Genomic DNA, 54,080 nt, shown 5'->3' on the forward strand with positions numbered 1-54,080 from the left:
CGCCAACGCGAGGTTCCACGCCCTGATCTACACGCGGGCCGACCGTGTGCGCATGATCGAGCTCACCACCCAGCTCAGGCGGCTGACCGATCGCTATCTGTACCTGCACGTCGACCTGTTCGGCGATACCGGCCGCCTGGACATCGAGCACCACGAGATCCTGGAGGCCGTCGGAATCGGTGACGCCGCCGGGGTCGCCGAACTGACACGCAGGCACATCGCGAAGTCGCACGATTACCTCCTGCGACACCTGCTCCACCGGGAGTCGGCCCCGCAAGCCTGAGGCGCGTCTCGCCCGGCTTGATTCCTCTCACAAAGGTCGACCGCCGCGCGTTCTGACAGGTTTACTCAGCCATTGACAGCTCTTAGCGAACCAGTGGTACTCTCGCGCGGAGAGCGCTCTCTTAGATGAGTTCGACCGATCGACGACCGGCGACGCGCGCAGGCGAATCGACGCCGGTGCGCACCTCCGTCTCCGCTCCGGGGCCGGAGCGCCGTCACCAGCCCGGCTCGGCCCACCGCCGCCGGATCGCCGATCGGTCCTCGACGAAGGGAGAGCCCATGTCGGACATGCGCGGGCGCGTAGACGTGGGAGCAAGCCCCGGCCGGAGGCTGGGACTTCGTCTCAAGGCGGGTGCCTCCGCCGTCCTCCTGGGGGTGGGCACGGTGGGCGTCGCGTTCCTCACCGCCGTGGCCGTCCCCGGAGCCGCGAACGCCGCCGTTCCGGCGCCGCCCCCAGGGTTCAGCCTCACCTGGAGCGACGACTTCGGCTCCGCCGCGGGAACGGGCGTCAACACGGGAACCTGGAAGTACGACACCGGTCCAGGCAGCAGTTTCGGCACCGGTGAGATCGAGACGATGACGAACAGCACGGCGAACGTCTTCCACGACGGCGCCGGGCACCTCGTCCTCAGGGCCCTGCATTCGGGGAGCAACCCCACCTCGGGCTGGACGTCCGGCCGCATCGAGACGCAGGCGGCGACATTCGGCGCGCCACCTGGCGGCGTCGTGCGGATGGAGTCGTCGATTCAGCAGCCCAATGTGACCACCGCCAACGGCGCCGGCTACTGGCCCGCCTTCTGGATGCTGGGCGCGCCGCTGCGCACCGGCACCCCCTGGCCGACCAGCGGCGAGATCGACATCCTTGAGGACATCAACGGCCGCAGTTCGGTGTTCGGGACCCTGCACTGCGGGACCAACCCGGGCGGCGTCTGCAACGAGTCGACCGGCATCGGCAGCGGCGAACGCCCCTGTCCGGGATGCCAGACCGGCTACCACACCTACGCGGTGGAGATCGACCGCTCAGTGTCGCCCGAGCAGATCAGGTGGTACCTCGACGGCAACAACTACTTCTCCCTCTCGGCGAATCGTGTCGACGCCACGACCTGGGCGAACGCCGTCGATCACCCGTTCTTCATCATCTATGACCTCGCGATGGGCGGTGGCTTCCCCGCGGCCTTCGGTGGCGGTCCCAACGCCGCGACCGTGTCCGGCGGGCAGATGAACATCGACTACGTCGCCGTCTACAACAAGCCTCCGGGCGGGGGCGGCGGCGGATCCAATCTCGCTCAGGGCAGGCCGACCACGGCCTCCTCGATCGAGAACGGGAGCGTCACCGCGCCGAACGCCACGGACGGCAACACGGGCACGCGCTGGTCGAGCGGGTTCAGTGATCCGCAGTGGATCCAGGTGGACCTCGGCTCGACCCGGACGATCAACCGGGTCGTGCTGAACTGGGAGGCCGCCTACGGCAGGGCGTTCCAGGTCCAGACGTCGAACAACGGCACCTCCTGGACGACCGTCTACTCGACCACCACCGGGACGGGCGGTGTGCAGAACCTCGCAGTCTCGGGCTCGGGCCGATATGTGCGGGTGAACGGCACCCAGCGGGCGACGCCGTACGGCTACTCGCTCTGGGAGTTCCAGGTCTTCGGGACCTAGCGATCGGGCGGGGTGCCGAGGCGAAGCCGATCCGCCTCGGCACCCCGTTTCCGTCGTTCACCTGACATCCCGCAAGCAGGCGAGAACATCTGAGAGCGCTCTCTATCTCTCTTGCCGGGATCGTTGACGGCAATCGCCGACACCTGTGATGGAATACAGGGCGGATGAGGGGACCGGCCGCAGACGATGCCGGTCCCGCCTTCCTGAATCGCCTCGGACCCGCCGGCCGGCCAGGAGTCCTGTCGCGCCGCGACGGCACAATGGCGTCATGACCATCCCCTCGGCCATCGCCTCCTTCGCCGTCGTCGCGGGTCTGCTGACCATCGTCCCGGGTCTCGACACGGCATTGGTGCTGCGCAGCGCCGCGACCCGTGGCCGAACGCATGCCTTCGCCACCGCACTGGGCATCAGCACCGGGGCTCTGGCCTGGGGTGCCGCCGCGGCCTGCGGAGCCACCGCCCTGCTGACGGTCTCTCACGGTGCCTACACGGCCCTGCGCATCGCGGGTGCGATCTATCTGCTGTGGATGGGCGTCGGGATGTTGCGCGCGCTGCGCGGAGAGCAGGTCCTCGCCGTGCGCCGGGATCCGCAGGCGGTGCGGCTGTCCGGCTCCTATCTGCGCGGCCTCACCACCAACCTGCTCAACCCCAAGATCGGTGTCTTCTATACGGCGATGTTGCCGCAGTTCATTCCGGAGGGCGCCCCGCACCTGGCGACGGGACTCCTGCTGGCTCTGGTCCATGACATCGAGGGGATGGCCTGGTTCGCCCTCCTGATCCTGGGTGCGCACCAGATCGGAGCGCTGTTGCGGCGCCTGCGGCTCAGCCGGCGGGCGGTGCGGCGCTCGATGGACGCGGTCACCGGAACGGTCCTCATCGGCTTCGGTCTGGAATTGGCTCTGTCCGAACGCTGAAGGGCCACATCGGGAAACGCTCTCTTGCCTCGAGGCGGCGGGCGAAGAAGGAAGCGCGACCGGGGCGGCATCGCGAATTCGCCACGTCAACGGCATTGTGCCATTTCTCATGAGTGAGCCGATGCGATGACTGACAGGAATCCCCGACGGATCGCAAAACCGGAATTGACGAGCAGGTTCTGAGGAAGTTTCACGTCGACGGCTCCTGGTGGCGGATCCTCCATGAGGTCAGGGCCTCAGGACGGAGCCGGAGCGACCCCGCCGTTCCCGCATGACCTGCGGAATGACACCCGCCGCATTCTCCCGAGAAGACTCCCGGCGCATGTCGTCCGCCCGGAGAAGCGGAGAGAACGAGAAAAGTGGCCATGGCGCGGACGCGATTAACCGGATAGAAATATCTCATCACTTCTTATCAGGCCTGACGTGAGTTCACGCTGACCAGGGAGCGCTCTCTCGCTGGGAACCGGCGTCGGGCCGCCGTTCTCGATAGGCAGGTCGATGAGAACAGTCCGTGATCAGGGTGCGTGGAGAATGGCGCGCGCACGTAGAGGCACCTCCTTCATCCGGCGTCTCGGCGTCACGGCCTCGGCGGTCGCGCTCACCGCCGCCGGGTTGGCGCCCATGACGGGCACCGCGGCCGCGCACACGAGCAGGCAGCCGGACTTCGGGCCCAATGTCTTCGTGTACGACCCGTCGACGCCCGTCGCGGAGATCCAGGCGAAGTTCGACCAGATCTTCGCCCAGCAAGAGCACAACGAGATGGGCACCAATCGTTACGCCGTGTTGTTCAAGCCGGGGCAGTACGACGTCAACGCGCGACTCGGTTACTACACCACGGTGGCCGGGCTCGGCCGGTCTCCCGACGACGTGGACGTCCACGGCGCGGTGCGGGTCGTCGGACAACCCGACCCGGGCTCCGCGGCAGGCATCTCCGCGCTCACCAACTTCTGGCGCTCCGCCGAGAACCTGTCGGTGACGCCGACCGACTGGTCGAACCAGTGGGCGGTGTCGCAGGCCTCACCGATGCGGCGGGTCCACATCAAGGGCATCCTCTGGCTGGAGCCGGGGAACGGCGGGTTCTCGAGCGGCGGCTACATCGCCGACTCCAAGGTCGACGGGATCACGATCAACGGCTCGCAGCAGCAGTGGCTGACCCGCGACAGCGTGCTCGGCGACATCTGGACCAACGGCGTGTGGAACCAGGTGTTCTCCGGGGTCACCGGCGCGCCCGCGCAGGGCTTCCCGAGCCCGCCGTACACGACGCTCGCGACCAGCCCCGTGACGCGGGAGAAGCCCTACCTCTACGTGGACGACGCGGGCCGCTACCGGGTGTTCCTGCCGGCCCTGCGGCATGACACCTCCGGCACGACCTGGGACGCCGGCCAGCAGCAACAGGGCTCGTCGGCGTCGATCGACGACTTCTACATCGCCAAACCGGGCGACAGCGCGGCGAAGATCAACCTGGCGCTGCTGCTCGGCAAGAACCTCCTGCTCACTCCGGGCGTCTACCACCTCGACCAGCCCATCCACGTGCTGCGCAAGAACACGGTCATCCTGGGTCTGGGGATGCCGAGCCTGGCGCCGGACACCGGCAAGGCGGCGTTGCAGATCGCCGACGTCGACGGAGTCCGGGTCGCGGGCGTCCTCGTCGACGCCGGCAAGCGGGAGTCCGACACGCTCGTGCAGGTCGGCAGCCCGCTGAGCCATCGGGACCACTCCGCCAACCCGACCTCGCTCCAGGACGTGTTCTTCCGGATCGGCGGCCCATGGGTCGGCAAAGCCGAGACGAGCCTCGTGGTGAACAGCGACGACACGATCATCGACAACATCTGGGCGTGGCGCGGCGACCACGGCAACGGAATCGGCTGGACCCAGAACACCGCGGACACGGGCGTCGTGATCAACGGCGACGACGTGACGGCTTACGGTCTGTTCGTCGAGCACTACCAGAAGTACCAGACGATCTGGAACGGCGAACGCGGACGGACGATCTTCTATCAGAGCGAGTTGCCCTACGACCCGCCGAGCCAGGCCGCATGGACCAGCCCGACCGGCAAGGGCTACGCGTCGTACAAGGTCGGCCCCAGGGTGAAGTCCCACGACGCGTGGGGCCTCGGCGTCTACTCCTACTTCAACCAGGGAGTGGACATCCGCGCGGACCGCGGGATCGAGGCGCCGAAGACGTCGAAGGTCCGCTTCAACGACATGATCACGGTCTTCCTGGACGGCAGCGGCGGCATCGAGCGGACGATCAACGACGCGGGCACGCCCGTCGTCGGTTCGTACGGCACGAGCACCATCGTCAGCTACCCGTGACCTGACGCGATCCCCTCATGTCGCGGCAGGCCGGTCCGGGTCATTTCCCGGGCCGGCCTGCCGTACGAGGAAAACAGGTGGTGACGGCGATCGGATGCTTTGGTACAACCGGTGTTGATATTGGTCGTACCGGGAGGGCGCCATGACCGAGTCGGACGGCGCGGCGGCAGGCAGTGCGGCACGACGACGGCCAGCGGTGGCGTGGCGTGTGTCCCTGGTGCTGGCGGTGTGGGGGCTGTTCAGCGCCCTGTTCACGTACATGTATCTGGACGAGCTGATCAACCGTGACAGCTATGACCACGGCAACTCCAGCTACCGGGTCCCCTTCCTGAACTTCCCCGCCGCGCTCGTCGCCACCGTCACGATGCTGGTGCTCGCCTACCTGGTCTTCAGGGGTGGCACGAAGGACCAGACGCGGACGCTGAGTCAGATCACGGTGGCTGTGGTCGTGAGTGCGGTCCTGGGAGTGGCGGCGATGTTCGTGCGGCCGGAGGGAATCACGTTCTTCATGGCCGCGTTCGCGATCGTCGGCCTCATGGTCGCGCGCTCGCCGGACGTCCGCGAATGGTGCCGGTGGTGACCGCGCGCATGAAGCGGTGGTGACCGTTCAGGCAGCGCCGGTGTAGGCGGCCGTCGTCCGGTCGGCGGCGGCCCGCGCCGTGGCCTCGTCCGTGCCCGTCGCGATGTCCGCGTCACCCCACCGCTCGCTGCTGAGAGTGATGAAGCGCTTCCCCTCCTCGGTCGCGAACCAGGCCGCTGCCTCCGCCGGATCCACGGCCTTCTTCGACGACAGGTGGAGCGTCAGGCCGATGAGGCCCATGTCCCAGCCGATGCCGACGGCGCCGGGGCCGAACTCGGTCCAGTGCTCGTCGACGTGTGCGGTGTGCTCGAGTTCGAACCGTGTGCCGCCATCGGGCTCGGCTGTGAGTCGCACTTCGATCCAGCTCACCATGTCGCCGTACTCCCAGGTGGCGGCGTAACTCTTCGGCGGATCGCAGCGCTCGATCAGGCCGCCCGCGTTGCCCTCGAGTTGGTAGCGGCCGCCGACGCGCAGGTCGCCCGACACCGGCAGGAACCATCGGGCGATGCGCTCGGGATCGGTGCAGGCGTTCCAGAGGTCGTCGACGGACGTGTCGTAGGCCTGGCTGATGGTCAGGACGCGCGCCTCACCCGCCTCCAGCACACGGGTGCCCAGTTGCCGCCGCACGGCGTTGATCTGATGGGTGACATCGATCATGGAGTCTCGCCCTTCCGGTGCGGGCCCACGGCCCTGCTTCGCACGCCGAGCGCGTGCACGACGGAAACTACTCTCGGCGCTTATATACGTCAACCCTTATAAGAGCCGGTCGGAGCGCTGAGAAGTTCAGACGATCCCTCATGTATCCCGGACGATTGCGATAGGTCCCCGCCTGCGGATGTCCCTAGCGTGGATGGCTGGGTGCGCCGTCTCGAAGGCCGCCCCACCGACGACTCCCGATCAGAGACATTCGGCGGGATGCGTATCGCGTGGGTTCTCGTCTTTTTTCGGAAGGTTGTCATGAACGCTCGATCATTCCGTTTCGGGGTCAGTCTCCTTAACGTCGGTTCTTCCCGATCGGCCTGGCGCGCGCGGGTCCAGGAGGTCGCAGATCTGGGCTACGACGTCATGCAGGTGCCCGACCACTTCGGCGCGGTGGCGCCGTTCCCGGCGCTGGTGGCCGCGGCCGACGTGCCCGGCATTCGGCTGGGGACGTACGTGCTCAACGCCGGCGTGTTGAGCCCGGCCTATCTCGCCCGGGACGTGGCCGACACATATCGGCTCACGGACGGCCGGCTCGAGCTCGGTCTGGGCGCCGGCTACGTGCCGGAGGAGTTCGCTGCGGCGGGCCTGCCGTTCGGCACGCCGGGGTCGCGTCTGCGCAAGCTCGAAGAGGTCGTCACGGGGGTGCGTGAGTTGCTGGCGGCCGAGGCCGACTCGCCGCAGCCGCCGATCATGGTGGCCGGTGCGGGCGACCGCATTCTCGCGCTGGCGGCCCGCAGTGCCGACATCATCAGTTTCCCGATCACGGCCGGCTTCGGTGAGGGCACCCCGGAGCAGGCTCTGAGCGCCCGTGTCGAACGCGTCCGCGAGGCGGCCGGCGAGCGGATCGGCGACATCGAGCTGAACCTGTTCGTGGCCGGCGCCGGCAACCGGCTCGCCGACATCGATCTTTCGGTGATCACGGCGGCCACGGGAATGCCGCCTGAGCAACTGGCTGAGCTGCCGGGCGTCCTGGTGGGCTCGCCGCGCCAGATCGCCGACACCCTGCTGCGTTACCGCGAGGAGTTCGGCATCAGTTATGTCAGTGTCCTGGAGCCTCACATGAGGGTGTTCGCCGAGGTCATTCCGCTGCTGCGGTGACGCGTCGCCTGCCGCCTGGCCTGGTCTGGCCTGGCTTGAGCAGACCCGGCCTGGCCGTCGCTCCTCCGGGTGACGGCCAGGCCGTTCGGCTATGCGGCCTCGCCGGTGGCGGCCTTGAGCTCCTCGATCAGGCCGACCGCTTCCTCCACGTCGCCGGGCGCCGCGACGTTGGCGATGATCAGATGGTCCACGCCGGCGCCGTCGAGGCGGGTGATGTCCTCGGCGATCTGCCGCGGAGAGCCGCCGAGGAACGGCCGTCCCTCACCGAGCGGTTCCCTGACCAACGGCACGTTGGCGCGGGCGACCACGGTCAGCGCCGAGGGGTCGCGTCCCGCGTCGCGCGCGGCGTCGTGGAAGGCGGCAACGAGACCCTTCACGACCTCAGGCGACACGGCGATCGGATTCAGCCCGTCCGCGATCCGCCCGGCCCGCCGAACGCCGGCGGGCGTCATCGCTCCCAGCAGGACGGGGAGGCGCTCCTGGACCGGCTTGGGGTTCACCTCCGACGCCGCGATCCGGTAGAAACGCCCTTCGAACTCCACTGGGTCGGGACCCCAGCACGCGCGCATCGCCGCGACGACCTCGTCCATGCCCGCGCCCTTGCGCCGCATCGGCACGTTGGCCGTCTCGAACTCCTGCGGCATCCATCCCTGTCCCAGACCGGCGATCACACGTCCGCCGCTGAACTGGTCCAGGGTCGCGAACCGGCGGGCCAGCACCACCGGCGGGTGCAGCAGGGCGTCGACCACGCTGGTCCCCAGTTTGATCCGATTGGTCAGGGCGGCCACGTAGCTGAGCGTCTCCAGAGGCTCGAACGTCAGCCGGTAGGTCTCAGGGATCCGTGCCATCGAGCCGTCGGGCTGCGGCAGTTCCGCGTACGGGCGCAGGAGTCGTTCGTAGGTCCACAGTGAGTCGTAACCGATCCGCTCCGCCTCCTGCGCGACGCGGGCGATGTTGGCGGGCGTGGCGAGCCGCCCGGATGTCGGAAGCGCGATGCCGAGTTCCATGTGATTCCTCAGAGGTGGAAACGTAAAGGATCTCCAGGGTGCAGCTTGCTTGATCAGGTTAACCCGGACCGGCTGGGAAGATCGGCCCAGAGTTCACGCGTGGGGTGTCCTGATTGAACCTGACGATTACGTGTTAGAAAGCGCTGATTTCGCAGCTATTTTCACCGTTCGCGACATAGCGTCCGGCTAATGACCTGCGCGGGCTCGGGAACGCGTACGGCGAGCGGTGTCAGGAGGAGACGATGGCCACAGTGATCGGGCTGACCTGTTACCCGATCAAGGGCTGCCGCGGAACGTCCTCCCCGGACGCGGACATGACGCAGGCGGGTCTCGCGCACGACCGCGCGTTCATGGTGATCGACGAGGGCGGCGTGTTCCGCAGCCAGCGGCGGGACCCGCGGCTCGCGCTCGTCCGCCCGGAGATCGAGGCCGCCGGGGAGTGGCTCACCCTCCGCGCGGACGGCATGGACACCGTGCGTGTGGAGGTGGATCTGACCTCCACCCGGCGTGACGTGGAGCTCTTCGGCGTGCGATACACGGGAGTCGACCAGGGGGACGCGGCGGCGGAATGGCTGTCCGAGATGCTCGGCCGGCCGAGCCGGCTCGTCCGGGTGCCGCCCGAGCATGATCGCGTCACCGACGGGCTCACACCGGGCACCTGTGGATACGCCGACAGCGGCGCCGTGCTGGTCGCGACGGTGAGCTCGCTGGCCGCGTTGAACACCCGGATCGAGGCGCGGGGCGCCGAGCCGGTGCCGATGAGCCGCTTCCGGCCGAACATCGTGGTCGACGGCTGGGACGAGGCGCACACCGAGGACCGGATGCGCCGGTTCGAGGCCGGTGACGCCGAACTCGCCTACGCCAAGCTCGCCATCCGCTGCGCCGTCACCCTCGTCGATCAGGAGTCGGGCGGCAGGGCGGGCCCGGAGCCCCTCCGCACGCTAGCCGACTACCGTCGTGCGTCATCGGGCGTCGCCTTCGGGGCCAAGTTCTCGGTGCTGCGGCCGGGCAAGCTGTCCGTGGGCGACGAGGTGACCGTCACCGCATGGGGCGACTCCGCGTTGTGAGCGGCCGCCGCGGACATCGCTCCGATCCTGGAACTTCATTTCACGTTGGTTGTCCTGGGACTCCAGGCTCTTCACGATGGCGGTCATGAGTGACCCCGAGGCGCAGCAAGAGCACCACCACGGCCCTCTCCACGGCCTGTCCGAGTTGATCGGCGAGCATCACGACCGCGCCGTGCGCCGCCACGAGGAGGAGGCGCTCGCCGAGGCGGCGGAGCAGGCGGGCTTCGACCTCGAAACCGACATCGGGCATCCGACCGCACACCAGACGCCGGTCGGTTACGACGTGGAGACCGACATCGGCCTCGACAACGAGCCGCCGGAACTGCGTCGGTAAAGCTCCCTCACGACCGGCTCACGGGTGGCGCTCTCGCATGACCGGCCGTGCATGTCGTGGCGCGCGCGTCCAGCCGGGCAGGGGTTCGACCTCCCGTGACCACGAGGCCGGTAGGCGGTCGAGACCGACTCGAGCACCGAGGACTCCGCCGACGATCGCGCACGTGGTGTCGACGTCGCCGCCCGCCGAGGCCGTGGCCCAGAAGGCCTCCTCGTAGTCGTCGAGGTGCCAGGCCGCCGCCCACAGGGTGAAGGGGACGGTGTCGTGGGCGGACACGTTGCGCCCGTTGCCCAGCGTGTGGGCGGCGAGAAGGGGGTCGCGGATGGTCAGCAGCGCCCGTGCCTCGGCGATGCCGTCGCGGACCATGCTCGGCGGCGTGTGGTCGAGAATCCGGTCCAGGAAGCGGCCGGGGGACAGGTCGGCCCGGGTGGCCGCGACCGCGGCGGCGACGGCCACCGCCACGGCCGCGGCGACCGCTTCCGGGTGGGCATGGGTGACGGTGGCGGACAGTTCCGCCTGCCGTACGGCGTCGGCGAGGTCGCCGGCGAACCAGGCGCCGAGCGGTGCGACGCGCATGGCGGCGCCGTTGCCCCAGGAACCCCTGCCGTCGAACAGCCCGGTGGACAGCGCGCGCCAGTCGCCGCCTTCACGGACGAGACGCAGCATCCGACCGGTGGCCGGGCCGTACCCGCGGTCGAAGTCGTGATGTGCGGCGAAGCCGGCCGCGAGCGCGTCCTGGTCGACCGTGCCGTGGTCGGCCAGGACGCGGTAGACCGAGCAGGCCATCTCGGTGTCGTCGGTCCACTGCCACGGTCCTGGCGGCGGAGTGTGATCGGTGAGGTGGGGGCGGTTGGCGGGAACGAAGAACTGGGATCCGAGCGCGTCACCCAGAGCCAGGCCGTACAGCGAGGCGGTCGCGCGCGTCAGGGAATCTGCTGACATTTCCGCTCATTGTGGCACTCGATCGCGGCGATCTCATGTCACATACCGGCTCACCCGATGGCTGTCTCCGGCACGGCGACGTCCCAGGCTTCCTGGCGAATTTCAATGTCGGGGGAGGCGCGCAACTCGCCGAGGAGCTCCCGCCATTCGGCCGCCCAATCGGTATGGGCGCCACCGACCCTGGTGAGCGCGACGGCGAGCAGATTCGCGGCCAGGTGGCCCTGGTCGACCAGTCGCCGGACGCTGGAAAGGAGCGTTCTGGGCTCGACCGGTTTCTCGTACCTGCGTTGGGAGGACAGTTCTTTCGCCGTGGCCGCCGCGAGGACCGGCCGGTCGCGAAGCATCTCCGCCAGATCGCACAGGCCGTCGGCGAGGGCCGAGGGGTCGACGGCCGCGTGGGTGCCGACGGGTGCGGGAAGTGCCGTTTTGACGATCAGGACCGCCTCGGGCAGCAGAAGCGGCTCCGCGGCGAGAACGTCCACGGCGTCGTGGCTGAGCCCGCGCTGCCACGGCTCGATGGCGGATTCCCCGGAGTGCATGCCCGCCAGATGCTGAGCGATCTTTGTCACGCGGTCCCTGGCCGGCGTGGCCATGGAGGTGGTCCGGCCTTCGAGGGGGACGGCGGCCGCCAAGCGCGACAGGACGTCTAGCGTTTCGGATCGGATCGTCCCGGTGCGGAGCAGGGCGAGGAACACCAACGTCGCCGTCTCACCGTCGGCGGCCTCCGGATCGCCCGTAGCCGTGACGATCTCCTGGTACCCGCCCTGATACCACGTGGCCCACGCGGCGAACGCCTTGGCGCCGCGGAAGCGCACCCCGGGAGAGTCGGCCGCCGCGAGGAGCCGGCGGATCAGATCGGCGTACGCCACCCGGGCTGCCGGGGCGAACTCCACGGGACGAGCCTGGAAGAGCGTGCGGAGCATCAGTTCGCCGGCGTACCGGTCGGCCGCCGCCCCGAGCGCGTCCAGAGCTCGTGGATCCTCGGGCATCCGGCGCAGCGCCCCCGCAACGGCCACGCGCACATCGCGGTGCAGGCCGGGATCCTCCCACGTGCGCAACAGCAGATCCAAGGCTCCCGGCGGCCGGTTGCGTTCCAGTTGCCGGACGACCTGTTTGCGCAGGGAAACTTTCCCGCCGGAATCGGTGAGCGCCCGTTCGAGGGCGGGGCCGAGCAGCGACGGCGGAACCATGCGGCAACAACGTGCCAGGGAGGCCACGATTACCGGGGACGAGCGTTCACGGGCGTGGCCCAGCAGCACGGACAGTGCGCGCGAGGGGTCGTCGGCGCCGGCCATGGACTCCAGGGCGGCTTCGGCCGGCACGGTGTCCTCGTGGTCCGCCAATGCCACGAGCCGGTCCAGGCTGCCGCCGATCCGGCCCATCGCCTGGATGGCGGTCACGCGGGCTGCGGCAGGGGTCCGGTCGTCGTCGGCGATGGAGGTGAGCCACGTCCGCAGGAGACCACGCTGGGCGGGCGTCCACCGGCCGGCCATGCCTGTGCGGACGGGCGGCACCCACGGGGACGTCGCGAAGCGGCTCTCCAGCACCATGTCCAGCGAGTGAATCAGGTCGGTGCGACGCTCGGCGACCATGCGCCACACGGTCGGCAGCACCACAGCGGAAGGCTCCTCGCGGAGAAGATCGAGGACACGTTCTTCCCTGCCGGCAGGGAAGGCCAGCCACAACTCCGCGGCCTCACGGGCAATCGGTTCAGGAGCGCCGCGCACCGCCGCACGCAGATCGTCCTGGAGCTCGCCCAGCGCCCACGAGCGCCTACCGAGCACGCGGGCGAGCGCGACGGCGACGCCGAACTCCCCGCGGTCACGGGCGGAGCGAAGACACGGGCGCAACACCGCGAACAGGTCGTGCTCCTGGCCGCGCCGCAATACCAGGTCCAGCCGGTGTCGCTCCTTCTGCGGGCGCACCTGCCGTCTACGGCCGCGGCCCGGTCTGGTGGGCGGGGTTCTCGGCTCTGGATCAGGTGAGCCCAGTCCGGCCGCACCATGCCGGACCACCAGCTTCTCGTATACGCCCAGAGCCCACGCGGCCAACGCGGGGGACGTCCCAGGATCGTGGTGACGCAGGACCCGGCCTGCCAGCCGCCGGAGCGCGGCCTGGGTGGCGGCTGAGGAATCCCGCGCCGCGGCCGCGTGGGTCGCCAGCGTCTCCAGCGGCTCCGCGCAGGTGTCGTCCAGTAGACGTGGCGCGATGCCGTACAGGGCAATCAGCAGGGCGTGGCGGAGGGGATCCTGCTCGTTGGCGGTCCGCCGGGCCAGGTCGGCGAGGAGAGCGGCGAACAACGCGCGGTCCCCGGTGCGTGCGGCGCACTCCAGGAGCAGCGTCCTGGCGAGCCCCCGCCGCCGTGGATCACCGGTGAACGCCGCCCTTCTCAGAGCCTCCGACGCCTCCTCGTAGGGAAGGTACGACGTCAGCTTCAGCGGAAGCTCGGGATCGTCCAGGCGTGACCGGGCCGAGTGCCACACGGAGGCATGCCACTGGAGCATCCGGCGGGCCTCGAGGGCGGCGCGTTCGGGAGGGAGCACACCTAGCAGGTGCATGGCCCACAGGCCGGTGGAGCCGCCTCTCCGCCGCACGATCGCGTCGAAGACGGGCCCGCGCCGGCCAGGAGGCAGCGACCGCAGGAAGGCGTCAAGCCTGTACGAGTCGGGTGCGAGCGTGAGGATCTCCGACTCGGGGCGCGCGCGCATGCGGCGGACCAGCCACAGCGCGGCACCGGTCCACCCCCACGAGGTGTCGTGAGAGATCATTCTTGCGATACGTGCCGAGTCCGTTCTGAACAGTGCGTTGAGAACAGGCGGCGACAGGCGGGCAGCCTGGTGCCGCAACTCGTGCTCTTCGAGGAGGGCCAACATCCGCGACGGCTCGGCGAGCGCAGCGAGTTCGACTCCGGCACCGCATCGGCGCCACCATTCCCACGCGGGGGTTCCAGTGGACAGTTCCTGGTGGGCGACCTCCAGTACGGCGCCGGGGTGCCGCTTGCCGAGGGCGGTCCAGGAGGTCACCGCGTGTGCCAGACCGGGCAGCCATCGTGTGACGGTGCGAGCGCCGCAGGCCGGAAGCAGCACGGCGGCCTCATGGTCTCCCCATCGGGCGTGGACGTCGGGTAGCAGGGCCTCCGCCAGTGCCTCACGTCGCCCATGCAGGAGCGTCCGGTAAAGCGCCAGGCGCAGATCGAGCGGGGCGTCATCAAGAGCCGCGGCGGCTGCTTCGTCCGGGACGGGAAGAGTCCGCACGCCCCGCAGGGCCGCGCGGCGCAGATCCATGTCGGGCCCGGCCAGCACGTCTTCGATGAAGCCGATCTCTCTTCCCGCCATGGCCATGTGCAGTGCGGTTCGCGTCCCATATTCGCCCTCGGCGCACAGGTCATCGAGGAGAACGCGCAGGTAGGAGGTACCTGCCAGGCGCCGGGCATGCAGAGCCAGCTCGCGCATGCGGAGCGGATAGGGCAATGGATCGACGCGGGCCAGCAACTCGGCCGCGGAGATGATGACATCGTTCACCGGCTCGTGGGCCGGCTCGGTGGGCCTCAACGGCCTGGGCGGAGAACGCCCTTTCCATCAGTCATGGCGACGATGGTGGCTGATCGCCCGCCTCTCCGCAAGCCGGGCGTCGGTGTTCGGGGTCCGCGACTTTGCCCTCGACGGCTCGATCGTCTCTTCTGACAGCGGTTTCTCCCGCGTGATCAGAGTCAGGGCCGGCGACACGACCATGATCCATCTCGCCGGAGTGCGCTCACTGGTGGCCGAGACGGGAGACGATCCCGCAGCGGCCGCCGTACCGATCGAATGGTTGCGCACGGCGGCCAGGCTGGTTTCCAGGGCGCAGTGAACGGCCACGCCGGGCCGTACGGACGTCGTGCTAGCGTCGCCGCTCGTGGCGGAGAACGTGGTGGCGGATGACGCGGCGTTGACGAACGTGTACGTGGGCCGCGCGGACGTGGACGCGGCGGGTGATCGCGGCTGGCTGCTGGGGCACTTCAAGCCGCTTGGCGATGTGCGGCACAGCGAGGACGTCGAGATCAAGTGGGGCGTGCACCCGCGTGGGGACGAGCGCGCTCAGTGGGTGACCGGCGAGCACCGTACGGCGCTGCTGATACTGATCAGCGGCCGGTTCCGGGTGGAGTTGCCGGGACGCAGCGTGGTGCTCGCCGAGCAGGGCGACTACATCGTCTGGGGTCATGGCGTCGATCACTCGTGGCACGCGGAAGAGGAGTCGGTGGTGCTCACCGTTCGCTGGCCGTCCGTCGCGGGTTACGCGGCGCCGGCGCCCGACGCCGGGGGAGGTCAGCCGGCCCCGGGAGGGCACGCCGCAGGGTGACCGGCCGGGAACGGAGCCGGCCCGCCTTCTCGGGAAGACGGGCCGGACGCATGTCAGCCGCAGTGGACCTGGTAGCCGTGACCGGCGAAGCGCTCGCCGCCGTAGTCGAAGTAACCGCCCACGTCGACGCACTCACCCCGGGCCGGGATGTAGATCGGGCCCGCCCATTGGTGGTAGTTCGCGTCGAGGCCGTCGTCGACGAACCCGGGGTAGGAGTACGTCGACAGCTGTACGTCGAGATGGTTGACCAGCCCCGACCAGGAGGCGATCGGCTTGGCGATGGCGCAGTTCTTGCCCGTCGAGCTGTTGTAGTACAGCGAGACGTAGCCTCCGGTGCGGCTGGTGTTCAGTCCCTTGATCGGATAGGAGTCCAGGAACGCGTACCCGGATCCGCAGCTCGCCGAAGCGGCGGAGGCGGGCGCGCTGATCAGCGCGGGAGTCATGGCCAGGGCGAGCACCGCGGCGGCCCCGGTGACGGCGCGACGAGCAGACATCCTCATGGCAGGCATCCTCACGGCAGGCTTTTTCAGGGCGGGGATCGTGCGGCTCAGCAACGGACGCTCGTCCGGCCGAGGGGCTCACCGGTCTCGGGGAGCGGCCCGTAGCCGATCCAGCCGACGGCCACGGTGCAGTCCGACAGGGTGGCGGCACCCGACGACCACAGCTCGGTGAACTTGCCGCTGTTGCAGCGCACATCCTGGACGTGGTTGCCGGCGCCGGCCGCCGTCGTCGTCGCGATCGTGGTGCAGGCGTGCCACGAGCTGTGGCTGCTGCGGTAGCCCTCCCAGACGTACAGGTAGGCCCAGTTCTTGTTGCAGCCCTTGAACTGCTTGACCGAGGCGAACGTCTGGCCGCCCGTGGTGACATAGGCGGTCGTGCCGATCTGGGTCACGCTCGAGCACGAGGGGTTGGTCTCGGCGTGCGCCGGCCCGCTCAGCCCCAACACCAGGGGCAGGGCGATGATCCCGGCCCCGGCGGCCTTCGCGAGTCTTCTCTCCACGTTGCGATCCCTTTCGATTGACAGCGCCACCTCACTGCGGCGGCGGCTGCCCGTCAGCGTGCCGAGGACCTCTGCACTCTCCCTGTACGGCCGGGCCTTACAAGCGAAGTCACAGGTCAGGGACCACTTGTACGTCGAAGAAGATGCCTCTGAGCTGCGGCAGGTAAGGGATGCCGCGATCGTCGACCATCTTCCAGAAGACCTTGCAGTGGACGCGCACGTCGGGAGCCACCACCGGGACCCGGACGAGCACGGACTGGCCGGGCTGGGTGTCCGGGATCCGCACGCGACGTGGCGAGTGGCACACGTCGGGCCCGTCCCACGGCAGTTGCCTGTCCAGATAGCGGTCGTGCCAGAACACGCTGCCGCTGTTGGTGAGCTGCCACACCTTCTCGAACCGCGCGCCCTCCCGCACCTTCGTCCCGTCCGGATAGGTGACGTCCGCGTCCAGCCGGGAGTCGTCGCCCGGGATCGGCCGCAGATCATCGGGCATGACCACGACGGGGGGCTCGGACAGCCGGGTCACCACCGCGCCGCACACTCCCGCGGTGACGGCGAGCCCGGCGGCCGCCAGGACCAGCATTCTGCGCGAACGGCCGTGGACCTTCGCTGGGCCGGCCTCGTCGGGGGACTCGGCCGGCTCGTGCAGTGGAGTGGGTGGGGTGTCGGCCGGTTCCGCGGCGTCCTGCGGGGCGTCCGCCGGCGCGGGCACTTCGGCGAGGATCTCCCGGTGGAGGCGGCGCAGGTCGGAGTGGGGGTCGGTGCCGAGTTCGTCGGCGAGGATGGTTCGCAGGTCGTCGTAGACGGTCAGGGCCTCGGCCGGCCTGCCCGACAGGTGCAGTGCGCGCATCAGGCGATGCTGGAGCGGTTCGCGCAGGGGGTTGCGTGCGGCCTGCTCGGCCAGATCGGCCACCAGCGATGCGGGCGGCGCCCCCGCGGCGAGGCAGAGGTCCGCGTAGGCCTCGACGGCGCTCAGGCGTAACTCCTCAGAACGCGCCACCTGTAAACGCACGCAGGGGGTGGACGGCACGTCGGAGAAGGGCGACCCACGCCACAGGGCCAGCGCTTGCGCCAGTGTCGTGCTCGCGAGCGCGGGCTGGTCCTCCGCCCGGCATACCGCCTCCTCGAAGCAGGCCAGGTCGGTGGTCGACCGGTCGAGGTCCAGCGCGTACCCGCCTGATTGCGTCCGCAGGACACCGCCCCCGTCCCCCTGGCCGGTCAGCGACCGCAGCGTTGCCCGCAGCCGCGATGCCCGCACCTGTACGGCGTTCGCCGGGTCGGCGGGCAGGCGGTCCGGCCAGAGCGCGTCGGCGAGGTGGTCGGTGGAGACGAGCCGTCCGGGGTGGGCGAGCAGTTCGCCGAGGAACGCGCGATCCTTGGCGGCGGAAGGGGCGACGGTCCGCCCGTTGTGCGTGATTTCGAGAGGACCAAGCACACGAAATTCCACGCGCCGTAGTCTGACAGACGAGATCAACTGATGATCAACAGGATGCGGAGGGGCGCGATGGCCGCCCTTCGCGGCGCTCTCGCGGAGCGAGGCCTGAGCCTCCGCGATCGACGACGCCCGGTTGTTTCCGGCGGCGGTGACGGGGTAATCGCGCGTGAGAAAGCGGTGACGGGGTATTCGCGCGTGAGAAAGCGGTGACGGGGTATTCGCGCGCGAGAAATCCGGCTCGCCGTTTCCGCGCCCGAACATCGATCCGCCGGATGTATCCCATCAGTAGAGCCGGGGCAATTACGCGCTCTGCGCCGCCGTCGGGCGGGGAAACGCATCCTCACGTGCTGGAATGGAATGCCGGTTTCTTCTCCTCGGTATGAGTCAACCCATCTAGACGCGCTCTGTCATCGCTGCCAACGATGGAGGGACATCGCAATCGCCTCGCGCGAATGCGAATCGGAGAGGAGACGCTTATGCTCGGCAAGCGACTATCACTCCCGCTCGGCGCCGTACTCCTGGCAGGCCTGGCCTTCGGGCCCGGGCCGGCGGCCGTAGCGTCAACCGCGCAGCACACTCCGAAGACGGTGGTCAGCACCGCTCAGGATGTGGCGACGTCGACGAACACCCCGAACCTGGTGAAGACTCCTCCGGACCCTGACCGCCGCCGTCACCACCGCTACGACAGAGACCACCGCCACCACCGCTACCACCACCGTCACCACAGGTACGAGCGCGACCACCGGCACCAGCGGCACCACAGGTACGAGCACAACTTCCGGTGATCCGCTGATGTAGCGGACGGGCGCCGGCGTCGCCGATGCCCGACGGTTCGAAGGGCCCCGCATGGCGGAGTGATCCGCGATGCGGGGCCCTTTGACATCTCCCGTAGATCTTTTGTCCGCTTTGTGTTAAATCGGCGGCTGGACGCTTACAGTTCCTGAATGCGCTTTGTCCCCTTTGTGGTGATTCTTGCCGCCCTGATGACTGTCATCGCCTCGCCCGCGTGGGCCATCACCAACGGCTCGGCCGATGGAGCCGGCCACCCGGAGGTGGGCGCCCTGCTCGCGGGCAAGGCCCACGGCGACGGCACCTGGGCCGACTGCACCGGCACGCTCATCTCTCCGACCGTCTTCCTCACCGCCGCACACTGCGGGGAAAAGGGCCAGAAGACGGCACGGGTCACCTTCTCCAGCCACTACCGGCAGGGAGACCCGGTCTACACCGGCCGTTTCGTGGCCGACCCGCGGTTCGACGTCAAGGCCGACCCCTTCGACATGGCGGTCGTGATCTTCGACGCGCCCATCGCCGGAATCAAGCCCGCCACTTTGCCGGAGGCCGGCCTGCTCGATCGGCTCAAGTCCGGAGACGGGTTCGCGACCACGCGGTTCACCCCGGTCGGGTACGGCTCGCTGGCCCCGACCAAGGGCAAGCACGGAAGCCGGTTCACCTACACCGACACCCGCAACCTGGCGTCGATCTCCTTCAAGAAGCTCACCGGCAGGTGGCTCCAGTTGTCGCTGAAGTCGTCGGTCGACGGCAGCACGTGCTTCGGCGACTCGGGCGGCCCGAACTTCCTGGGCGGGGCGGCCTCCCATCTGCTCGTGGCCACGACGATCAGCGGAGACGACGACGCGTGCAAGTCGACCAACTTCGACTATCGCCTGGACACCGCGTCGGCCCGGGATTTCCTCGGAAAGTACGTCACGCTTCCCTGAATCAGGGCCTATTCCACCGACTGGGCGAAGAAATAGTCATCCGGCCAGTTGATCTACACTGAATTCCATGTCGACTCGCAATGGCATGACCGAAGCGGGGAACGTGAGGGCGATAGGAAATACCGCCCTCACGGCCTCATTGGCACTTCTTCCGCTGAATGCCCTCGCTTCCGAGACATGGTCGGTTCTGGCCTGCGTCATCTTCGCGATCATCGGCGTGGGCCTGCGGATCGAGGCGGCCGTCCGGTCCCTCGCGGTCGGTCGCGACACCGGGGTCCTGGAGACCGCGTCGCGGGAGTAGCCTCGCCGTTCATCGCCTAAAGTCGGGCGGGTGGCCCCGACACCTTCCCGGCTGGCCTGGCTGGACGCCCTACGTGGACCCGCCGCGCTGGCCGTCGCGTTGCACCATTCGGCCTGGACCTTCGCACCCGGCATCTGGGCTCACGTGGACGGCCGGATCGACGTGGGCACCTGGGGCGTCTTCGTCTTCTTCCTGGTCAGCGGCTACATCATCCCCGCATCCCTGGAGCGGCGCGGTGACCTGCGGGCCTTCTGGATCGGCAGGGTCTTCCGCCTCCTCCCGCTGTTGCTCACCGCGGTGTGCCTGGCGTTCCTCCTCGCGTACCTGGGTTTGTTCACCCTTCGCTCCGGCCTGAGCACGCGGCCGTTGCCGCTGGTCGCGCTGGGCAACCTGACGATGCTGCAGGAACTGCTCGGCGTGACCCCCGTCATCGACGTGATGTGGACGCTCTCCTACGAGATGGCGTTCTACCTGCTGACGGTCGGGCTGTTCACCGTGCGGCAGTCCCATCGTTCGGCCCCGATCGCGATCGGCCTGGCGCTGCTGGCCGTACCACTCGGATTCCTGCTTCCCGGCCCGACCATCAGCGGCCGTGCCGACCTGGTCGCCGCGGTCTTCGGCGTCGCGGCCGTCGCGGCCGTCATCGTGTCGGTGCTGTCGGGCGGCAGGACGCGTACGGTCGCCGCGGTGGCGGGCGGCCTCCTCGGCCTGGCACTGGTGATCTTCGGTAGCCGGATCGGGGCGGGGCAGGGCCTGATCATCCTGGGCATGATGTTCGCCGGCACGGCCGTGTACCGGGCCGAGCAGGGCACGATCCGCCCCCGTACGGCCGTCGCCGCGGTGCTGACGGTCCTGGCCTGCGGAGTCTTCGCCAAGGACGACCCCGGCTGGGCGCCCGCGATCCTGCTGGCCGCCGGTTTCTTCGCGGCCGTGTTCGCGTTGCGGCACAGGCGCTTCCCGCGATGGCTCGCCCACGTCGGGGTGATGAGCTTCTCCCTGTATCTGCTGCACCCGCTTCTGCTGCGGGTGAGCCCGAACCTGCCGGTGTTCTTCCTCATCGTGGTGCCGCTCGGTTATCTGACCCACCGCTTCATCGAGGCCCCCGCCCAGCGCCTCGGCAGACGGCTGTCCCGGCCGCCCGCGCAGGAAGCGCCCCTCGATCGGGAAAGGCCGCACGCGGCGCTCACGCCGAAGGAGTGAGGTCCCCGTCCGGACTGCCCGGTGAGCCTCTGAGAGGGTGTGACCATGGTGAACGGTTCACCTCGAGGCGCGGGCCGGCACGGGGCTCGAGGACTTCTACGGCCGACTGGGCTGGAAGGAGATCGGCCGTTGGCCGGGGGCCCGGCGACGACCGCGACGAGATCCTGATGGCGCTCACCCTCTGAGCCGCCCGGGGTGATGAAGCGTGGCTCCCGTCGCTACATGAGCACCGCACACCCACGATGCCGGAGGGAGTCGATCCAGTCGGGCAGCCGGCACGGCTTCGTCCACCGCAGATCGAGTTTCTCCAGGGCGGGCAGGGATCCCAGGGCATCCGGCAGTTCGGTCAGACGCGCGGCACGCAGGTCGAGATGGGTCAGCCGCCTCAGCCGTCCGATCGACTCGGGGAGCCTTTCCAGCGGGTTGTCGCGAAGATCGAGATGGCGCAGCTCGCCCAGGTCGCCGATGGAGTCGGGCAGTGTGGTGAGCCGGTTGCCCTTCAGGTGCAGCTCCCGTAGTCGCGAGAGCCTGCCGAACGTGTCAGGCAGCGCGGTGAGCCGGTTGTTGTACAGGCGGAGCTCGCGCAGCGCCGCCATGGCGCCGATGGACGGCGGCAGCGAGCCGAGGCGGTTGTCGGTGAGGTTGAGGTAGTCGAGCCGGTTCAGCCGTCCCAGCGACGCGGGAACCTCGGTCAGGCCGTTGTCGCTGAGATAGAGGTAACCGGTGAGCCGCGGCAGGTCGCCGATCGCGTCCGGCACGCGTCCGAGCCGGTTGTGCCCGAGGTCCAGCATCGACAGCTCGGTGAGGCCGGCCACGGCGTCCGGGATCTCGGTGATCTCGTTTTCCGCGAGGTTGAGTGAGCGCAGGCCCGTGAGGTTCCAGATCGTGCCGGGTAGCGCGGTCAGTCTGTTGCGGCCGAGACTCAGGTTGCGGAGCGACGCCATGCGCCCGAGTTCCGGGGGGACCTCCGCCAGCCGGTTGCCGTAGAGCAGCAGGGTGCTCAGGCCCGGCAACTCCGCGATGGAGGCCGGTAGACGGGTCAGCGCGTTCCCGTCCAGGTCGATGTGGCGGAGCGTCGTCAGGGTGGCGATCGACTCGGGCAACTCGTGAACACCTGCGTCAGGTGCGATCAGGGCGACCACCGCACCGTCGGCGTGACGTAAGGCCGTGTCCGGCAGACCAGGGAGTTCGCCCACGGGAACGCAGCCTAGCCAACGCGGTTCCATGAAAGCCGGGAGGTTCTGTCACACCCGGATGCGAGCATCGGCGTCATGAGCGGAACGTTGAACGGAAAGATCGCGTTGGTCGCCGGGGCGACGCGCGGCGCCGGCCGTGCCGTCGCGGTGGCGCTGGGCGCCGAGGGGGCCACCGTCTATGTGACCGGGCGCAGCACCCGGGAGCAGCGTTCGGAGATCGATCGGGCGGAGACGATCGAGGAGACGGCGGAGATGGTCACCGCGGCCGGCGGCGAGGGAATCGCCGTGCGGGTCGACCATCTGGAGGCCGACCAGGTGAGGGCGCTGGTCGAGCGCGTCGACTCCGAGCAGGGCCGCCTCGACGTGCTGGTCAACGACATCTGGGGTGGCGAGTCGCTGTTCAGCTGGGATCAGAGGCTGTGGGAGCACTCGCTGGACAAGGGCCTGCGAATCCTCCGGCTGGCGATCGACACCCACATCATCACCAGCCACTACGCCCTGCCCTTGCTGATCAGGAACCCGGGCGGCCTGGTCGTCGAGATGACCGACGGCACCGCGCAGTACAACGCCGAGAACTACCGGATCTCGTTCTTCTACGACCTGGCCAAGACCTCGGTGAACCGCATGGCGTTCGCCCAGGCCAAGGAACTGGCCCCGCACGGCGGGACGGCCGTGTCGCTCACCCCGGGATGGATGCGCTCGGAGATGATGCTCGACATCTACGGCGTCACCGAGGCGAACTGGCGTGACGCGCTGGAGGTGCAACCGCACTTCGCCATCTCGGAGACCCCCACGTACGTCGGCCGCGCGGTGGCGGCGCTCGCCGCCGATCCCGAGGTCGCCCGCTGGAACGGGCAGTCCCTATCGAGCGGCGGGCTCGCCCAGGTCTACGGCTTCACCGATGTCGACGGCAGCCGGCCCGACGCCTGGCGGTACATGGTGGAAGTGCAGGACGCGGGCAGACCCGCCGACGTCGCCGGCTATCGCTGAGCCTGGCGAGGTCGTGCATCCAGGTGAGCCAGGGCCATGGGCGGAACTGTCGGTGCCCGCTGCCAGACTCGCTCAGCATGAGCGACGACGTGCGGTTGAGGGATGTAGAAGAAGCCGACCTGAGCCTGTTCTTCGAGCACGAGCACGACCCGGAAACGGTCCGGCGGTCGAAGTTCACTCCCCGGGAGCGGCAGGCCTTCATGAGCCACTGGGCCGCGAGGGTCCTGGGGGATCCCACGGTCTTCGTGCAGACGGTGACCGTGGACGGCGTGCCGGCCGGCAACGTCGTGGCCTGGTGGGAGCAGGACAGGCGATTCATCGGATACGTGTTCGGCCGCGAGTTCTGGGGCCGGGGCGTCGGCACCAAGGCGCTGACGCTCTTCCTGCGGCAGGAGAAGGCCCGCCCCCTGTACGCCGACCCCTTCGGAGGGAACGCCGGCTCGGTCCGGCTGCTGGAGAGATGCGGCTTCCGACGCGCCGGCACGGTGATGCACGGAGAGCACGAGCACATCATGCTGGTGCTGGACGAATCAGCGCCGGACGAATCGGTGCCGGACGAGGACCACGCCGACGGCTGACACCGGGCGCCCGCCGTCGCGGGTGACGCCGCTCGAGCGGTTCTTCAGGCAGTGAACTCCGGACCACTCGCCCGAGCGCGAAGCCTAGCCGTGCCTCTCGTCAGGCCTTCACAATCACGACCGTCTGTACGAGCTTGTCGTGAAGACACTGCCGGCGGCCGTCGAATCCGAACCACGTCGCGTCGATGAGGGCGATCACCCAGCCTGCGAAAGGGACGAGGGGCGCCCCGAGGAAGAAGAGCGCACGGATCAGGGCGTGGTGAAGCGCCGGCGCCCGGCCGGTGGAGAGCGATACGACCCTGATCTTCAATGCTCGCTTTCCGAGCGTCTGCCCCCAGCGTGCATGTGCAAGACCGAGGTACAGGACACCGAGAAGAGTCTGAGCGGCGACGAGAGCCCAAATGCTCGGATTGCTCCCCCAGGGATTCATCGTCGAGGAGTCGTCGGCGGCCAGCACGGAGTCCCCGACGAGGGCGGTAGGGATGGCGGCAATCAAGCCGACGATGATCGTGTCGATGACACCGGCCGTGAGACGGCGAAGGACGCCTGCCCCCTGCTCGACGAGTTGGGAGGAAATCTCGGTCACGCGGCAAGTGTGCCGTAAAGATCGCAGTTCGACCGATCCTTAGCGCGGGGCCGAACGCCCGTCACCTACGGGGCCGGTGAAGCGCCCGGGTGCCCTGGTCCCGCTCCGGCTCAGAGATCTATGCCTCTGCCTTCCTTGTACGGCACGAGCCAGGCGAACGCGACGCCGGCGAAGTTCACCAGCATGGTGTGCTGAGCGCGGGTTCCGGTCTCGGAGACGCGGAGCCGGATCACCGAACCCTCTTTCATCCATGCCGCGATGTCGTCTTCGGTCGGCTCGTCACCGTGCAGTCGCAGGGTCACGTCATGGGGCTGACCGGCCATCCGGAGGTGAAGCTCGCACGTGGGCTCGCTGTCGGCCATGGTCCCCGTCCATGTCGTGATTCCACCGGATTGTCTGATGCCACGGTGAACGTACCCCGGCTGGGTGCACGTCACCGATCACCCGGCAGGTGGATACTCCGCCTTTACCGAATGCGACTCCGCAGGCCGCTGACTCCGCGGTTCCCCGGCAGGCCGCTGAAATTTTGCGCCGGTCGGCCGCCCGCCGCGTTACTCATAACGACGATGACGATTCATCCGGAAAAGCCATTATTTATTAGGGCGTGCTATGTCCCAAAGGCAACTCTGGTCGCCTTTGGAAGGTCGCCTGAAGAGGGCTGCCACCTGCGACGGAGGCGCTCAGGTGCCTGAAGGGGGTAGATTAGGCGGCACCGCGGAAATTTCGTGCGTTGGCATCCGGGTCGGCGTCGCCCGAGGCGAAAAAACAACTTCGGTTTCTCTCAATGGGGCCGAGACAGGTCAGTCGACTATGGCGCCGACGCACATCTGCCGCATCGCATCACCCGTCCCCGGGGTCGCCGACTCCCGGGGGCCTCTGAGCAAAGCTCATGTCGCCACCATCGTCGAGTTGGACGGGGAGATCGACATCTCCACCAGTCCGGCTCTGCGCGAGCGCCTCCTCCGCACCATGCGACGCAGCACGAGCCTGCTCATCTGCGACCTGTCCCGGGTGTCGTTCTGTGATTCCTCCGGTATGGCCGTCCTGGTCGGCATCCAACGACGCGCCAGGGCGATGGGCATCACCATGGGCCTGGCCGCACCCCGCCCCCCTGAGGCCGAACTGCTGCGCCTCACCGGCCTCGACCGCGGCTTCACGCTGTACGAGAACGTCTCAGATGGGCAGTCCGGGCAGCGCGCCGGGACGGCGACCTGGGTGCGCTGCGCCTCCTGAGCGCTGACCGAGGTGGGAATCAGTGGTCGGCGTCTCTGGAGTCTCTGGCCTCGTGCCGGTGCCGCGTCGGCTCGGGCTCGTCGCCACGCGCGAGAGACTGCCGCACCCGCTGCCGGGCCTGATGCTCTTGAACGGTGGCGTCCTTGCCGACACCACCATGGGAGTCCTCGACGTCGTGCGTGTGCCGGTGGTCGTCCTGCTCTTGCAACCTGGACGGCCGGGTGTTTTTCGTGCGGCTCATCGCGCACCTCCTGGGTGCTTGCCCCAACTTGACCCTACGCCCGTGTGGGTCGGGCCGAGACCGCCAGGTCCGTTCGGCCCGTCGAAGAGTAGGCTGAATTCACCGAGGACATTTCGAATGCCGGCAATCGCGTCGGCACCGTCCGCGGCGTTTCACGACCGCAGCCCCGACCAAGGCTGAGACAGGTCGGCCGATCATGTCGCTGACGCAGATTCCCTCGTCTTCTACGAATCTCCTCGCTCGCGCTCCTTCAGGAAAGCCGCCTCACGCGCCTGCCGTACGGCTGAGCCTGGAACCCATTCGTGGCCGCATGCGGGCCGTGGACGGGGCATGGTGGCCACGGTCGACAGACGCGGCGGCCGAACTCCCGGGCCTCATCGCGGCCGTCGACCGCAGGACCGGGGAGATGACTCTCCGGGTGGGACTGCACGTGGACGCCTGGGACGACATTCCGCATCGCATTCCCGTCCCTGGCCGGGCCGTACGGGTCGGATGGTTCCGTTCCATGGACCGCCGGCTGGTCAGCCTGACCATGAGAGGCCGGGACACGATCACCCTGCGGGTCATCGCGCCGGAGACCACGCAGGAATCGGCAAGGGCGATATTCGCAGAGGCCACCGGTGATGCGAAAGCCGTACCTCCCGATGGGGCCCAAACGGAGGAACAGAATGCCTGGGATAACGAGGGCGGCCGGTTCGGCGCCGGGTGAGGCATCTCTGAGAACGGCCAGTGATCACCGCGATCATCTGAGGTGATCGGCTCTTCTTATAGCGCCGGTTTCCCCGATGACCCGCGCGGGGCTTTGATGGTCCGGAGGGGCCGCGGTCCACCGGGACCGGACCTTCCCGGAGCGGCTCCGCAGGGCGCCCAGGCCGGAGAGACGTGATCGTCGGCGTATTGGCTGACCCGTCGCCTCCGCCGGGCGCTCTGGACTGGTGGCTATGGCGCTCGTCGCAGGCGGAGCCAGAAGCAGGCACCGCCGTCCTTGCTCGTTTCGTACCAGGTTTCGCCGCCGTTGCCCTGAGCCAGACGGCGGACGATCCACAGCCCGAGCCCTGTTCCCTCTGTCTCCTGGCCGACACCCGGCTCACGGGTGAAACGTTCGAACAGCCGGGGCACGAAAGCCTGAGGCACGCCCGGCCCGTGGTCGGACACCCGAATCCGCACCCAGCCGTTCTGGGCGCGTGCGGACACTTCGATCGGCGGCCGCCCGTAGGCGAAGGCGTTGTCCAGGAGATTTTCGAGCATCGCGGAGAACTCTTTGCGATCGACCAGGGCCACCAGCGTCGCGCTGCAGGACAGGTGGACATCCTGGGCTCGTTTGTCGAGCTCGCCCAGCCGTTCAAGGATCACCTCGAGTACGGTGACACGTTCCAGGCGGGCGGACGGGCCTGTCGCGTCGATGGTCGCCGCGGTGAGGAGCTTCCTTACGAGCCCTTGAAGGCGAGCCGTACGGTCGGCGATGCGGTCGATGATCTCGGCCTTCTGCTCCTCGGCGAGCGCGACCAGCCGATTACGCAGGACGTCCACGAGGATGCTGATCGTGGCCAGAGGGTTGTGGAGTTCATGGGCCGCGATGGAGACCGCCACGTTCTGGCGCTCCAGGGCCGCGGCCAGTTCCCGCTCGACGTGGTCGCGGCGAGTGACGTCCCGGAGCGCCGCGACGTACAGGGGCTCGTCTTCCAAGGTCGTGGCGGTGACTCGCATCTCGACCACACGCCTGCCTCCGCTGGGCAGCATCAAGTCGATCTCGGTCGCCGCACCGGCGACGATGGGGAAGCCGAACGGGGTGCCGACGAGTTTCCGCGCCGGGCGATCGAAGAGCTGCGCGGCGGCCGGGTTGCACAGGCGCACGATGCCTTGTTCGTCTACCGCGACGATCCCGTCCGCCGAGGCCGAGACGATCACCTGGTCGATGGTGCCCGCCATCCCGTCCTCACCGGCCCGGCCCGGTCCGGAGCCTGCCGCAGCCTTCCTGCCAGGCGAGGCCTCTCCGTCGGACGTCACCCTACGGCCCTTCTGTTTCCTCGGTGTCCGGCCACAGACGTGCAGTCCCGACAGTTCCCCTGAGGACATGCGAGATGCCGCGCAGAGGATCGCCGATCCGCATGCCGGCCTCGTCGATCGTGACCTCGCGAACGCTCTGGTCATGGGCGGAGGCCCGCGACTGGAGCACGGTGATGGCGCGGCGGATCTCGCCGACGCGCTCCATGTACTCGAGCAGGATCCATACGTCGGCCAGGCCGGCGATCTCCCCGGTGACCGTGGACGTGCCCGCCGGCATGAGACGCCCGGTGGGTGAAGCCGTGAGAACCGTGGTGATCTCTTTCTGGCGGAGCACCGCCATCAGCGCGATGACGAAGTCGAACAGGGATCGGGGCGAGACGACGCGTTCGAGAGCGGACAACGTGTCGATGACCAGCCGACTGGGCGCGAACTCCTCTATGGCCCGCCTGAGCCGTAGGAAGTGGTCCTCAGGGGAGGCCTCCTCGGGGTAGCCGGACACGACCCGGAGCAACCCCGAGTCCCGCATGGCCTTGAGATCCAGGCCCCACCCGGCGGCGTTGCGGAAGAGTTGCTCCTGGGTCTCGTCGAAGGTGCAGATCAGGCAGCGTTCGCCGGCTGCCAGCCCGGCCGACACGAAGCGCAGACTGGTGAGCGTCTTGCCTGTGCCGCTGGGGCCGGAGATCAAAATGATCGCGTCCCGGTAGAAGCCGCCGCCGCACATCTCGTCCAGCTTGCCGTTCCCGGAAGTGACCCGCTCCAGCGACGCGTGGCCGGACGGCGTCAGGAACGCGACGGGGACGACCACGATCCCGTCCTGCGGGTCGATGGTGAAGAGCCATTCCCCTGTGCGGTGCGGGGCACCGCGGAACTTGACGATCTCGACGGTCCGGCTTCGCCGCCCTCGCTGCAGCACATTGCGGAGGATGATCACGTTGTCGAGCACGAACTGCTCAACCCCGTACCGAGTCACGCCGTCGTACTCCTCGGGCCGCTCCGCGGTGAGCACCGAGGTGACCCCGAGATCTTCGAGAGTGGAGGCGATCTGGAAAAGCTCGTGACGAACGGTGCTGAAGTCGGCGAACCGGGTGAAGATCGCGCCCAGTGAGTCGAGTGAGACCCGCTGGGCCCCGGTCTGGCGGACCGCGTGCTGGATGCGGGCCAGCAGCGCGCCGAAGTCGAAGGCTCCCACGGCCGGTGCCTCATCGCCGATGCCCGCTGACGCGTCGACGAAGGCCCACCTGTGCTCGCCTTCCCACTGCTCGATGGGGAAGCCGAGCGAGGCCACATTGCGCCGGATGTCGGTGGCCGTCTCCTCGAAGGTGACGAAGACTCCAGGCTCGCCGAAGTGCGTTATCCCGCGGGAGAGGAACTCGACGGCGAACAAGGTCTTCCCGCTGCCGGTCGTGCCGCTCACCAGCGTGGACCTGTGGGCGGGCAGCCCTCCCAGAGCGACATGGTCGAAGCCGTTGATCCCCGTGGGAATTCGCTCGATCGGGTTGCTCCCAGCCATCGTCACTGCCTTTCCGGGGGCAATTTCTCGTGGTTCGGGAGGCCGAGGGCGACAGCGGCGCGGCCGTGATCGGACAGGTCCCCGATCACCCGACGCTGCGGTGGCGGGGCAAGCCTGACCACCGTCGGGGTGGCCAGGACCGACCTCTCCTCCGCCAGGTCGGGCCGCTCGCCGGCGTCGATGACCTCGACCTCGTACGTGCCGGGAACAAGGGCGTCGCACAGGAACCGCAGGTTGGCTTCCGCGGCCTTGGAGCGATCGGTGTTCCCCGCCACGTACAGCAGAAATGAATACCTGGTCACCCGTGGACCCGGGGCCTCGCCAAGCGTGATCTCGCTCGCCCCTTCACGTACGTATGAGCCATCGCGTCACACTCCGTCTCGCGAATCCGCGACCAGAACCCGCTGACCTGGACGAACCGGACTTGCTCCTCACGATTCGCACACGTAACGTCACGAATGGGCGTCCAAAAAACGGGTCGGGACGCCGTCCGTTCCTCCGCGACGGACAGCCATCACTCCAGGCTTGCGAACACTCTGCGTATACATCAATTTACGTCTCGCACAGTTGATCGGGTGAACCAGGCCCCGCCGGCCAGCGGATCGCACCGCGTGAAGCGAGCAGCAGCTATGAGTCGAGAAATGCCACGGCCGACAGCCAGCAGGGATATCCGATGATCCGAGTTCTCGTGGTCGAGGACCAGCAGGCACTCGCCGGCGCGCTGGAGATCGCCATCGACGCCCAGCCTGACCTCGATTGTGTGGGTGCCACGGGAACGATCGAGACGGCCATCCCGCTCGCGGCCGCACACAGCCCCGACGTCGTCCTCATGGACATCCATTTGCCCGGGACCGACGGAATCGAGGGCACGAGACGGATCAAGGCCTGTCATCCGAAGGTTCGCGTCGTCATCCTGACGGCGGACGCCACCCCCGACCTCCTCATGGCCGCCGCTGACGCGGGGGCTGCCGGGTTTCTCGCGAAGGACAGTAGCTTTCCGGACATTTTGCGAGTGATTCGCGCCATGGTCGACCAGAAGATCATCGTGCTTGAGGGCGACGCGCTCAAAGTGCTCCTCGACGAGGCGCGGTCCAGCACATCCTCGCGAATCGGCCGGGACAACTGGGCGAAGCTGACCGAACGTGAATTGGAAGTGCTGGAGCTGATGGGGGAAGGGCTTGACGCCCGGGCGATCGCCGAACGACTCGTCGTGAGCCTGCACACCGCCCGCGGCCACATCAAGCACGTGATGATGAAGCTGGGAGTGCACAGTCAGCTCGAGGCGGTGGTGGTCGCCATCCGGACGCAGCTTCTCGATTCACGGGGCATCCGGCCGAGGTCCCCGTTTCGGCCCATCTGAGGGTCATCAACGGACCACCTGAGGGTGGTGGACCGCAGGCCTGCTTCCTAGCCTTAAAGAAAAGGTCGCACTTCGTTCAGGTGATCGGCTGGGAACCTCCTGTTGGTGCGAATGGGGGTTCTGTCGCGAATGGAGCGGCGGCGGTGTGCTTCCCGATGCTGAATTCCATGACCATCCGGCCATTTCGACATCATGTGCCGACCGAGACACCGACAACGGTCGGATGTGAGAAGGAAAGGCTGACATGGAGATGAAACACCTGACCGGATTGTGCGACTACATCGACAGGCTCGAGATTCCCTCGGATACCCGAATGGTGTGCTGCGAGATTCCCGGGTTCTCCAGTGAGGACGCGATCGCCCGGACCGTACGGACCGTCACCGGCAGGCTCGGACGCCTCACTCAGGCACTGCGGCGACAACAACGGTTCGCCTCCGACGTCTCCCACGAGCTGCGTAACCCCCTCGCGGGGCTGCGCACGGAGCTGGAGGAGGCTCAAATGCATCCTGACTGTGACGACTTTCACGACGTACTCGATCGGGCGTTGCGGGATATCAGCCGGCTCGAATCGGTCGTCAACGATCTGCTGCTGCTGTCCCGGGCCGGCAGCGGTGTGTCGGCCGAATGGGAGCCGGTGGATCTGTCGCGGCTGGTCCAGGATGAGGTCTCCCGGCGGACGGACCGGCTCGGGGTGGAGTTGCGGCTCGTCCCCGAGGCGAACGTGAGCAGCGTCCGCGTTCAGATCATCCGGGTGCTGACCAACCTGCTGGACAACGCACAGCGCCATGGGGAACGGACGGTGCGGGTCGAGGTCACGTGTGATGCGGAGACGGCGGAACTGTCCGTCTCCGATGACGGAGAAGGGATCGCCGAGGTCGACAGGGAACGAATCTTCGATCGATTCAGCCGGCTCGACGCCGCGCGCAGACGCGACTGCAGTGGCACCGGCCTCGGCCTGGCCATCGCCCGTGAAATCGCCCAGGCCCACCATGGGACCCTGGCAGCCGGAAACTCCTCCAGCGGAGGCGCACGCTTCGCTTTGCGCCTGCCACTCGTGGGCCGCACGTCACGACCCCCGCCCCCTGGCCTGGGTCTGGGACCACCGGGCCCGTGCGGTGGGACGATGCGGATCTGCGCCAGAAGCGCAGCCGCCCCATGCGAACTGTGTCGGTACGTGGATCACGTCACCGAATCGATCGTTTCGGGTGATCTAGACATCGTCGACGTCCCGATATGAGGCGATGTGTGATGTCAGTCGCGACGTCCATGAATGAGACGGCGTAACTGGGTGATCCGAGCGGTGCCGAACACCAGAGTGAGGAGAATCCCGCCGACCAGGGCGATCAGCAGCGCGATCGCCAGGGGCAGCGTGCCGTGCAAGCCCAGGAACGAGACCTCCACGCCACGCGTGTTCTGCACCATGAAAACAATCAACGCGACGAACACGGCCGCGGTACTCCAAATGCCGGCCCATATCGCGCCCATCCTGGTGCGGGGCACCGTTCGGATCTTCGCCGGAGAGGCGGGGGCGGGCTGGGTGGGCAGGTCCGGGGGAGTCACGTCCTGGGGCGAGGAGACGTTGTGAGTGCGGTGAAGAACGGACATGACATCCCTTTCAGGGGGCCGGTGTAGCTGGCAGCCTCCGAGTGGGATGTCGACATTTCCCGGTTATTTCTATTGTACGTCTATATTTTAGATAATTCGTATTCTCAGGAATGCGCTTCAATCCGAATCGGAAAAGGATCTCCCGTTCGGGAGCGCTCGGATGGCGGACTCGAACCCGTCCGTCGTGGAGCTGTGCCGCTTGCCCGGAACCTTCAGGTCTGTCCGTCGGCCGAAGGTTCATATGGAGGGTGCCGATGGTCATCACCCGCAGTGATGACCCTTCCTGATATCGCTCGTTTCCGCAGGTGGTAGGCGCGGATTAACTAGGACCATCTGAGGCCATGAGCATCGCCAGCCGCGCCTGCCGCTTGGAGGTTCGAATGGATCCGTCATCCTGCACCCATCCCCTATGGATGGTCTGCCGCGTCACTGGCGAGGTCGACATCGCCACCGCGCACGCACTTCGCGAACATCTGCTGACTGCCTTGGACCAGCCGGGACACCGGATTCTCCTCGACCTGTCCGCAGTCACCTTCATGGATGCCAGTGGGCTGGATGTGCTCGTCTTCGTCAAACGCATGGCCGTACGGCGGGGCGGGGCATTGCGCCTCCTCGCCCCGCCTGCGGCGATCTGCCGGTTGCTGACGGCCAGCGGTCTGCTCGGTCACTTCGCAATGAGCCACGAACTGGAGGCCCCGGAGCAGACCGAACTGATCCTGCCGGCCACCTGAACCACCGCGCGGTATGACGAGGCCCCTGCCGGCGGGCCTACTTCAGGATGGGATGCTCCAGCACCCAGAGCGGCCGTGAAAAATCGTGGAGCTCGGGGCACCCGGGCAGGGCCGGCTCATGGCCTGAGCCCCGCCCGGGTGGGTCACGGATCAGCGCCTGAAGGCGTCCTTGACCTTCGTGCCGGACTGCTTCAGGTTGGCCAGGACCCGGTTGGTCGTGCCCTCGGTCTCCAGCCGCTGGTCTCCGGTGGCGCGGCCGAGTCGCTGCTTGGCCCTGCCGGTGATGGCCTGTGCCCTGTCTCTTAGCTTCGTGGTCAACTTCATGGCGGTTTCCCTTCGCCTCTGGCCATCACCCGGGTAGCCCGTGAATTCGTCTCCGAACGAGCCGTGTCCGTACACCTGCGAACGCTCGGTACCGGCGCCGGCAACAGGTGGGTGGCGTGAAGCCCACTGTCCTCCTCGGCATGTGCGGGGGAAACGGGCAACTGCCGGGTCGGTTATCACCGGAACCGATGAGCGAGCGTGCACGATGGCTGACAAGTCACCATTGATCAACACCTGCGGTGCCGGAAAGATGAACGGGCCTGGGCGTCCGCGTTCGAGAGATCGAAAGCGTCGGGCAACCGGATTGCAAGTGGGCTCCGAAGAATGGTTGACATGGCAAATATCTCCTCAGTGCGTCTCGCGCAGGCCCGATACGGCGCTCTCCTCGTCCTCTCGTCGGCGTTGATCACCGGATGCGGCCTCGCCAGTGGTGAGGCCAAGAGCGCCGACGTCCCTCCGGTGCAGATTGCCAGCAGTGTGAGCGCTGAACCTGTCGAAAGCGCGCCCGCACCGGCTCAGAGCGTGCCCGCACCGGCTGAGAGCGCGCCTGTTCAGGTTGAAAGCACGCCTGTTCCGACCGGGCTCGGCGGGCAGACCTCCTCAGCGGCCGTGGAACCGGGCGGAATCCTGGTCGACGGCAGCACGGTCTCGGCCGAGCTGACCCGCGCAGGGCAGAGGGACAAGTTCAAACTGGATCTGGGCGACGCCAGGGAGTTCTACGTTGCCGACATGGAGGGCGACGGCATCCAGTTCCAGGTGTTCTCCGACGTTGACGACGAGCCCGTGGGCTTCGCCGGCACCAGCCTCACCGCCGGCACGTCGCTCAGCCAGAAGCTGACCAAGGCGGGCGGGTACCGGCTGGAGATCTGGGGGAACCCGAACGTCGTCGGACCGTACAGCTTCCGGATCGCGACCGTGAAGGTCCGCACGTTCCCCGCGACGATCGGCCTGAAGATCGGCCAGGACGGCCCCGCCGGGGCGGGCCGGTTGGACGTGCCCGGCAGGATCGACCGGTTCGAGTTCGACGCGGACGGCGCCAAGGCCGTCAAGATCATCGGGTCGGCCGCCGGGACGTGCAACAACATGGACATCGAGCTCTACGACGCCAGTGAGAAGGACCTTGCCGACCCCCGGCAGCCCGCCCCGCTCTGCGGCAACGAGTTCGACCTCCCGCTCACGAGCGGAGACGGGCGCTACGCACTGGTCGTCAGATCACCCATGGTGAAGACGGGAACGTACTCCTTCCAGGTCGTGCGGGCCGGCTGAACGGTCAGGAGCGGCGCAGGCTCCCGTGGTACGTCAGGTAGCCTGCGCCCTCCTGCCCCACGTAGTCCAGAGTGCCGGGGCCGTTCAGGGTGAGGGACATGTCTCCGCCCACGCACAGATCCTTTTGCGCCACATTCATTTCGAGCTCGGTGTCGCTCTTGACGCGGGTCAGCGTGACCGGCTGCGTGCAGCCCTCTTTCGCGAATGTCCCGCCGGGTTGTCCCTGCTTCAGGGTGATCGTGACATCGGCGGTCTTCTTGCGGTCGTCCTCGGATTCGACCTGTCCCGTCCAGGTCCCCGCGAAGGCCGACGAGATGCCACCTGCGGAGCTCCCGGACGAGCCCGTGGATTCGGACGAGCCCGTGGTCGTCGTGAGGGAAGGCGCCGGGGCTGGTTCGGACGTCGATTCCCCGTCCGGCGTCGACTCCTGGTCGACGGTCGTACCAGGCTCCGCCTGGACGCGCGGCCGCTCGCTCGCGGTCGAGTCGGCCGTCATCCCGTTCGCGTAAAGCACGCCGACCACTGCGAGAGCCGCGACTGCGACGCCGACCACCGGCACGGCCACACGCCGCACCTTCCGCCCGGCCTGCCCGCCGTACGGCACTGCCAAGGGAGCCGTGTCGGCTCCGCCGCCGAGGTCACGGCGTGTGGACGCGGGCAGGTCGGCAGGGAGCAGCTTGGTCGCGGCAGGACCGGACCCGATCGGGCTCTGGACCGCAGGGTCCTGGACGGCCGGGCCGGGCTGGGACCAGCCGGACGGGACGTACGCGGTGGGGACCGGGCCGACATCCGGGACGGACACGGTGGAGGCTCCGGGGTCGACCAGGCGGACCAGGAGCGAGCGGGCGGATGGACGGGCCCGCGGGTCCTTCGCGAGGCAGGCGGACAGGACGCCGCGCAGGCCCTCGGGCACGCTGGTGAGGTCGGGATCCTCCGTGAGGATGCGGTTGAAGACCGCGGCGACGGTGTCGGCGCCGAAGGGTGAACGGCCACTCGCGGCGTAGACCATGGTGGAGGCCCAGGCGAACACGTCGGCCGCAGGAGACCCGTGGACTCCCTTGAGCTGCTCCGGCGCCATGTAAGGCGGGGTGCCCGACAACGCCGAAGGGGCCGTGTCGGCGTCGAGCGGGCGGGCGATGCCGAAGTCGACCACGCGTGGCCCGTCGGGCCCGATCAGCACGTTGGCCGGCTTGAAGTCTCGGTGAACGACACCGGCGCCGTGGATCGCCGCCAGGGCGGAAGCCGTACCGACAGCGAGCCGATCGAGGTCGCCGTCCCGCAGGGGCCCGTCGTCACGCACCCGGTCCTGCAGCGAGGGGCCCGCGACGAACTCGCTCACCACATAGGGGTCCGGCCGGTCGAGGTCGGCGACCAGCACGCGGGCCGTACAGAAGGGCGCCACTCGGCGAGCCGACTCGAGTTCCCTGGCGAGCCGCCGACGGGTGTCGGGATCCGTGCCGCCCTTGAGGACCTTGATCGCCACACGCTCGCCGGACGCGGACCGTCCCTCGTAGACGATCCCCTGGCCTCCCTCGCCCAGACGTCCCACGACCTGGAACGCTCCCAGCTCGTGCGGGTCTCCCGGCATCAGCGGGCCTGCGGCCATGAAACTCCTCCATGCGCGTGTGCGGTTACTCGGGTCAGTGACGCGGACGCCGGGGCTCTGCGGTCGTCGTCCGGGGCGAACGGGGGGAGGGGCCTGGTGCTCGCCTGCTCACCAAGGCTGAGCGCCTCCACGTGGGGGACCTCGCCGGTCTCCGGCAACGTGTCAGCGCCAAGGGGCGAACATGGTCCTCAGGGCTTCGGCGGCGACGAATGTCCGGCGTGACGTCGCTGACCGCGGTCCGCGGCGGGACGCCATGTCATGCGCACCGGTCACCAATGCCATCCCCACAGGCGACGCTGATGCCGTACCGTCAGCCCGCCGCCGCGCTGCTTGCCGCGCACGACGAAATGCAGGCCGTCCCCCGGGACTGGAAGAGCGGGCACCCCCCGTACGTGGGAGTTGCCCGCGATGAACTCGACGTTCTCGATGTCGACGGAGGCGCCGCGCGGCAGCACGAGCGTGGTGGAGCCGGCGAGCACGTCGAGTTCGATCTCAACCACCCGATGGGCGATGAGGGCTTCGGTGAAGTCGAGCTTCACCGACCCGGCCTTGGCCGTCACCTGGATTCGCCTGGCCACCACCCAAGGACCGCGCCTCTTCAGGCTGGCCGCCGTGGTGCGCAACTGGGTCAGTTCCGGGGCCGGTGGCGCCGTCCCCGGAAGGTCCGCGATGAGCGGCTCGATCTCGCTGAACACACGCGCTGAGAGCACCCCGTTCAACCGCTGCTCGAACTCCTCCTGAGTGATGCGGCCCTCGCCGAAGGCCGTATGCAGCCTTTCGGTGACCCGCTCACGATCAGCGTCGGACATCCGCAACTCTGGGGGGTGCGGCACGAACTCTCCGCTCACGCCATGACTCTAGACGCTGGGAATTGAAATTCGGAGACGCCGGCGTCATCAGATTGGTGAACGCTCGAACGATTGCGATTCAGCGGATTTCAACGTGGGCCCGCCGGATGGGATTCATGCTGTGGCCGCCGGGCGGCTAAGGCGTCAATGGCCCGATGAGGTCAGGTGTGGTGCCGATGTGCGCCGATGCGTTGACGGCGGCCGGGTTCCAGGTGAACTCGACTACGGGTAGTTCAAAGCCTGCGGGGAAGCGTTCCACGAACTCTCGTGTGGCCTCGCCGCCGTTTCGCTCGTAGAAGCCGACGGCCGGCGCGTTGTCACGGAGCACCTCCAAGTAGACGGCCTTGCCGGGATGATGGGCGGCCGCCCAGGTGAAGGCGTGTCGCATGAGCTGACGGCCGATGCCCGAACGTTTGCGCGTGGGGAGCACGTGAAGGTTGTCCAGCAGGATCCGGCCGTCGGGCTGCAGCAACAGATAGACGAAGCCCTGAAGCGCGGTGTCCTCCACAGCCACGACCAGAGAGGCGGAGCCCTCTCCCGCAGGCTCAGACGCGGACGACGCGAGTCGCGTGATCCACATGGCCCTGCGCTCTTCCAGTAGCGATCCGTTGAGGTAGGCGGCGGGCATGATTCCGGCGTAGGCGGTCTTCCAGCTCTCGGTGTGCAGCACTGCGATGCGTTCCGCGTCGTCCTTCGTGCCCGTTCTGAAGTGCATGGGTCTAGAGGGTTCCATGGCCGCCTCGGACCGCGCCTCGGGGGGCGGAAAGCAGAAGCCGGTTGCGGGTGATACCCATGTGACCGCCATCCGCGCCATGGAAAGGCATCACATGACAGGGGACTCCCCGTCCCGCCCGGCCGAGCGTTTCGACGAGGTCTTCGACGTCTACTTCGTCGAGATCCACCGGTACGCGGCCAAGCGGCTCGGACCGGACGCCGCCGCCGACGTCGCGGCGCAGACGTTCCTGGAGGCGTTCCGGCAACGTGGACGCTACGACCCGGAGCGCGCGAACGTGCGCACCTGGCTGTACGGCATCGCCACCAAGGTGGTCGGCAGGCACCAGCGGGCCGAGATGCGCGCGCTGCGGGCGGGCGCCCGCCTCGGCCCGGGCCGCAGTGACACCGAGGAGCACACCGAACGGGTCGATTCGCGGGTCAGCGCCGAGGGACTGCGAGGCGAACTCGCCGGGGCGATAGCGGCGCTGCCGCGCGGGCAGCGCGACGTGCTGCTGCTCGTGGCCCTGGCCGACCTCAGCCACGACGAGGTCGCGGCGGCGCTGGGGATCTCCTACGGCACGGTCGGCTCCCGCCTGAACCGTGCCCGAACCACGCTGCGCAAGGCGCTGGGCGGGACCAATCCGATGCTCACTCTGGAGGAACAGCATGGATGAAGTGCGGATGGTCCGGGAGTCCTATCCTGAGCCCGCCCCGCCCACCGCCCGGGAGATCGCCCAGGCGAAGGCACTGCTGAGCGAGCCGCCGCGCCGTTCACTGCCCCGGCTGCGGTGGGGGCTGGGAGGCGTGCTCGCGGCGGCCGCGGCGGCGACCGTTGCGATCACGCTCGCCGGGGGAAACGCGGTCGTCGGAGGGAACGCGCCCGTCGGCGGGAACGCGGTCGGCCCGCAACCCGGCACGGTGAACCTGGACGCCAAGGGGGCGATCCTCGCGGCGGCGGAGAAGGCGGAAGAGCAGCCGACCGGCAAGTACTGGTACATCGATCAGATCGATGGCCAGTCCTACATCATGCGTCCGAAGACCGGGACCTACGCGATCACCGGGGCGCACAGCGAGACGTTCGGCTGGTGGGGCGCGAAGCCCGGCATGGGTGAGGCGTTCTACGGCCGTGACCTCGCGGCCCACCCGTCATCCCCGGCGGACGTGGCGCTGTGGAAGGGTGCCGGGTCGCCGTCGAGCTTCCGCGTCTGGTCGAGCGACCACTACTACACCTACACCGCCAAGTCGACGAAGTGGCAGGCGCACGGCCAGACGAACGCCAGTGGCGGCGGGGACTTCCCGGGCGGGATCTCGGCCGAGGACCTGCGGAACCTGCCGACCGACCCGGCCAAGCTGGCTGAGAGGTTCCTGAGCGATATGGAGATGGGCAAGGCGTTGGGCCGGAAGCCGCAGGACCCGGCCGGACATCAGCAGTACCCCGGCGTCAAGATCATGAGGGTGGCCTCACTCCTGGCCGCCCCGTTGCCACCGAAGGTTCGGGCGGGCCTGATGCGGGCGCTGGCCGACCAGCCGGGCATCCACTCGATCGGCCGCGTCACCGACCCGCTGGGTCGCCGGGGCGTGGCACTGGCCGCCGACGACCGCGCCTTCACGGTCACCGGCGAGTTCGGCGCGCCGAAGGCCGAGCAGGGCACCTACCGCTCCCGAGCGGTGATCGTGTTCGATGAGCGCACCGGCGCGGTGCTGTCCGAGCAGGAGGCGCTGACCAAGCCCGGCGGCCCGTACGCCGAGATGAAGCCGGGCTTCATCATCAACTACTTGACCCTGCGCTCGGCACAGTGGACCGACACCAAGCCGACTCCCCCGGCCGAACTGCCGTTCAGCTAACCCTTCGACCGGTCCATCGGCCAGGCCGTCCAGGAAGGCGTCCAGGCCGAAGGCGAAACGTCCAGTGCCTCGTCGCTCTCGTTCGCCCACACCGCGGGGGCGTGGGCGGCGAGGCTCGCCCGTTGGGCGGGGCCTGTTTCAGCATGCGAAAGGGGGCCGCCGCACGCGCGGCCGGTCCGCCTGAACCGGGGTGGTAGGGCGGGGAACTGCAACCCAAGCCGTATCGGTCAGGGGTTGCCTCTCCACCATGTGTCGAATTGGAGAGCGGGCGGGTCCATGAATTCTCTGAGCTGCTTCATCCGGTTCACGCAGTCGGAGCAGATGTGTTCTTTAACCGATCTGGCCGTGGCTTCCGGTGTCGGCTCACGGAAATCACCTGACACCGTCATGCCCAGCGGAAGATTGGTCTCGGGGTCCATCACGACCGTCATGACACTCGCAGGGGTGAAGCTGAAGGTTCGCTTGCACAGGTAACATCTGCCGATTGTCGTGATCTGCTCGTCTGCCATGAAGCGTCCGCCCTCCTTCATCGCACCGTACAACTTGCGGCCGGGTAGCGGCCATCGTGCATCGGCCGCTTCTGGCCTCCGCCCTGACGGGCACGCAACGGGCACGGCCTTGCCGACCAGCCGAAACGTACGCGAGATCGCTCCGGGCAGCCCTTGACACGGATCAGTTCGGCCGCGTCGGCATAGATCGGCGCGATGTCCGCGTCCTTGCTTGGTGACATCGCGAGGAGGACAGGTGGATCCAGGATTTGAGGCGGACTTCCGGGAGTTCGTCATCGATCGATCAGGAGCGCTGTTCCGTACCGCGTATTTGCTGACCGGTGACCGGCACGCCGCTGAGGACTTGGTGCAGTCGGCGTTGGCGAAGACGGCGGTGAAGTGGCGCGGCCTGCGCGACCCGGCGGCCGTCGAGGGTTACGTCCGCCGTGTCATGTACCACGAGCAGGTGAGCCGGTGGCGACGTCGTTCCCGCATCACGGAAGTGCCCACGGGATGGTTGCCCGACCAGATCGGCGACGGGTACGCCGACATGGTGGATCTTCGCCTGACGATGCGCACGGCTCTTGCCCGGCTGACGCCCCGGCAGCGGACCATGCTCGTGCTGCGCTACTTCGAAGACCTGTCCGAGACAGAGATCGCGCGACTGCTCGGTGTCCGAGTGGGGTCGGTGCGCAGCCAGATTTACCGGTCGTTGGAACGCCTGAAGAAGGCCGCACCTGAACTGAGCACCGTGATGGAGTTCGGATGAACATCGAAGATCTGCTGCGTGAGACCTTTTCCGACATGGCCCATGAGGAGCAGCCACCCCCGCCTGGCCGGTTCTTCCAGGTCGACCGGAGCCGATCCGGTCGCCGTGGCCTCGCCCTGGTGGCGGCAGCCGTCACCGTGATGGTGGTCGGACTCACGTTCGTGGTTCAGGGGCTGCCCTCTCGGGTGGCGGTGCCCAAGGACACCGGGCAGGGCTCTGGCGAGGCGCTTGTGGAGCCCGGACAGGGACAGACCACCCTGACCGTGAGAGAAGGACTGCGGCTCTCCCAGATCTTGACGCAGCTGTCGGCCGCCACAGGCAAGCCGGTGGAGGAGTTCAACCGGGCAGCCAAGGACGGCAAGGCGCTCGGCCTTCCGGCTTATGCCAAGGGCGCGCTGGAAGGATTCGCCTTCCCCGCGACCTATGCGGTCTCGCCCACGTCGAACCCCGACGAGATCCTCGCCGCGATGGTGACACGCTTCAATCGCGCCGCCGAGGACAGCAACCTGGTGGATGGTGCCAGGCGTCTCGGCCGTACGCCATTGGAGATCATGACCATCGCCAGCCTCGTCCAGGCCGAGTCGGCCGACAAGAGCGACATGCCCAAGGTCGCGCGGGTCATTTACAACCGGCTGAACCACACGCCCACGCTGAGGCTGCAACTGAACAGCACGGTCCTGTACGGCTCGAACAAGTACGGTGCCAGCGCCTCGAACGAGGATCTCAAGAGCCAGTCGCGGTACAACACCTACGGGCGCCGCGGCCTGCCGCCCGGTCCCATCTGCAACCCGGGTCAGGACGCCATCGAGGCTGCTTTGAAGCCGGCCGCCGGTCCCTGGCTGTTCTTCGTGGTGACCGATCGGAAGGAGGGCGTCACGAAGTTCGCCGACTCCGAATCCGAGTTCTTCAAGCTGGCCGAGGAAGCTCGACGAGAAGCGTGAGACCGCCGCGCCGACGTGAAAACCGCTGTCCGTCTTCCGGTGGACTCCTTGAAGCTCGACGGCGACCGCCGCATCTTCGACCTGCTGGTGGCCTGGGACCCGGATGAGTAGGACGTGACGATGCCGTAGGCCGGTTCGCCTCGGCGGACTCTCCTAGGGCAGTTCGCAGCGCACTAGAGCTTTGGAGGGCGGTTCTCCGGTGCTGCGGGCGTACGCCATGCGTGCTCGTACCTCGCTGAGTGTGCGGGGGCGATAGCCGGGGCCGCCACAACAACTCTTGTGAAAGCGGACACCGGCGTTCAGCAGAACCGACAGCGTTCTCCAACCGGCCTTGTCGCTACGACGCGGCGCCGCGAAGGCAGAACCGACATGGACAAGCGGCTCGGCGCAGCGCGGGCAGAGCCGGTCGTCGACGCCCCGGCCGGGATAGGGCTGCTTGTACGAAGCTCGGCAGGGCAAGCAGACGAAGGAGGTCTTCCCATGAGCCATGCGGTCAGAGTAAGCCCACCGCCGATCAAGGTCGACAGGGTATTCGAGCTGCCTCGCAACGCCTCGGTCAGCGTGCGAAAGACCTTGACCTAGCTCGTCCAAGCGCACACCGTAAGGCCACTGATCTCGGGTAGAGGGGGTGCGCGTGGTTGGTCTGGGATGGTTTGAACTCCTGACTCTCGCGGGCTTGTTGCTCGCCGTAGTCGTTGTCGTCCTGGTGGTACGTCGTCGGCAATAGATGGATGGCGGGTGTGCGGCCCAGGTACGGCGGTTGGTCGGGTACGGCTGAGATCTAAGCCTTAGGAGTCGATCTCCCAGAAGAGCGCTTCTGTTTCTTGTGGGCCTTTGAGTACCTGCAGCAGCGGGTCGGGGTCGGTGCCCGGAGACAGGTCGATGGAGAGATAGGTGCCTTGCAGCCATTCGTGGGCCAGGCCGGATGCTACGACTTCGCCATGCAGCAACTCGTGGATCTGGTCGCGTTGAGGATGCTGTTGCACCAGGGCGACGCGCAAGGTGCTGTGGCCGGACTTCTCAACTACGGCGGACACCAGGTGCTGATCATCGACGGTCACGATGTCCCGGTAGCAGATGCCGTAGGTGAAGAACGGTAGGCAGGCGATCTCGAACCTGTCCGGTGTCAGCCGGCGAGTCCACAACTGTTCGCGCCAGCCGTCCTCGCGCTCGGAAAGGTCCGCGTGGATCATGTAGTTAGTGGGGCCACGACCAATCGGGTTGTCGTGCGTGATGATCGTGATGGCTGGCCTCTCATAATTCTTAGGACGTTGCCGTCAACCGTTCCCGTCAACCGCCCAAAACGATCAACGTGAGTGGATTGTTTTTGCAGGTGGGGCGCCAGGGACTCGAACCCTGAACCTACGGATTAGAAGAAGACGACGTGATCGACGTTGACGCCCCTGACGCGGGCGGGCAGTGTTCGCGGACGCTCGACAAAGTTCGAGATTGCTCGCCCCCTTGGCTCTAGTCGTGGCTTTCCTAACGACGACGCCGGACGCCAGACGATGCAAGCAGGTTGCACGATCATCGTGGCCAGGCCGCCTCCCAGATCTGCCAAAGGTCTTCATCCTGAAGGTCGCCTTTACTCAAGAACACGATCAAGACGGCGGCCAATCGCGCGAAGACCATCTGCGACGATCCGATCTCGCCATGACATGCCGCTGTGATCCGGAGCGCTGCCGACGCCTGCCGCGCTACGCCTGATCACCGGAGACCCGGCCGCCCCGATCGACCTGCCCGCCTGGTGCCACCTGACGGACACACCTACCTCGGCCCACTTCCCACAAGCACACGGCCCTCCTACGCCGTGCAGGTCCGCTCGACCGCTCGGCAAACGCACGCACACGCGCCCTGGCATCTCCACGACACCTGAACTCCGGGTACGGGGGGCTCGGCGCCTACGCCGCGCGGTCATGTCCAACTGAGCCGTTCCTCCAGCAGCGCCTGCTGGGCGGGATTGGCGGTCAACTCCAACGCCCGTTCGTCGGCCTCCCGTGCCTCCTGCGGTCGTCCCAGGGTGCGCAGCAGCTCGGCGTGAGCGGCGTGCAAAAGCGGATAGTGCTTCAACACGTCCACAAGATCCATGAGCTCGGCCAGGGCGGCTTCCGGGCCCTTCACGTATTGCAAAGCGATCGCGCGGTGTAACCGCGTGACCGGGGAGGGCGCCAGGTACAGCAGCATGTCGTAGAGCACGGCGATCTGCGCCCAGTCGGTGTCCTCCCAACGCTGCGCCTCGGCATGACAGGCCACGATGGCCGCCTGCACCTGATACGGGCCTGGCCGATGATGTCTGCGTCCCGTCCGTATGAGCAGAGTGGAGGCCGCCTGGATTGCGTCGCGATCCCACAAGGAGCGATCCTGATCGGGCAGAAGGATAAGACGTCCGCCCGTGTCGAAACGGGCTGCTCCGCGCGCCCGGTGCAATCGGATGAGCGCCAGCAGGCCGCTCACCTCCGGCTCATCGGGAGCCAGGCCCGCCAGGAGCGTGGCCAGCCATTCGGCATCGTCGACCAGGTCCCGGCCCTGGGCGCGCTCCGCCGTACTGGACAGATAGCCCTCGTTGAACAGCAGATAAATGACAGCCAGCACCTCCCTCAACCGTCCAGGCAAATCCTCAGGAGTCGGGACCCGGTAGGGAATCCCGGCTTCGGCGATCTTCTTCTTGGCTCGGGTGATCCGTTGCGCCACCGTGGTCTCCGGCACCACGAATCCTGCGGCGATCTGTGCGGTGCTCAGCCCGCACACCACCCGCAGTGTCAAAGCGATCTGCGCCGACCGCGACAGCGCTGGATGGCAGCAGGTGAAGATCAGCCGGAGTCGCTCATCCGGCCTGGGCGGCACTGGCCACTGCAACTGGGCCAACTTGGCACGGTAGTTGGACTCCCGGCGCAGTACGTCCAGACCGCGGCGACGGGCCACAGTGAACAGCCAAGCATCCGGCCGATCCGGGACACCCTCGACAGGCCACCGCTGCAAGGCCACCTCGATCGCGTCCTGCACCAGGTCCTCGGCGGCGGAGAAGTCGCCCAGCAGCGAGACCAGGGATGCGGCCAGCCGACCCGCGTGCTCGCGCACCACGCGGGCCAGCACCTCATGCGGCACAGGATCGTTCACTATCTAGCTCACGAGGCGGGGCGGATCTCCACCACAGGGCAGGCCGGCCAAGACCTGGCGACCTTCAGGGCCTCATCGAGGTCGGCGACCTCGATCTCGGCGAATCCGCTGACCACCTCCTTGCCCTCCACGAACGGCCCGTCCGTGATGACGGGCTCGCTGTCGCCATGGAGCCGCATCGTGGTGGCCGTGTGCACTGGAGCCAGGCGAGTGTGGTGGGTGATCTTGTCCGCGTTCTCGGCGAACCAGCGGCCCACAGCCTCGAACGCCGCATCCCGCTCCAGCTCACCCATGGCCTGCAGTTCCTTGGCGAACTGCTCGGTCTCAATGAACATCAGCACGTACTTCACGTTCGCTGTCCTCCTTGTGTCTTGCCCAGCCTGGGTCTGATGGGTGGGTCGTGTCACGTGGACGGCAGAGCCGCATACAGGTCGATGCCGTTGCCGTCCGGATCCAGCACAGTGGCGTACCGCATGCCCCAGAACGCATCGAACGGCTCGGCGAGCCCCCGATAGCCGGCCTCGACCAACTCGGCGTACTTGGCGTCGACTTCGGCCGGCGCAGGAAACTCGAAGCACAGCAGGTTGCCCGGACCGCCGGTCGGACGGGTCCAGCCGGGCAGGAAGGGCGTGCGGAAGGCCTCGGTGTCCAGCATCACGTGGAACCCGCCCGGCAGATCGCAGGCGGCGTGTTCGGGCGTGTGGGGGTCGATCTTGAAGTCGAGCCCCAGGTGGGCGTAGAAGGCGATCGCCGCGTCCATGTCGGATACGACGATGTCGATCGTGTTCATCGCTGGGTTCACGAGCTACTCCGTTTCCTGATCTGCAGAACAGTCCCCTGTTCACCGGCACCGCTCAGATACGTGGCTCCAGGTGTTTGCTGGCAGACCTTGGCCTCTCTCGTTTCCCAAGAGACGATTGGGAGTCCGCCCGATACGACAGCTCCTAGGAATTGGCCGAACCTGTAGGAAGCTTCAGTGGCTCCGCCCGTTCCCGAGAGGTGCCCGTGATCTGGTTCGGTGCCCTAATCCCAGAGGTCATGCTGGCGGTTTGCGAGCGCCCGCCGAGCTATGAGATAGCGATCGTGGAACTCCTCGGCAAGGACCTCCCTGCGATAACGCTGGCGTAGGACGCGATCGAGGTCTCCGGCTCGATTCACTAGGTCAGTGAGCGACTTTCGTTCGATGTCGAAGGCGCTCATGCCTTGCTTCACAGCGGCATCCAGGTCGCCGCGTCGGGCGTGGACAATGCCTAGGTCTATGTGAGCGTCGGCAACTCGCATGGGGGCATTGGACGTTCCGTCTGGACGGGTGTGGATCCGGATGGTGTCCAGAGCGTGTTCTTCGGCGCGGTCGTTGTCTTCTAGCCAGGTGTACGCGGTGGCGGCGTAGAAGATCCATTTAGCGTGGTCGAACACGAAGTGATGGTCTGAGTTCTGAGGGATCGGAAGCTTGGCGAGGATGTCGGCTCCGCGCGAGAGAGCCTTGTCGGCTTCGCGGCGGTCGCCGATGCGGGCCAATCCGCGGGCTTCCTGCAAGGTGAGTTGGACCATGGCGCTGGACTGGCCGGCGATGGCTTGCCCTGTGCGGGCGGCGGTGACGACGTCCTCATAGCGGCCTTCGACGAGGGCGAACCAGGCGGACATCTCGTGTGCCCACCCCATGAGTTCGCCGTGTCCAACTTGGCGGCCCATCTCGTAAGCGGCCCGTCGAGCGGTCTCGGCTTCCTCGCGCTCGCCCATGTCGTAGTGCACGCATCCCAGCAGGGCGGTCAGCCATCCCGTGATGACCAACAGTTCGCGATGCTGGTCGAGCGTGATCCGGCCGGACAGGAGTCTCGTCACTTGGGCGAGGCGCTTTTGCGTGCGGTCGCGAAGCGTCGCGGCGGGAACGACGGGATAAGCACGGCAGAGCAGGTCGACGGCCTCGGCCAGGGCCTCAAGGGTGCCGTTTCCAACATCGGACGCTTGGAGCTGCTCGGCGAGTTCCATCGTGCCGTACAGGTCGGCTTCGGCCCGTAGCGCGTCCACGGGCATGACGCGGGCCTCGATCAGACGTCCCTCGGCGCGCCGAGATTGGGAGAACCCAAGCTCTTCGGGTTGTAACCCGGTGGCCTGAGCGAGCGCGTTGCGCTGGGGAGTGCGGGGCCACGAGACTTCGCCGGCCTCCCATCGGCGGATGCGTTCCTCGTCGATGGCCAGGTGTTCCTTGATGCCAACGGGTGTCTGGTTGATGCGTTCGGCGAGTTCGGCGCGGGTGAGCTGCTGGGCGTTGCGCCATGCACGGAGTTGGACGTTCGGGATGCTGTAGGGCATCTCGGGTCTTTCCTCCCGTCGGGGGGATCAAGAGGGGGGTAAGAGGGGAGCCTCTTGGGGGTCCTGCGGTTTCGCCATTGCCGGTGGACTTGCCAAACAACCAACCACGGTACGTCAAGCGGCCTCCCAGCAGAGGGAACGCCGAGCGAACGAGGAGATGGCGACGGTGACCCGGCCAGACGAGAACGGCGAGGCAAGACCCTGTCCTTCGTGTCGGGGACGTGGCGCCAAGCGGCGTCATTCGCGCCGTGAGCTTGTCGTTGGCGGGACTATCGGTGATTACGACTCGGAGGTGAGGGAGTGTCTCGGCTGCCTCGGAAGCGGCTAGGTCGGAGGGAGCGAAACGTGAACCCGATTGATCTAGTGGCGGTGGCCTACATGGACCAGGGCGAGGGAGAGAAGCTCGTTCGACTCCGTGACCACCTGACGGGCTTGGGCGTCAATGCCGAACTACGGGACAACAACACGGCGCTGATGGTGCATCGCCCGAGCGGCGGCGGGATGCCGGTATGGGTCTTCGTCGGATACGGCGGGGCCTACTACTCCTGGCAGTCAGCAGCAAAGCGGCACCCGGTGGATGACGTCGCGGGTGCGGCAACAGTCTTGGCCGCCTACGTCGGCCGATAAAGCGGGCGTGGCGAGGCGGTGAAACCGACGGGCTGGGCGGCCGGTCGAGTTGCCATCAATCCTGTCTCGTCACGCCTCTCGCCCCCGGCAGGGCCACGAACCGCCACACCCCCCGTTTCCCCTTCCGTGGCCCTGCCGGTCCCCTTCCCCGTTCTGTGCCTGACCTGGGCGCTTGGGCGGAGGGCGTGACAGAACAGTTGAGCCGGGCTGGGCTCGAACTTGGTAAACAACCTGTCGACTGCTGGACGGTCGTGATGTCGCTAGAGTCCGTGCCTTCGAAGTATGCGCAGCTTGTGCAGACACTTCAGCGGCGTATTGAAGGCGGGGAGTACCCGCCGGGTCCCTTCTCCGCGATCACATCCAGGCGCGTAAGGGCGTCTGTTTTGATCAGGTGATCGAGCAGATCACGGCCCGGATGCCAACCACCGATGAGGTCAAGAAGCTCGGTATGCCCAAGAGCACGTCCGTCCTCGATGTGTACGCAGCCGTGCGCGATCCAGGAGGACACCCGCTCGCCGTACTTGCCGTGGTGCTGCCCGGCGACCGTCTCGAGCTGGAAGACGCCTACCCCATCGACTGAATGTCGCTGGCTACTGGGACTTATCGCGTCGCCGCCGCCCTACGTGCAGTGGTTCGATGGCCACGACAAATGCCCCCGTACGGCACCGCTTCGGGCAGAGTGCTGCCGGTGGTGTCTCCTCATAAGGAGCCGCAGTCCATGGCCCTTGCGTACGTTCAGCTCGCCTCGGGATGGGACCTCAGCCTGTCCACCATCAGGCTCTCCTCCACCTACGACGGATGGCTGGAAGGTTATCCCTTCGCCCGGATCAACGACCGAATGGTGTCCGGCCTCGTCGAGAAGGCCCGGAAGACGTACCCGTCCCTGCCGGTCCACCTCATCGACCCCCCGCGCACCTACCCTGACCAGGAGCCTGGCGCGTTCGGGCCGATGGAGCTGTTACCGGCCGTGAATTGCGTTGGCGTGTTCAGCGCGTCTCCAGTGAACGAGGACAACGACTCGGTGTTGTACGAATCCGTGCTCGTCGTGGCGTGGTACCAGGCAGACATCACCCTGCCGGTCGGAGAGGACGCGCTGCCGGCCTTCCGGGCGCTGGCGTGGGAAGACTTGGCCCTGGACCAGGAGCGTTAACACAACGGGAGAAGCCCCCAAACCGATCGGCTAACACCCCGGCACGCCCTCACTGGCGCCAGGCGGTCCCGTACACACTTCCGGCTCATTGGACGTAGAAGACGAAAAGACCTGCTCGATCGGTAGTAATCCTGCCTGTCTTGCGGCGAGTAGAAGGGCCACCAAGGCCGCGGCGAACAGAGCGGCGGCCACCTTCCTTCTGGTCGCCAACGCGACGAAGAAGCCGATCAGAGGCAGGCCTATGGCGGCAGCCGCGGTGGCGACGACCAGTAGTAACGCCAATTTCGGGTTTGGCGAGTCAGTTCCATCGATGCCATTCATGAGCCGAACAACGGCGAAGTATGCGAGGACTGGCGTGCCGATCAGCCAGAAGATCACCAGCAGGAGCAATCCTGTGCCGCCACGCTTGCCTGGAGCCTCGGATTCCATGATCCGAAGTGTCTGTTCCATGGCCATGCACGTATAGGGGCGAGCTACTCATATCGACGTGAGTAGGTGTGCGCATTGAGTGGAACGCCCAAGGGCAAGAGCAAGCGGATGATCCCACTCCCTCCGCCCTTGATCCCTCTGCTCAAGCTGCACCGTGAGGTCCAAGAGGCGGAACGCGCGGCTGCCGTCAACGGTTGCCGTCAATGGTGCGGACAACCGTCGGTGTCGCGGTCCGGGTCGGAACTGATCACCTTCTTTCGTTCTGCGGTCAGCTCGGCCTGGCACTCGGCGAGCTTCTTCTCCACGTACTTCCGTCTGAACCGCTCGGTGCGCGCCCACCCGGTCGCGGCAACGAGCATGAAGAGAGTGAAGATCAGGATGGATCCGAGGACCTCGGCCTTCAGCTCGGGGGTCATTGAGCCTTCCCTGCCTGCTCGTTTATGAGGTTGAGCACCTTGGCTGCGTGTCGATCGCAGATCGCGCAATCGTGTTCTCGTCGGGGGTTCTGACAGCGATGATCGAGCTCGACGACTGATGCGGCGAGCGTGGCCGGTGACGGGATCGTCATGGTGTTCCTTCCTGATCTCTGTATACGCGTGAAGCAGTCGCGGTGTAACCAACTGCCGCGGCCGGCCGACCTTGACGACTCGCTAGCCGATGTCGATCGGTCCTCAGCAGATCGGCACACACCCGTTGGGCGGGACTTACGGCTATGGCTCGGCCGGATCAGGGGCGGCCCAGTAGCGGTGGTGTCGACGTAAAGACCGTGAGTGCGATGCTCCGGCACAGCAGTCAGATGATCACGTCCGACACGTATACGTTCTCAACCTGCGGGGATCGTCTGCCGTCGTCCGCCAAGGAGCAGCTTGGCCCTTACCCATCCCGAGCAGCTCAGCTGGACCGACACGGCCGGTCCACCCGACACGACAGCCCGCGTAGATCACCGCAGCACACCCGCACACCTTGGCCGACCCGACACGGCCATGACGCTTCTCCTGGAGCAGGGCGTTGACATAAGAGTCGTTCAAGTGATCTTGGATCACTCCCAGCTCCCCACAACGAAGCGCTGCATGCGCCTTACGGAGACTCTGGCCGGCCAGGCGGCGGCGAGGATGGGCCGCGCGCTGTGGGACAACTGAACAATTGCAACCAGAAATACAACCGGGCAGGCTTCCAAACGATCATTATTTGGGAGTCTGCCCAGGTCATTAGGGGTGGGGCGCCAGGGACTCGAACCCTGAACCTACGGATTAAAAGTCCGCAGCTCTGCCATTGAGCTAGCACCCCTCGCTAGATGCAGGGTACCGAGGGTACCGCGACTTCTGCGACGCGCTTTACTGGGCGATCACGATAGCCCGTCATCGCCGAACATGACACCGAACCACGGTCACCGATAGGCGGGCAGGCCGGTCAGCGCCTCGCCGAGCACCAGCGTGTGGATCTCCTGAGTGCCTTCGTAGGTGAGCACCGACTCCAGGTTGTTCATGTGCCGGATGACCGGATACTCCAGCGTCACGCCGTTCGCCCCGAGCACCGAACGGGCCTGGCGGGCGATGTCCAGCGCCGCTCTGACGTTGGCGAGCTTCCCGAAGCTGATCTGCTGGGGCTTGAGCCGTCCTTCTTCTTTCAGCCGTCCGAGATGGAAGGCGGTGAGCCCGGCCTGGCCCAGGGAGACGGCCATCCAGGCCAGCTTCTCCTGGGTGAGCTGGAACGCCCCGATCGGCTTGCCGAACTGCACCCGGGTCGTCGCGTAGTCCACCGCGGCCTCCAGGCACGCCCGCGCCGCGCCGACGACTCCCCAGACGATCCCGAACCGGGCCTCGGAGAGGCACGAAAGCGGCCCCTTCAGGCCGGTCACGCCGGGCAGAGCGGCCGACGCCGGAAGCCGTACGTCGTCGAAGTAGAGCGAGGCGGTGACCGACGCCCGGAGCGACAGCTTCCGGTGGATCTCCTGGGCGGAGAACCCCGGCGTCGAGGTCGGGACGACGAAGCCCCGGATGCCCGAGTCGGTCTGCGCCCACACCACGGCGACGTCGGCGATCGAGCCGTTGGTGATCCACATCTTGGAGCCGTTGAGGATCCAGTCCCCCGAGGGATCCTGCTTGGCGTGGGTCCGCATGCCGGCCGGGTCGGAGCCGTGGTCGGGCTCGGTCAGGCCGAAGCATCCGATGGCCTCACCGGACGCCATCGCCGGAAGCCACTCCTGCTTCTGCTCCTCCGATCCGTACTTCCAGATCGGGAACATGGCGAGCGAGCCCTGCACGGAGACGAACGACCGCAGCCCCGAGTCGCCGGCCTCCAGTTCCCGGCAGGCCAGGCCGTAGGAGATGGAGTCGAGTCCGGCGCAGCCGTAGCCCTCCAGGTGCATCCCCAGCATGCCGAGCCCCCCTAGGGCCGGCGCGAGATCGCGTGCGGGGAAGACGCCCTCCTCGAACCAGCCCCCCACATACGGGAGGACCTGGTCGGAGACGAATTCCCTGGCGGCGTCCCTGACCATTCGCTGCTCGGGCGCCAATTGGTCGTCGAGATTGAGGAGGTCGTCCATGAACGCCAGAGTATCCGGGCATCGTCGGGGTTGGGCCAGGGGGAATCCCGATGTGCGGAAGCCTCTGCAAAGGGCAATCTGATGACATGAACGAGATGAACACCAACGGTTCGGTCAAACAACTCCGTCGCACCAGGAATGGAAAGGTCATCGCGGGGGTGTGCTCCGGAGTCGGCGAGTACATCGGCGTCGACCCCAACATCCTCCGCGTGGTCCTCGCCGTCGCCACTTTCTTCGGCGGCCTCGGAATCGGCGTCTACGCGGTGGCGTGGATCCTGGTCCCCGAAGAGGGCCGGGAGGGCTCCATCGCCCAGGACCTCATCAACAAGAACAAGGACGGACGCGTCTGGCAGGACGCCAAGTCCGGGTGGGACAAGGCCCAGGCAGGCTGGTCGCAGGCGAGCTGGAACCGCCCGGCACCGCAGCAGCAGCACCAGCCCACGGGTTACGAGCAGCACCCGTACGGCCGGCCCGACGCGCCCGCCTCCGCCCCGGAGCCGACCCCGGCCTCCGCCCCGGCTCCGGCCTCTGACGCGGCCCCCGCCGCTCCCAGGCCCGCCACCGCGACCGAGACCGCGCCCACGGCCCCGGCGCAGGACGACCCGCCCGCCCCCAAGCCCGAGGATCCGACGCAGGCCTGATCTCAGGTGGCGGCGCGAACCTTGGCGATGATCTCCGTACGAGTTTCGGTCCAGAGCATGCTCAGCACGGCCGCGACGGCGAAGCCGCCCACGCCTGCCAGGGCGACCACAGGCTCTGGACCGAACTGCTGTGTGAGCACTCCTCCGATGAGGATGCCGATCCCCTGGGCGGCCAGCAGCCCGGACTGCACGAGCCCGAAAGCCTGCCCGCGCTCCGCGGCCGGGATGCACTGAACGAACGCCGCGTTGGCGGCGAGCTGGTAGGCCCCTCCGATCCCGGACAGCGCCCACAACGCCAGCACCCACTCCAGCGGCGGCCGCATCAGGCACGCGACAAGGGGCGCACAGGTCAGCATGGCCATCCACCCCATCGCCCGCAGACGGCCCGTCGGGGTGACGAACCGTCCGAAAAGGAACGCCCCGACCACGGTTCCCGTCGGCATCGCGGCCATCAGAAGCCCTGTGATCACCGGAACCGGGAGCGTGCCGTCATTCAGCGTCGCGGCATACGGCACGGCGATCCCCTCGGGCAGCACGTAGAACCCGCACAGCCAGGCGAACAGGACCAGGGTCCGCAGTCTGCGGTCGCCGAAGACGAGTCGCGCCCCCGACATCGTCATGGTCCACATCGACAACTTCCCGCCCTCCTCGCGCCGTGACGAGGGGCGCCGCCGTACACCCGCGACGATCACCAGTGCGGAGCCGAGGAAGGTCGCCGAGTCCAGCGCGAGCGCCCGGTACGGCCCGAGCACGGCGATGAGTGCTCCGCCGGCCGCGAAGCCGAGCATCTGAACCGCCTGGTTGGTCACGTTCTGGATGGCCGATCCCACGACGTAGCGGTCACCCTCGAGGACCTCGGGCAGCAGCGCCGCCCTGGCGGCGGAGAAGGGCGCGCTGAGCAGCACGACGCAGAAGACGAGCACGCACAGCACCGCGAACGGCATGCCCGGCACGGCCATGGTCGCGAGCATGCCCGCACGGAGCAGATCGCACAGGAGCATGACGCGCCTGCGTGGATAACGGTCGGCGAGCCCGGCCAGCAGCGGCCCGCCGATGATCGGCGGCAGATAGGTCAGGGCGTAGACGGCGGCTGTGGCGAGCGCCGACTGGGTCCGGCTGTACACGAGGACGGCAAGAGCGACCTGGGCGAGTTGATCTCCGAGTAGCGACAGCCCCTGGCCGAACCACAGGGCGCGGAACTCCCTGATCGCGACGACCTCGCCGTAGGTGATGCGGGTCTCGGCTGGACGGCGGTGCCTTCCGGAAAGTCTGCCGGGCTTGGTGGCCGCCAATGTCACTCCGCTGAGCTCCGGGGATGCCGCACGTGCCGTACCGTGCCCCGCCGTACGGCACATGTGCCGTGCTTGCTGGGCCTTTGCCGATCTGTACGGCGCGGACACCACCCACGTGGGGTCGCGCCTGACAGACCGTGGTCAATATGTTACCTACGGTGCCCGGGTGTTTCGACCCTTTGCAACTGCATGATTACCAACCGAGTTCGTGAAGCCTCTCATCGTTGATGCCGAAA

General features: G+C 67.5%; 61 protein-coding genes and 1 tRNA gene (2 of these 62 cut by a window edge). 31 read left to right on the forward strand and 31 right to left on the reverse strand.

The window, feature by feature from the left end; all coding sequences use genetic code 11:
* From Pmi06nite_RS23320 to Pmi06nite_RS23340, 5 genes are all read left to right on the forward strand, one after another.
* Positions 1-283: the final stretch of a GntR family transcriptional regulator gene (locus Pmi06nite_RS23320; protein WP_203955204.1), read on the forward strand. The gene continues 362 nt to the left of window position 1, outside the view; only the last 283 of its 645 coding nucleotides appear in the window; its start codon lies off the left edge, out of view; its stop codon occupies positions 281-283.
* 278 nt (positions 284-561) lie between these two features.
* Entirely contained in the window at positions 562-1,941 is a 1,380-nt protein-coding gene (locus Pmi06nite_RS23325; protein WP_203955205.1) for a galactose-binding domain-containing protein, read from the forward strand.
* A gap of 268 nt (positions 1,942-2,209) precedes the next feature.
* A complete protein-coding gene (locus Pmi06nite_RS23330; RefSeq protein ID WP_203955206.1) occupies positions 2,210-2,854 on the forward strand; it encodes a LysE family translocator in 645 nt (214 codons plus the stop codon).
* A 531-nt stretch (positions 2,855-3,385) separates the two neighbouring features.
* Positions 3,386-5,170 (forward strand): pectate lyase-like domain-containing protein, encoded by a 1,785-nt coding sequence (locus tag Pmi06nite_RS23335; RefSeq protein WP_203955207.1) that lies wholly within the window; start codon positions 3,386-3,388, stop codon positions 5,168-5,170.
* A gap of 142 nt (positions 5,171-5,312) precedes the next feature.
* Positions 5,313-5,750 carry a hypothetical protein gene (locus tag Pmi06nite_RS23340; RefSeq protein ID WP_203955208.1) on the forward strand — a complete coding sequence of 146 codons (438 nt, stop codon included), beginning with the start codon at positions 5,313-5,315 and terminating at the stop codon, positions 5,748-5,750.
* Positions 5,751-5,777: 27 nt separating this feature from the next.
* Here Pmi06nite_RS23340 and Pmi06nite_RS23345 read toward each other — a convergent pair whose 3' ends face one another.
* A complete protein-coding gene (locus tag Pmi06nite_RS23345; RefSeq protein ID WP_203955209.1) occupies positions 5,778-6,407 on the reverse strand; it encodes an SRPBCC family protein in 630 nt (209 codons plus the stop codon).
* Positions 6,408-6,665: 258 nt separating this feature from the next.
* Here Pmi06nite_RS23345 and Pmi06nite_RS23350 point away from each other — a divergent pair, with 258 nt between their 5' ends.
* The gene (locus Pmi06nite_RS23350; RefSeq protein ID WP_203955210.1) at positions 6,666-7,550 is read left to right on the forward strand and encodes a TIGR03621 family F420-dependent LLM class oxidoreductase; all 885 of its coding nucleotides are present in this window, start codon (positions 6,666-6,668) and stop codon (positions 7,548-7,550) included.
* Between the two features lie 89 nt (positions 7,551-7,639).
* On the opposite strand, the gene Pmi06nite_RS23355 is transcribed toward Pmi06nite_RS23350, so the two are convergent.
* Positions 7,640-8,557 carry a TIGR03619 family F420-dependent LLM class oxidoreductase gene (locus tag Pmi06nite_RS23355; RefSeq protein ID WP_203955211.1) on the reverse strand — a complete coding sequence of 306 codons (918 nt, stop codon included), beginning with the start codon at positions 8,555-8,557 and terminating at the stop codon, positions 7,640-7,642.
* 242 nt (positions 8,558-8,799) lie between these two features.
* On the opposite strand from Pmi06nite_RS23355, the gene Pmi06nite_RS23360 reads away from it, so the two are divergent.
* Together Pmi06nite_RS23360 and Pmi06nite_RS23365 are read left to right on the forward strand one after the other, a co-directional pair.
* Complete coding sequence (locus Pmi06nite_RS23360) at positions 8,800-9,624, forward strand: MOSC domain-containing protein (protein ID WP_203955212.1); 825 nt, start codon at positions 8,800-8,802, stop codon at positions 9,622-9,624.
* A gap of 85 nt (positions 9,625-9,709) precedes the next feature.
* Positions 9,710-9,958, forward strand: coding sequence for a hypothetical protein (locus Pmi06nite_RS23365; protein ID WP_203955213.1), 249 nt, complete (start codon positions 9,710-9,712; stop codon positions 9,956-9,958).
* Positions 9,959-9,976: 18 nt separating this feature from the next.
* Here Pmi06nite_RS23365 and Pmi06nite_RS23370 read toward each other — a convergent pair whose 3' ends face one another.
* Together Pmi06nite_RS23370 and Pmi06nite_RS23375 are read right to left on the reverse strand one after the other, a co-directional pair.
* Positions 9,977-10,900 (reverse strand): ADP-ribosylglycohydrolase family protein, encoded by a 924-nt coding sequence (locus tag Pmi06nite_RS23370; protein ID WP_203955214.1) that lies wholly within the window; start codon positions 10,898-10,900, stop codon positions 9,977-9,979.
* Between the two features lie 50 nt (positions 10,901-10,950).
* A complete protein-coding gene (locus tag Pmi06nite_RS23375) occupies positions 10,951-14,421 on the reverse strand; it encodes a HEAT repeat domain-containing protein (protein ID WP_203955215.1) in 3,471 nt (1,156 codons plus the stop codon).
* On the opposite strand from Pmi06nite_RS23375, the gene Pmi06nite_RS23380 reads away from it, so the two are divergent.
* Both Pmi06nite_RS23380 and Pmi06nite_RS23385 read left to right on the forward strand, forming a co-directional pair.
* Positions 14,405-14,749, forward strand: a complete 345-nt coding sequence (locus Pmi06nite_RS23380; protein ID WP_203955216.1) for a hypothetical protein — start codon at positions 14,405-14,407, stop codon at positions 14,747-14,749. The genes Pmi06nite_RS23375 and Pmi06nite_RS23380 overlap by 17 nt on opposite strands.
* A gap of 45 nt (positions 14,750-14,794) precedes the next feature.
* On the forward strand, positions 14,795-15,238 hold the full coding sequence (locus Pmi06nite_RS23385; protein ID WP_239114144.1) for a cupin domain-containing protein: 444 nt from the start codon (positions 14,795-14,797) through the stop codon (positions 15,236-15,238).
* Positions 15,239-15,291: 53 nt separating this feature from the next.
* On the opposite strand, the gene Pmi06nite_RS23390 is transcribed toward Pmi06nite_RS23385, so the two are convergent.
* From Pmi06nite_RS23390 to Pmi06nite_RS23400, 3 genes are all read right to left on the reverse strand, one after another.
* Positions 15,292-15,738, reverse strand: coding sequence for a spore-associated protein A (locus Pmi06nite_RS23390; RefSeq protein WP_203955217.1), 447 nt, complete (start codon positions 15,736-15,738; stop codon positions 15,292-15,294).
* A 47-nt stretch (positions 15,739-15,785) separates the two neighbouring features.
* Entirely contained in the window at positions 15,786-16,238 is a 453-nt protein-coding gene (locus Pmi06nite_RS23395; protein WP_203955218.1) for a hypothetical protein, read from the reverse strand.
* Positions 16,239-16,347: 109 nt separating this feature from the next.
* Entirely contained in the window at positions 16,348-17,685 is a 1,338-nt protein-coding gene (locus Pmi06nite_RS23400; RefSeq protein ID WP_203955219.1) for a BTAD domain-containing putative transcriptional regulator, read from the reverse strand.
* Between the two features lie 464 nt (positions 17,686-18,149).
* Between Pmi06nite_RS23400 and Pmi06nite_RS23405 the strand changes: the two genes are divergently transcribed.
* From Pmi06nite_RS23405 to Pmi06nite_RS23420, 4 genes are all read left to right on the forward strand, one after another.
* Entirely contained in the window at positions 18,150-18,458 is a 309-nt protein-coding gene (locus Pmi06nite_RS23405; protein WP_203955220.1) for a hypothetical protein, read from the forward strand.
* Between the two features lie 198 nt (positions 18,459-18,656).
* Positions 18,657-19,391 carry a trypsin-like serine protease gene (locus Pmi06nite_RS23410; protein WP_203955221.1) on the forward strand — a complete coding sequence of 245 codons (735 nt, stop codon included), beginning with the start codon at positions 18,657-18,659 and terminating at the stop codon, positions 19,389-19,391.
* Positions 19,392-19,458: 67 nt separating this feature from the next.
* A complete protein-coding gene (locus Pmi06nite_RS23415) occupies positions 19,459-19,692 on the forward strand; it encodes a hypothetical protein (RefSeq protein WP_203955222.1) in 234 nt (77 codons plus the stop codon).
* 30 nt (positions 19,693-19,722) lie between these two features.
* Positions 19,723-20,892 carry an acyltransferase family protein gene (locus Pmi06nite_RS23420; RefSeq protein WP_203955223.1) on the forward strand — a complete coding sequence of 390 codons (1,170 nt, stop codon included), beginning with the start codon at positions 19,723-19,725 and terminating at the stop codon, positions 20,890-20,892.
* A 218-nt stretch (positions 20,893-21,110) separates the two neighbouring features.
* Here the strand turns inward: Pmi06nite_RS23420 and Pmi06nite_RS23425 are convergent, their stop codons facing one another.
* A complete protein-coding gene (locus Pmi06nite_RS23425) occupies positions 21,111-22,088 on the reverse strand; it encodes a leucine-rich repeat domain-containing protein (RefSeq protein ID WP_239114145.1) in 978 nt (325 codons plus the stop codon).
* Between the two features lie 75 nt (positions 22,089-22,163).
* On the opposite strand from Pmi06nite_RS23425, the gene Pmi06nite_RS23430 reads away from it, so the two are divergent.
* Positions 22,164-23,078, forward strand: coding sequence for an SDR family oxidoreductase (locus Pmi06nite_RS23430; protein ID WP_203955225.1), 915 nt, complete (start codon positions 22,164-22,166; stop codon positions 23,076-23,078).
* Positions 23,079-23,155: 77 nt separating this feature from the next.
* Positions 23,156-23,656: a GNAT family N-acetyltransferase gene (locus Pmi06nite_RS23435; protein WP_203955226.1), complete on the forward strand. Its 501-nt coding sequence runs from the start codon at positions 23,156-23,158 to the stop codon at positions 23,654-23,656.
* Positions 23,657-23,756: 100 nt separating this feature from the next.
* On the opposite strand, the gene Pmi06nite_RS23440 is transcribed toward Pmi06nite_RS23435, so the two are convergent.
* Both Pmi06nite_RS23440 and Pmi06nite_RS23445 read right to left on the reverse strand, forming a co-directional pair.
* A complete protein-coding gene (locus Pmi06nite_RS23440; RefSeq protein WP_203955227.1) occupies positions 23,757-24,242 on the reverse strand; it encodes an RDD family protein in 486 nt (161 codons plus the stop codon).
* Positions 24,243-24,352: 110 nt separating this feature from the next.
* Positions 24,353-24,604 carry a hypothetical protein gene (locus tag Pmi06nite_RS23445; RefSeq protein WP_203955228.1) on the reverse strand — a complete coding sequence of 84 codons (252 nt, stop codon included), beginning with the start codon at positions 24,602-24,604 and terminating at the stop codon, positions 24,353-24,355.
* A 448-nt stretch (positions 24,605-25,052) separates the two neighbouring features.
* On the opposite strand from Pmi06nite_RS23445, the gene Pmi06nite_RS23450 reads away from it, so the two are divergent.
* Positions 25,053-25,475: an STAS domain-containing protein gene (locus tag Pmi06nite_RS23450; RefSeq protein ID WP_203955229.1), complete on the forward strand. Its 423-nt coding sequence runs from the start codon at positions 25,053-25,055 to the stop codon at positions 25,473-25,475.
* Between the two features lie 19 nt (positions 25,476-25,494).
* On the opposite strand, the gene Pmi06nite_RS23455 is transcribed toward Pmi06nite_RS23450, so the two are convergent.
* The gene (locus Pmi06nite_RS23455; protein ID WP_203955230.1) at positions 25,495-25,716 is read right to left on the reverse strand and encodes a hypothetical protein; all 222 of its coding nucleotides are present in this window, start codon (positions 25,714-25,716) and stop codon (positions 25,495-25,497) included.
* A 196-nt stretch (positions 25,717-25,912) separates the two neighbouring features.
* On the opposite strand from Pmi06nite_RS23455, the gene Pmi06nite_RS23460 reads away from it, so the two are divergent.
* The gene (locus Pmi06nite_RS23460; RefSeq protein WP_275409597.1) at positions 25,913-26,425 is read left to right on the forward strand and encodes a DUF5994 family protein; all 513 of its coding nucleotides are present in this window, start codon (positions 25,913-25,915) and stop codon (positions 26,423-26,425) included.
* 230 nt (positions 26,426-26,655) lie between these two features.
* On the opposite strand, the gene Pmi06nite_RS23465 is transcribed toward Pmi06nite_RS23460, so the two are convergent.
* The 3 genes from Pmi06nite_RS23465 to Pmi06nite_RS23475 are packed head-to-tail and all read right to left on the reverse strand — an operon-like array spanning position 26,656 to position 29,535.
* Positions 26,656-27,723, reverse strand: a complete 1,068-nt coding sequence (locus tag Pmi06nite_RS23465) for a sensor histidine kinase (protein WP_203955232.1) — start codon at positions 27,721-27,723, stop codon at positions 26,656-26,658.
* A gap of 1 nt (position 27,724) precedes the next feature.
* Positions 27,725-29,233, reverse strand: a complete 1,509-nt coding sequence (gene kaiC / locus Pmi06nite_RS23470; protein WP_203955233.1) for a circadian clock protein KaiC — start codon at positions 29,231-29,233, stop codon at positions 27,725-27,727.
* 2 nt (positions 29,234-29,235) lie between these two features.
* The gene (locus tag Pmi06nite_RS23475) at positions 29,236-29,535 is read right to left on the reverse strand and encodes a circadian clock KaiB family protein (protein ID WP_203955234.1); all 300 of its coding nucleotides are present in this window, start codon (positions 29,533-29,535) and stop codon (positions 29,236-29,238) included.
* 386 nt (positions 29,536-29,921) lie between these two features.
* Between Pmi06nite_RS23475 and Pmi06nite_RS23480 the strand changes: the two genes are divergently transcribed.
* Both Pmi06nite_RS23480 and Pmi06nite_RS23485 read left to right on the forward strand, forming a co-directional pair.
* Positions 29,922-30,593: a response regulator transcription factor gene (locus Pmi06nite_RS23480; protein WP_203955235.1), complete on the forward strand. Its 672-nt coding sequence runs from the start codon at positions 29,922-29,924 to the stop codon at positions 30,591-30,593.
* Between the two features lie 244 nt (positions 30,594-30,837).
* Positions 30,838-31,830 (forward strand): sensor histidine kinase, encoded by a 993-nt coding sequence (locus Pmi06nite_RS23485; protein ID WP_203955236.1) that lies wholly within the window; start codon positions 30,838-30,840, stop codon positions 31,828-31,830.
* Positions 31,831-31,844: 14 nt separating this feature from the next.
* On the opposite strand, the gene Pmi06nite_RS23490 is transcribed toward Pmi06nite_RS23485, so the two are convergent.
* Positions 31,845-32,039 carry a LapA family protein gene (locus tag Pmi06nite_RS23490; protein WP_203955237.1) on the reverse strand — a complete coding sequence of 65 codons (195 nt, stop codon included), beginning with the start codon at positions 32,037-32,039 and terminating at the stop codon, positions 31,845-31,847.
* Positions 32,040-32,055: 16 nt separating this feature from the next.
* Between Pmi06nite_RS23490 and Pmi06nite_RS42660 the strand changes: the two genes are divergently transcribed.
* Both Pmi06nite_RS42660 and Pmi06nite_RS23495 read left to right on the forward strand, forming a co-directional pair.
* The gene (locus Pmi06nite_RS42660; RefSeq protein WP_275409598.1) at positions 32,056-32,178 is read left to right on the forward strand and encodes a hypothetical protein; all 123 of its coding nucleotides are present in this window, start codon (positions 32,056-32,058) and stop codon (positions 32,176-32,178) included.
* A gap of 361 nt (positions 32,179-32,539) precedes the next feature.
* Entirely contained in the window at positions 32,540-32,929 is a 390-nt protein-coding gene (locus Pmi06nite_RS23495) for an STAS domain-containing protein (protein WP_203955238.1), read from the forward strand.
* 150 nt (positions 32,930-33,079) lie between these two features.
* On the opposite strand, the gene Pmi06nite_RS23500 is transcribed toward Pmi06nite_RS23495, so the two are convergent.
* The gene (locus Pmi06nite_RS23500; RefSeq protein ID WP_203955239.1) at positions 33,080-33,253 is read right to left on the reverse strand and encodes a CsbD family protein; all 174 of its coding nucleotides are present in this window, start codon (positions 33,251-33,253) and stop codon (positions 33,080-33,082) included.
* Between the two features lie 333 nt (positions 33,254-33,586).
* Between Pmi06nite_RS23500 and Pmi06nite_RS23505 the strand changes: the two genes are divergently transcribed.
* Positions 33,587-34,519, forward strand: coding sequence for a hypothetical protein (locus tag Pmi06nite_RS23505; RefSeq protein ID WP_203955240.1), 933 nt, complete (start codon positions 33,587-33,589; stop codon positions 34,517-34,519).
* A 4-nt stretch (positions 34,520-34,523) separates the two neighbouring features.
* On the opposite strand, the gene Pmi06nite_RS23510 is transcribed toward Pmi06nite_RS23505, so the two are convergent.
* The 3 genes from Pmi06nite_RS23510 to Pmi06nite_RS23520 form a co-directional block, all read right to left on the reverse strand.
* Entirely contained in the window at positions 34,524-36,125 is a 1,602-nt protein-coding gene (locus Pmi06nite_RS23510; RefSeq protein WP_203955241.1) for a serine/threonine-protein kinase, read from the reverse strand.
* A gap of 269 nt (positions 36,126-36,394) precedes the next feature.
* The gene (locus tag Pmi06nite_RS23515) at positions 36,395-36,973 is read right to left on the reverse strand and encodes a DUF1707 SHOCT-like domain-containing protein (protein WP_203955242.1); all 579 of its coding nucleotides are present in this window, start codon (positions 36,971-36,973) and stop codon (positions 36,395-36,397) included.
* Positions 36,974-37,109: 136 nt separating this feature from the next.
* Positions 37,110-37,688 (reverse strand): GNAT family N-acetyltransferase, encoded by a 579-nt coding sequence (locus Pmi06nite_RS23520; RefSeq protein ID WP_203955243.1) that lies wholly within the window; start codon positions 37,686-37,688, stop codon positions 37,110-37,112.
* Between the two features lie 112 nt (positions 37,689-37,800).
* Here Pmi06nite_RS23520 and Pmi06nite_RS23525 point away from each other — a divergent pair, with 112 nt between their 5' ends.
* Both Pmi06nite_RS23525 and Pmi06nite_RS23530 read left to right on the forward strand, forming a co-directional pair.
* Positions 37,801-38,361: an RNA polymerase sigma factor gene (locus Pmi06nite_RS23525; protein WP_203955244.1), complete on the forward strand. Its 561-nt coding sequence runs from the start codon at positions 37,801-37,803 to the stop codon at positions 38,359-38,361.
* Positions 38,354-39,532, forward strand: a complete 1,179-nt coding sequence (locus tag Pmi06nite_RS23530; RefSeq protein ID WP_203955245.1) for a CU044_5270 family protein — start codon at positions 38,354-38,356, stop codon at positions 39,530-39,532. The genes Pmi06nite_RS23525 and Pmi06nite_RS23530 overlap by 8 nt, the downstream gene beginning before the upstream one ends.
* A gap of 227 nt (positions 39,533-39,759) precedes the next feature.
* Here the strand turns inward: Pmi06nite_RS23530 and Pmi06nite_RS23535 are convergent, their stop codons facing one another.
* Positions 39,760-40,041: a hypothetical protein gene (locus tag Pmi06nite_RS23535; protein WP_203955246.1), complete on the reverse strand. Its 282-nt coding sequence runs from the start codon at positions 40,039-40,041 to the stop codon at positions 39,760-39,762.
* A 235-nt stretch (positions 40,042-40,276) separates the two neighbouring features.
* Between Pmi06nite_RS23535 and Pmi06nite_RS23540 the strand changes: the two genes are divergently transcribed.
* Positions 40,277-40,789, forward strand: coding sequence for a SigE family RNA polymerase sigma factor (locus tag Pmi06nite_RS23540; RefSeq protein WP_203955247.1), 513 nt, complete (start codon positions 40,277-40,279; stop codon positions 40,787-40,789).
* On the forward strand, positions 40,786-41,730 hold the full coding sequence (mltG, locus tag Pmi06nite_RS23545) for an endolytic transglycosylase MltG (RefSeq protein ID WP_203955248.1): 945 nt from the start codon (positions 40,786-40,788) through the stop codon (positions 41,728-41,730). The genes Pmi06nite_RS23540 and mltG overlap by 4 nt, the downstream gene beginning before the upstream one ends.
* A 788-nt stretch (positions 41,731-42,518) precedes the next feature.
* On the opposite strand, the gene Pmi06nite_RS23550 is transcribed toward mltG, so the two are convergent.
* The 5 genes from Pmi06nite_RS23550 to Pmi06nite_RS23570 all read right to left on the reverse strand — a co-directional run bounded on the left by Pmi06nite_RS23550 (position 42,519) and on the right by Pmi06nite_RS23570 (position 47,160).
* A complete protein-coding gene (locus Pmi06nite_RS23550; protein ID WP_203955249.1) occupies positions 42,519-42,923 on the reverse strand; it encodes a DUF4265 domain-containing protein in 405 nt (134 codons plus the stop codon).
* A 721-nt stretch (positions 42,924-43,644) separates the two neighbouring features.
* Positions 43,645-44,847: an RNA polymerase sigma factor gene (locus tag Pmi06nite_RS23555; RefSeq protein WP_203955250.1), complete on the reverse strand. Its 1,203-nt coding sequence runs from the start codon at positions 44,845-44,847 to the stop codon at positions 43,645-43,647.
* An 8-nt stretch (positions 44,848-44,855) separates the two neighbouring features.
* On the reverse strand, positions 44,856-45,197 hold the full coding sequence (locus tag Pmi06nite_RS23560; protein WP_239114147.1) for a YciI family protein: 342 nt from the start codon (positions 45,195-45,197) through the stop codon (positions 44,856-44,858).
* Positions 45,198-45,250: 53 nt separating this feature from the next.
* On the reverse strand, positions 45,251-45,649 hold the full coding sequence (locus tag Pmi06nite_RS23565) for a VOC family protein (RefSeq protein ID WP_203955251.1): 399 nt from the start codon (positions 45,647-45,649) through the stop codon (positions 45,251-45,253).
* 221 nt (positions 45,650-45,870) lie between these two features.
* On the reverse strand, positions 45,871-47,160 hold the full coding sequence (locus Pmi06nite_RS23570; RefSeq protein ID WP_203955252.1) for a helix-turn-helix domain-containing protein: 1,290 nt from the start codon (positions 47,158-47,160) through the stop codon (positions 45,871-45,873).
* Between the two features lie 345 nt (positions 47,161-47,505).
* On the opposite strand from Pmi06nite_RS23570, the gene Pmi06nite_RS23575 reads away from it, so the two are divergent.
* The 3 genes from Pmi06nite_RS23575 to Pmi06nite_RS23585 all read left to right on the forward strand — a co-directional run bounded on the left by Pmi06nite_RS23575 (position 47,506) and on the right by Pmi06nite_RS23585 (position 48,937).
* Entirely contained in the window at positions 47,506-47,787 is a 282-nt protein-coding gene (locus Pmi06nite_RS23575; protein WP_203955253.1) for a hypothetical protein, read from the forward strand.
* 415 nt (positions 47,788-48,202) lie between these two features.
* Entirely contained in the window at positions 48,203-48,367 is a 165-nt protein-coding gene (locus Pmi06nite_RS23580) for a hypothetical protein (protein WP_239114148.1), read from the forward strand.
* A gap of 138 nt (positions 48,368-48,505) precedes the next feature.
* Entirely contained in the window at positions 48,506-48,937 is a 432-nt protein-coding gene (locus Pmi06nite_RS23585) for a hypothetical protein (protein WP_203955254.1), read from the forward strand.
* Positions 48,938-48,967: 30 nt separating this feature from the next.
* Here the strand turns inward: Pmi06nite_RS23585 and Pmi06nite_RS23590 are convergent, their stop codons facing one another.
* The 4 genes from Pmi06nite_RS23590 to Pmi06nite_RS23605 form a co-directional block, all read right to left on the reverse strand.
* Positions 48,968-49,366 (reverse strand): hypothetical protein, encoded by a 399-nt coding sequence (locus Pmi06nite_RS23590; RefSeq protein WP_203955255.1) that lies wholly within the window; start codon positions 49,364-49,366, stop codon positions 48,968-48,970.
* Positions 49,367-49,566: 200 nt separating this feature from the next.
* Positions 49,567-49,782: a hypothetical protein gene (locus Pmi06nite_RS23595; protein ID WP_203955256.1), complete on the reverse strand. Its 216-nt coding sequence runs from the start codon at positions 49,780-49,782 to the stop codon at positions 49,567-49,569.
* 799 nt (positions 49,783-50,581) lie between these two features.
* Positions 50,582-50,653 (reverse strand) — tRNA-Lys (locus Pmi06nite_RS23600).
* Positions 50,654-50,753: 100 nt separating this feature from the next.
* Positions 50,754-51,911: an acyl-CoA dehydrogenase family protein gene (locus Pmi06nite_RS23605; RefSeq protein WP_203955257.1), complete on the reverse strand. Its 1,158-nt coding sequence runs from the start codon at positions 51,909-51,911 to the stop codon at positions 50,754-50,756.
* Between the two features lie 86 nt (positions 51,912-51,997).
* Between Pmi06nite_RS23605 and Pmi06nite_RS42050 the strand changes: the two genes are divergently transcribed.
* Positions 51,998-52,552: a PspC domain-containing protein gene (locus tag Pmi06nite_RS42050; protein ID WP_239114149.1), complete on the forward strand. Its 555-nt coding sequence runs from the start codon at positions 51,998-52,000 to the stop codon at positions 52,550-52,552.
* Positions 52,553-52,554: 2 nt separating this feature from the next.
* On the opposite strand, the gene Pmi06nite_RS23615 is transcribed toward Pmi06nite_RS42050, so the two are convergent.
* Positions 52,555-53,844 carry an MFS transporter gene (locus Pmi06nite_RS23615; protein ID WP_239114150.1) on the reverse strand — a complete coding sequence of 430 codons (1,290 nt, stop codon included), beginning with the start codon at positions 53,842-53,844 and terminating at the stop codon, positions 52,555-52,557.
* 193 nt (positions 53,845-54,037) lie between these two features.
* Positions 54,038-54,080, reverse strand: partial view of a metallopeptidase family protein gene (locus Pmi06nite_RS23620; RefSeq protein WP_203955259.1) — the 3' portion only. Its footprint extends 299 nt past the window's final position; only the last 43 of its 342 coding nucleotides appear in the window; its start codon lies beyond the right edge, outside the window; the stop codon is at positions 54,038-54,040.

Origin of the sequence: Planotetraspora mira (genome assembly GCF_016863275.1) — a bacterium.
Taxonomy (GTDB): domain Bacteria; phylum Actinomycetota; class Actinomycetes; order Streptosporangiales; family Streptosporangiaceae; genus Planotetraspora; species Planotetraspora mira.

Bases quoted from the DNA above. Each gene is read 5' to 3' on its own strand.
- Pmi06nite_RS23390 (WP_203955217.1), bottom strand. From the start codon at position 15,738: ATGAGGATGTCTGCTCGTCGCGCCGTCACCGGGGCCGCCGCGGTGCTC.
- mltG (WP_203955248.1), top strand. From the start codon at position 40,786: ATGAACATCGAAGATCTGCTGCGTGAGACCTTTTCCGACATGGCCCAT.
- Pmi06nite_RS23335 (WP_203955207.1), top strand. From the start codon at position 3,386: ATGGCGCGCGCACGTAGAGGCACCTCCTTCATCCGGCGTCTCGGCGTC.
- Pmi06nite_RS23485 (WP_203955236.1), top strand. From the start codon at position 30,838: ATGGAGATGAAACACCTGACCGGATTGTGCGACTACATCGACAGGCTC.
- Pmi06nite_RS23505 (WP_203955240.1), top strand. From the start codon at position 33,587: ATGGCAAATATCTCCTCAGTGCGTCTCGCGCAGGCCCGATACGGCGCT.
- Pmi06nite_RS23495 (WP_203955238.1), top strand. From the start codon at position 32,540: ATGAGCATCGCCAGCCGCGCCTGCCGCTTGGAGGTTCGAATGGATCCG.
- Pmi06nite_RS23430 (WP_203955225.1), top strand. From the start codon at position 22,164: ATGAGCGGAACGTTGAACGGAAAGATCGCGTTGGTCGCCGGGGCGACG.
- Pmi06nite_RS23595 (WP_203955256.1), bottom strand. From the start codon at position 49,782: ATGACCCCCGAGCTGAAGGCCGAGGTCCTCGGATCCATCCTGATCTTC.
- Pmi06nite_RS23360 (WP_203955212.1), top strand. From the start codon at position 8,800: ATGGCCACAGTGATCGGGCTGACCTGTTACCCGATCAAGGGCTGCCGC.
- Pmi06nite_RS23525 (WP_203955244.1), top strand. From the start codon at position 37,801: ATGACAGGGGACTCCCCGTCCCGCCCGGCCGAGCGTTTCGACGAGGTC.
- Pmi06nite_RS23325 (WP_203955205.1), top strand. From the start codon at position 562: ATGTCGGACATGCGCGGGCGCGTAGACGTGGGAGCAAGCCCCGGCCGG.
- Pmi06nite_RS23450 (WP_203955229.1), top strand. From the start codon at position 25,053: ATGGCGCCGACGCACATCTGCCGCATCGCATCACCCGTCCCCGGGGTC.
- Pmi06nite_RS23605 (WP_203955257.1), bottom strand. From the start codon at position 51,911: ATGGACGACCTCCTCAATCTCGACGACCAATTGGCGCCCGAGCAGCGA.
- Pmi06nite_RS23520 (WP_203955243.1), bottom strand. From the start codon at position 37,688: ATGCACTTCAGAACGGGCACGAAGGACGACGCGGAACGCATCGCAGTG.
- Pmi06nite_RS23345 (WP_203955209.1), bottom strand. From the start codon at position 6,407: ATGATCGATGTCACCCATCAGATCAACGCCGTGCGGCGGCAACTGGGC.
- Pmi06nite_RS23330 (WP_203955206.1), top strand. From the start codon at position 2,210: ATGACCATCCCCTCGGCCATCGCCTCCTTCGCCGTCGTCGCGGGTCTG.
- Pmi06nite_RS23535 (WP_203955246.1), bottom strand. From the start codon at position 40,041: ATGGCAGACGAGCAGATCACGACAATCGGCAGATGTTACCTGTGCAAG.
- Pmi06nite_RS23455 (WP_203955230.1), bottom strand. From the start codon at position 25,716: ATGAGCCGCACGAAAAACACCCGGCCGTCCAGGTTGCAAGAGCAGGAC.
- Pmi06nite_RS42660 (WP_275409598.1), top strand. From the start codon at position 32,056: ATGCCGGCCCATATCGCGCCCATCCTGGTGCGGGGCACCGTTCGGATC.
- Pmi06nite_RS42050 (WP_239114149.1), top strand. From the start codon at position 51,998: ATGAACGAGATGAACACCAACGGTTCGGTCAAACAACTCCGTCGCACC.
- Pmi06nite_RS23570 (WP_203955252.1), bottom strand. From the start codon at position 47,160: ATGCCCTACAGCATCCCGAACGTCCAACTCCGTGCATGGCGCAACGCC.
- Pmi06nite_RS23510 (WP_203955241.1), bottom strand. From the start codon at position 36,125: ATGGCCGCAGGCCCGCTGATGCCGGGAGACCCGCACGAGCTGGGAGCG.
- Pmi06nite_RS23350 (WP_203955210.1), top strand. From the start codon at position 6,666: ATGCGTATCGCGTGGGTTCTCGTCTTTTTTCGGAAGGTTGTCATGAAC.
- Pmi06nite_RS23500 (WP_203955239.1), bottom strand. From the start codon at position 33,253: ATGAAGTTGACCACGAAGCTAAGAGACAGGGCACAGGCCATCACCGGC.
- Pmi06nite_RS23530 (WP_203955245.1), top strand. From the start codon at position 38,354: ATGGATGAAGTGCGGATGGTCCGGGAGTCCTATCCTGAGCCCGCCCCG.
- Pmi06nite_RS23355 (WP_203955211.1), bottom strand. From the start codon at position 8,557: ATGGAACTCGGCATCGCGCTTCCGACATCCGGGCGGCTCGCCACGCCC.
- Pmi06nite_RS23435 (WP_203955226.1), top strand. From the start codon at position 23,156: ATGAGCGACGACGTGCGGTTGAGGGATGTAGAAGAAGCCGACCTGAGC.
- Pmi06nite_RS23460 (WP_275409597.1), top strand. From the start codon at position 25,913: ATGTCGCTGACGCAGATTCCCTCGTCTTCTACGAATCTCCTCGCTCGC.
- Pmi06nite_RS23340 (WP_203955208.1), top strand. From the start codon at position 5,313: ATGACCGAGTCGGACGGCGCGGCGGCAGGCAGTGCGGCACGACGACGG.
- Pmi06nite_RS23370 (WP_203955214.1), bottom strand. From the start codon at position 10,900: ATGTCAGCAGATTCCCTGACGCGCGCGACCGCCTCGCTGTACGGCCTG.
- Pmi06nite_RS23550 (WP_203955249.1), bottom strand. From the start codon at position 42,923: ATGATCCACGCGGACCTTTCCGAGCGCGAGGACGGCTGGCGCGAACAG.
- Pmi06nite_RS23585 (WP_203955254.1), top strand. From the start codon at position 48,506: ATGGCCCTTGCGTACGTTCAGCTCGCCTCGGGATGGGACCTCAGCCTG.
- Pmi06nite_RS23380 (WP_203955216.1), top strand. From the start codon at position 14,405: ATGATGACATCGTTCACCGGCTCGTGGGCCGGCTCGGTGGGCCTCAAC.
- Pmi06nite_RS23405 (WP_203955220.1), top strand. From the start codon at position 18,150: ATGCTCGGCAAGCGACTATCACTCCCGCTCGGCGCCGTACTCCTGGCA.
- Pmi06nite_RS23365 (WP_203955213.1), top strand. From the start codon at position 9,710: ATGAGTGACCCCGAGGCGCAGCAAGAGCACCACCACGGCCCTCTCCAC.
- Pmi06nite_RS23580 (WP_239114148.1), top strand. From the start codon at position 48,203: ATGCCAACCACCGATGAGGTCAAGAAGCTCGGTATGCCCAAGAGCACG.
- Pmi06nite_RS23445 (WP_203955228.1), bottom strand. From the start codon at position 24,604: ATGGCCGACAGCGAGCCCACGTGCGAGCTTCACCTCCGGATGGCCGGT.
- kaiC (WP_203955233.1), bottom strand. From the start codon at position 29,233: ATGGCTGGGAGCAACCCGATCGAGCGAATTCCCACGGGGATCAACGGC.
- Pmi06nite_RS23410 (WP_203955221.1), top strand. From the start codon at position 18,657: ATGACTGTCATCGCCTCGCCCGCGTGGGCCATCACCAACGGCTCGGCC.
- Pmi06nite_RS23415 (WP_203955222.1), top strand. From the start codon at position 19,459: ATGTCGACTCGCAATGGCATGACCGAAGCGGGGAACGTGAGGGCGATA.
- Pmi06nite_RS23590 (WP_203955255.1), bottom strand. From the start codon at position 49,366: ATGGAATCCGAGGCTCCAGGCAAGCGTGGCGGCACAGGATTGCTCCTG.